At 71.3% G+C, this 55786-nt stretch carries 57 protein-coding genes (2 of these 57 cut by a window edge); 26 read left to right on the top strand and 31 right to left on the bottom strand.

Translation table 11 applies throughout. The features are described from left to right. Positions 1-97: the 3' end of a peptidoglycan recognition protein family protein gene (locus tag BCF44_RS08945; RefSeq protein ID WP_246014904.1), read on the top strand. The gene continues 563 nt to the left of window position 1, outside the view; the window shows 97 of its 660 coding nt (coding positions 564-660); its start codon lies beyond the left edge, outside the window; the stop codon is at positions 95-97. A 2-nt stretch (positions 98-99) separates the two neighbouring features. Then, positions 100-597 (top strand): NlpC/P60 family protein, encoded by a 498-nt coding sequence (locus BCF44_RS08940; RefSeq protein ID WP_116173724.1) that lies wholly within the window; start codon positions 100-102, stop codon positions 595-597. Between the two features lie 3 nt (positions 598-600). On the opposite strand, the gene BCF44_RS08935 is transcribed toward BCF44_RS08940, so the two are convergent. Next, positions 601-1794, bottom strand: a complete 1194-nt coding sequence (locus BCF44_RS08935; protein ID WP_116173723.1) for an MFS transporter — start codon at positions 1792-1794, stop codon at positions 601-603. Between the two features lie 69 nt (positions 1795-1863). On the opposite strand from BCF44_RS08935, the gene BCF44_RS08930 reads away from it, so the two are divergent. Then, complete coding sequence (locus BCF44_RS08930) at positions 1864-2475, top strand: hypothetical protein (protein WP_147328442.1); 612 nt, start codon at positions 1864-1866, stop codon at positions 2473-2475. Here the strand turns inward: BCF44_RS08930 and BCF44_RS08925 are convergent. The 3 genes from BCF44_RS08925 to BCF44_RS08915 all read right to left on the bottom strand — a co-directional run bounded on the left by BCF44_RS08925 (position 2464) and on the right by BCF44_RS08915 (position 8592). Further along, complete coding sequence (locus BCF44_RS08925; RefSeq protein ID WP_116173721.1) at positions 2464-6555, bottom strand: non-ribosomal peptide synthetase; 4092 nt, start codon at positions 6553-6555, stop codon at positions 2464-2466. The genes BCF44_RS08930 and BCF44_RS08925 overlap by 12 nt on opposite strands. After that, positions 6539-7030 (bottom strand): SET domain-containing protein-lysine N-methyltransferase, encoded by a 492-nt coding sequence (locus BCF44_RS08920; RefSeq protein ID WP_116173720.1) that lies wholly within the window; start codon positions 7028-7030, stop codon positions 6539-6541. The genes BCF44_RS08925 and BCF44_RS08920 overlap by 17 nt, the downstream gene beginning before the upstream one ends. Before the next feature lie 149 nt (positions 7031-7179). Next, positions 7180-8592: an aminotransferase-like domain-containing protein gene (locus BCF44_RS08915; RefSeq protein WP_116173719.1), complete on the bottom strand. Its 1413-nt coding sequence runs from the start codon at positions 8590-8592 to the stop codon at positions 7180-7182. Between BCF44_RS08915 and BCF44_RS08910 the strand changes: the two genes are divergently transcribed. Further along, positions 8591-9514, top strand: coding sequence for a DMT family transporter (locus BCF44_RS08910; protein ID WP_116173718.1), 924 nt, complete (start codon positions 8591-8593; stop codon positions 9512-9514). The genes BCF44_RS08915 and BCF44_RS08910 overlap by 2 nt on opposite strands. A gap of 4 nt (positions 9515-9518) precedes the next feature. Here BCF44_RS08910 and BCF44_RS08905 read toward each other — a convergent pair whose 3' ends face one another. Then, positions 9519-10667 (bottom strand): citrate/2-methylcitrate synthase, encoded by a 1149-nt coding sequence (locus BCF44_RS08905; RefSeq protein ID WP_116173717.1) that lies wholly within the window; start codon positions 10665-10667, stop codon positions 9519-9521. A gap of 92 nt (positions 10668-10759) precedes the next feature. On the opposite strand from BCF44_RS08905, the gene BCF44_RS08900 reads away from it, so the two are divergent. The 3 genes from BCF44_RS08900 to BCF44_RS08890 are packed head-to-tail and all read left to right on the top strand — an operon-like array spanning position 10760 to position 13871. Then, positions 10760-11941: a citrate synthase gene (locus BCF44_RS08900; RefSeq protein ID WP_116173716.1), complete on the top strand. Its 1182-nt coding sequence runs from the start codon at positions 10760-10762 to the stop codon at positions 11939-11941. A 6-nt stretch (positions 11942-11947) separates the two neighbouring features. After that, the gene (locus BCF44_RS08895; RefSeq protein WP_116173715.1) at positions 11948-13009 is read left to right on the top strand and encodes an HpcH/HpaI aldolase/citrate lyase family protein; all 1062 of its coding nucleotides are present in this window, start codon (positions 11948-11950) and stop codon (positions 13007-13009) included. After that, the gene (locus BCF44_RS08890; RefSeq protein WP_116173714.1) at positions 13002-13871 is read left to right on the top strand and encodes an HpcH/HpaI aldolase/citrate lyase family protein; all 870 of its coding nucleotides are present in this window, start codon (positions 13002-13004) and stop codon (positions 13869-13871) included. Before BCF44_RS08895 ends, BCF44_RS08890 begins: the two co-directional genes overlap by 8 nt. Here the strand turns inward: BCF44_RS08890 and BCF44_RS08885 are convergent. Further along, on the bottom strand, positions 13780-14244 hold the full coding sequence (locus tag BCF44_RS08885; RefSeq protein WP_116173713.1) for a DUF3995 domain-containing protein: 465 nt from the start codon (positions 14242-14244) through the stop codon (positions 13780-13782). The genes BCF44_RS08890 and BCF44_RS08885 overlap by 92 nt on opposite strands. A gap of 47 nt (positions 14245-14291) precedes the next feature. Between BCF44_RS08885 and BCF44_RS08880 the strand changes: the two genes are divergently transcribed. Beyond that, entirely contained in the window at positions 14292-14777 is a 486-nt protein-coding gene (locus tag BCF44_RS08880) for a ClpX C4-type zinc finger protein (protein WP_116173712.1), read from the top strand. 20 nt (positions 14778-14797) lie between these two features. Here BCF44_RS08880 and BCF44_RS08875 read toward each other — a convergent pair whose 3' ends face one another. After that, the gene (locus BCF44_RS08875) at positions 14798-15238 is read right to left on the bottom strand and encodes a hypothetical protein (protein ID WP_116173711.1); all 441 of its coding nucleotides are present in this window, start codon (positions 15236-15238) and stop codon (positions 14798-14800) included. An 82-nt stretch (positions 15239-15320) separates the two neighbouring features. Between BCF44_RS08875 and BCF44_RS08870 the strand changes: the two genes are divergently transcribed. Next, positions 15321-16397: a J domain-containing protein gene (locus BCF44_RS08870; protein ID WP_116174240.1), complete on the top strand. Its 1077-nt coding sequence runs from the start codon at positions 15321-15323 to the stop codon at positions 16395-16397. Here BCF44_RS08870 and BCF44_RS08865 read toward each other — a convergent pair. The 6 genes from BCF44_RS08865 to BCF44_RS08845 form a co-directional block, all read right to left on the bottom strand. Further along, positions 16366-17067, bottom strand: a complete 702-nt coding sequence (locus BCF44_RS08865) for an SWIM zinc finger family protein (RefSeq protein ID WP_116173710.1) — start codon at positions 17065-17067, stop codon at positions 16366-16368. The genes BCF44_RS08870 and BCF44_RS08865 overlap by 32 nt on opposite strands. Continuing rightward, positions 17060-19837: a DEAD/DEAH box helicase gene (locus BCF44_RS08860; protein WP_116174239.1), complete on the bottom strand. Its 2778-nt coding sequence runs from the start codon at positions 19835-19837 to the stop codon at positions 17060-17062. The genes BCF44_RS08865 and BCF44_RS08860 overlap by 8 nt, the downstream gene beginning before the upstream one ends. Positions 19838-19874: 37 nt before the next feature. Next, a complete protein-coding gene (locus BCF44_RS08855) occupies positions 19875-20291 on the bottom strand; it encodes a MarR family transcriptional regulator (protein WP_116173709.1) in 417 nt (138 codons plus the stop codon). Then, the gene (locus BCF44_RS08850) at positions 20288-21733 is read right to left on the bottom strand and encodes an MFS transporter (RefSeq protein ID WP_116173708.1); all 1446 of its coding nucleotides are present in this window, start codon (positions 21731-21733) and stop codon (positions 20288-20290) included. Before BCF44_RS08850 ends, BCF44_RS08855 begins: the two co-directional genes overlap by 4 nt. Positions 21734-21820: 87 nt before the next feature. After that, on the bottom strand, positions 21821-21997 hold the full coding sequence (locus tag BCF44_RS55385; protein ID WP_170217426.1) for a hypothetical protein: 177 nt from the start codon (positions 21995-21997) through the stop codon (positions 21821-21823). A gap of 34 nt (positions 21998-22031) precedes the next feature. Continuing rightward, positions 22032-22736: a hypothetical protein gene (locus tag BCF44_RS08845; RefSeq protein WP_116173707.1), complete on the bottom strand. Its 705-nt coding sequence runs from the start codon at positions 22734-22736 to the stop codon at positions 22032-22034. Positions 22737-22778: 42 nt separating this feature from the next. On the opposite strand from BCF44_RS08845, the gene pnuC reads away from it, so the two are divergent. Both pnuC and BCF44_RS08835 read left to right on the top strand, forming a co-directional pair. After that, positions 22779-23384 (top strand): nicotinamide riboside transporter PnuC, encoded by a 606-nt coding sequence (gene pnuC, locus BCF44_RS08840; RefSeq protein ID WP_116173706.1) that lies wholly within the window; start codon positions 22779-22781, stop codon positions 23382-23384. Further along, positions 23381-24421, top strand: a complete 1041-nt coding sequence (locus BCF44_RS08835) for an AAA family ATPase (RefSeq protein WP_116174238.1) — start codon at positions 23381-23383, stop codon at positions 24419-24421. Before pnuC ends, BCF44_RS08835 begins: the two co-directional genes overlap by 4 nt. Here the strand turns inward: BCF44_RS08835 and BCF44_RS08830 are convergent, their stop codons facing one another. Beyond that, complete coding sequence (locus tag BCF44_RS08830) at positions 24422-25039, bottom strand: maleylpyruvate isomerase family mycothiol-dependent enzyme (protein WP_170217424.1); 618 nt, start codon at positions 25037-25039, stop codon at positions 24422-24424. 334 nt (positions 25040-25373) lie between these two features. Between BCF44_RS08830 and BCF44_RS08825 the strand changes: the two genes are divergently transcribed. Further along, a complete protein-coding gene (locus BCF44_RS08825) occupies positions 25374-26654 on the top strand; it encodes a sensor histidine kinase (RefSeq protein WP_116173704.1) in 1281 nt (426 codons plus the stop codon). Continuing rightward, positions 26651-27796 carry a S8 family serine peptidase gene (locus tag BCF44_RS08820; protein ID WP_246014903.1) on the top strand — a complete coding sequence of 382 codons (1146 nt, stop codon included), beginning with the start codon at positions 26651-26653 and terminating at the stop codon, positions 27794-27796. The genes BCF44_RS08825 and BCF44_RS08820 overlap by 4 nt, the downstream gene beginning before the upstream one ends. Here BCF44_RS08820 and BCF44_RS08815 read toward each other — a convergent pair. After that, complete coding sequence (locus BCF44_RS08815) at positions 27786-28424, bottom strand: TetR/AcrR family transcriptional regulator (protein WP_170217422.1); 639 nt, start codon at positions 28422-28424, stop codon at positions 27786-27788. The genes BCF44_RS08820 and BCF44_RS08815 overlap by 11 nt on opposite strands. Positions 28425-28480: 56 nt before the next feature. Between BCF44_RS08815 and BCF44_RS08810 the strand changes: the two genes are divergently transcribed. Beyond that, entirely contained in the window at positions 28481-28921 is a 441-nt protein-coding gene (locus BCF44_RS08810; RefSeq protein WP_116173702.1) for a VOC family protein, read from the top strand. A 197-nt stretch (positions 28922-29118) separates the two neighbouring features. Here BCF44_RS08810 and BCF44_RS08805 read toward each other — a convergent pair whose 3' ends face one another. The 6 genes from BCF44_RS08805 to eccCa form a co-directional block, all read right to left on the bottom strand. Continuing rightward, positions 29119-29838: a type VII secretion target gene (locus BCF44_RS08805; protein ID WP_116173701.1), complete on the bottom strand. Its 720-nt coding sequence runs from the start codon at positions 29836-29838 to the stop codon at positions 29119-29121. A gap of 1 nt (position 29839) precedes the next feature. Continuing rightward, positions 29840-31099 carry a WXG100 family type VII secretion target gene (locus BCF44_RS08800; protein ID WP_116173700.1) on the bottom strand — a complete coding sequence of 420 codons (1260 nt, stop codon included), beginning with the start codon at positions 31097-31099 and terminating at the stop codon, positions 29840-29842. Beyond that, the gene (locus BCF44_RS08795) at positions 31090-31437 is read right to left on the bottom strand and encodes a hypothetical protein (protein ID WP_116173699.1); all 348 of its coding nucleotides are present in this window, start codon (positions 31435-31437) and stop codon (positions 31090-31092) included. The genes BCF44_RS08800 and BCF44_RS08795 overlap by 10 nt, the downstream gene beginning before the upstream one ends. 77 nt (positions 31438-31514) lie before the next feature. Continuing rightward, positions 31515-31817, bottom strand: coding sequence for a hypothetical protein (locus tag BCF44_RS08790; protein WP_116173698.1), 303 nt, complete (start codon positions 31815-31817; stop codon positions 31515-31517). Between the two features lie 20 nt (positions 31818-31837). Continuing rightward, positions 31838-32188 (bottom strand): WXG100 family type VII secretion target, encoded by a 351-nt coding sequence (locus BCF44_RS08785; protein ID WP_246014902.1) that lies wholly within the window; start codon positions 32186-32188, stop codon positions 31838-31840. 236 nt (positions 32189-32424) lie between these two features. Next, positions 32425-36360 (bottom strand): type VII secretion protein EccCa, encoded by a 3936-nt coding sequence (gene eccCa, locus BCF44_RS08780; RefSeq protein ID WP_379798143.1) that lies wholly within the window; start codon positions 36358-36360, stop codon positions 32425-32427. 229 nt (positions 36361-36589) lie between these two features. On the opposite strand from eccCa, the gene BCF44_RS08775 reads away from it, so the two are divergent. From BCF44_RS08775 to eccD, 6 genes are read left to right on the top strand one after another with little or no spacing between them, the layout of a single operon-like run. After that, positions 36590-37327, top strand: coding sequence for a WXG100 family type VII secretion target (locus BCF44_RS08775; protein ID WP_116173697.1), 738 nt, complete (start codon positions 36590-36592; stop codon positions 37325-37327). Between the two features lie 14 nt (positions 37328-37341). Next, positions 37342-38388, top strand: a complete 1047-nt coding sequence (locus BCF44_RS08770) for a WXG100 family type VII secretion target (RefSeq protein ID WP_116173696.1) — start codon at positions 37342-37344, stop codon at positions 38386-38388. Next, positions 38385-39803, top strand: coding sequence for a WXG100 family type VII secretion target (locus BCF44_RS08765; RefSeq protein ID WP_116173695.1), 1419 nt, complete (start codon positions 38385-38387; stop codon positions 39801-39803). Before BCF44_RS08770 ends, BCF44_RS08765 begins: the two co-directional genes overlap by 4 nt. Continuing rightward, on the top strand, positions 39797-40267 hold the full coding sequence (locus BCF44_RS08760) for a hypothetical protein (RefSeq protein ID WP_116173694.1): 471 nt from the start codon (positions 39797-39799) through the stop codon (positions 40265-40267). The genes BCF44_RS08765 and BCF44_RS08760 overlap by 7 nt, the downstream gene beginning before the upstream one ends. An 11-nt stretch (positions 40268-40278) precedes the next feature. Continuing rightward, the gene (locus BCF44_RS08755) at positions 40279-40611 is read left to right on the top strand and encodes a YbaB/EbfC family nucleoid-associated protein (protein WP_116173693.1); all 333 of its coding nucleotides are present in this window, start codon (positions 40279-40281) and stop codon (positions 40609-40611) included. After that, positions 40608-41969, top strand: a complete 1362-nt coding sequence (gene eccD, locus BCF44_RS08750; protein ID WP_116173692.1) for a type VII secretion integral membrane protein EccD — start codon at positions 40608-40610, stop codon at positions 41967-41969. Before BCF44_RS08755 ends, eccD begins: the two co-directional genes overlap by 4 nt. Positions 41970-42022: 53 nt before the next feature. Here eccD and BCF44_RS08745 read toward each other — a convergent pair whose 3' ends face one another. Then, positions 42023-43111: a type VII secretion protein EccE gene (locus BCF44_RS08745; RefSeq protein WP_116173691.1), complete on the bottom strand. Its 1089-nt coding sequence runs from the start codon at positions 43109-43111 to the stop codon at positions 42023-42025. Positions 43112-43273: 162 nt separating this feature from the next. Here BCF44_RS08745 and eccB point away from each other — a divergent pair, with 162 nt between their 5' ends. Beyond that, positions 43274-44641, top strand: a complete 1368-nt coding sequence (gene eccB, locus BCF44_RS08740) for a type VII secretion protein EccB (protein WP_116174234.1) — start codon at positions 43274-43276, stop codon at positions 44639-44641. A gap of 10 nt (positions 44642-44651) precedes the next feature. Beyond that, the gene (locus BCF44_RS08735) at positions 44652-45299 is read left to right on the top strand and encodes a LuxR C-terminal-related transcriptional regulator (RefSeq protein WP_116173690.1); all 648 of its coding nucleotides are present in this window, start codon (positions 44652-44654) and stop codon (positions 45297-45299) included. A 151-nt stretch (positions 45300-45450) separates the two neighbouring features. Here the strand turns inward: BCF44_RS08735 and BCF44_RS08730 are convergent, their stop codons facing one another. Then, positions 45451-47118, bottom strand: a complete 1668-nt coding sequence (locus BCF44_RS08730) for an APC family permease (protein ID WP_116173689.1) — start codon at positions 47116-47118, stop codon at positions 45451-45453. Positions 47119-47287: 169 nt separating this feature from the next. Continuing rightward, entirely contained in the window at positions 47288-47788 is a 501-nt protein-coding gene (locus tag BCF44_RS08725) for a winged helix-turn-helix domain-containing protein (protein WP_116173688.1), read from the bottom strand. Positions 47789-47985: 197 nt separating this feature from the next. On the opposite strand from BCF44_RS08725, the gene BCF44_RS08720 reads away from it, so the two are divergent. Beyond that, a complete protein-coding gene (locus tag BCF44_RS08720) occupies positions 47986-48732 on the top strand; it encodes a DUF1684 domain-containing protein (RefSeq protein ID WP_170217420.1) in 747 nt (248 codons plus the stop codon). Between the two features lie 68 nt (positions 48733-48800). Here BCF44_RS08720 and BCF44_RS08715 read toward each other — a convergent pair whose 3' ends face one another. From BCF44_RS08715 to BCF44_RS08705, 3 genes are read right to left on the bottom strand one after another with little or no spacing between them, the layout of a single operon-like run. Continuing rightward, positions 48801-49433, bottom strand: a complete 633-nt coding sequence (locus BCF44_RS08715; RefSeq protein ID WP_116173686.1) for a hypothetical protein — start codon at positions 49431-49433, stop codon at positions 48801-48803. A 9-nt stretch (positions 49434-49442) separates the two neighbouring features. Then, positions 49443-49853: a rhodanese-like domain-containing protein gene (locus BCF44_RS08710; RefSeq protein ID WP_116173685.1), complete on the bottom strand. Its 411-nt coding sequence runs from the start codon at positions 49851-49853 to the stop codon at positions 49443-49445. Then, positions 49850-50368 (bottom strand): cysteine dioxygenase, encoded by a 519-nt coding sequence (locus tag BCF44_RS08705; RefSeq protein WP_170217418.1) that lies wholly within the window; start codon positions 50366-50368, stop codon positions 49850-49852. The genes BCF44_RS08710 and BCF44_RS08705 overlap by 4 nt, the downstream gene beginning before the upstream one ends. 206 nt (positions 50369-50574) lie before the next feature. Between BCF44_RS08705 and BCF44_RS08700 the strand changes: the two genes are divergently transcribed. After that, positions 50575-50958 carry a Na-translocating system protein MpsC family protein gene (locus BCF44_RS08700; RefSeq protein ID WP_170217416.1) on the top strand — a complete coding sequence of 128 codons (384 nt, stop codon included), beginning with the start codon at positions 50575-50577 and terminating at the stop codon, positions 50956-50958. On the opposite strand, the gene BCF44_RS08695 is transcribed toward BCF44_RS08700, so the two are convergent. From BCF44_RS08695 to BCF44_RS08680, 4 genes are all read right to left on the bottom strand, one after another. Continuing rightward, a complete protein-coding gene (locus tag BCF44_RS08695) occupies positions 50947-51615 on the bottom strand; it encodes a histidine phosphatase family protein (protein ID WP_116173682.1) in 669 nt (222 codons plus the stop codon). The two genes, BCF44_RS08700 and BCF44_RS08695, sit on opposite strands and share 12 nt — an antisense overlap. Continuing rightward, the gene (locus BCF44_RS08690; protein ID WP_116173681.1) at positions 51612-52835 is read right to left on the bottom strand and encodes a hypothetical protein; all 1224 of its coding nucleotides are present in this window, start codon (positions 52833-52835) and stop codon (positions 51612-51614) included. The genes BCF44_RS08695 and BCF44_RS08690 overlap by 4 nt, the downstream gene beginning before the upstream one ends. Then, positions 52828-53406, bottom strand: coding sequence for an RNA polymerase sigma factor (locus BCF44_RS08685; RefSeq protein WP_379798158.1), 579 nt, complete (start codon positions 53404-53406; stop codon positions 52828-52830). Before BCF44_RS08685 ends, BCF44_RS08690 begins: the two co-directional genes overlap by 8 nt. A gap of 66 nt (positions 53407-53472) precedes the next feature. Further along, entirely contained in the window at positions 53473-54588 is a 1116-nt protein-coding gene (locus BCF44_RS08680) for a glycoside hydrolase family 3 N-terminal domain-containing protein (protein WP_116173680.1), read from the bottom strand. Positions 54589-54851: 263 nt separating this feature from the next. Between BCF44_RS08680 and BCF44_RS08675 the strand changes: the two genes are divergently transcribed. Together BCF44_RS08675 and BCF44_RS08670 are read left to right on the top strand one after the other, a co-directional pair. After that, positions 54852-55613, top strand: a complete 762-nt coding sequence (locus tag BCF44_RS08675) for a DeoR/GlpR family DNA-binding transcription regulator (RefSeq protein WP_116173679.1) — start codon at positions 54852-54854, stop codon at positions 55611-55613. Positions 55614-55696: 83 nt separating this feature from the next. Beyond that, positions 55697-55786, top strand: partial view of an ABC transporter substrate-binding protein gene (locus BCF44_RS08670; RefSeq protein WP_116173678.1) — the beginning only. 1272 nt of this gene lie beyond the right edge of the window; the window shows 90 of its 1362 coding nt (coding positions 1-90); the start codon lies at positions 55697-55699; its stop codon lies off the right edge, out of view.

Raw genomic sequence — 55786 nt, 5'->3', positions numbered from 1 at the left:
GCACCGCGACTACATCGCCACCGACTGCCCCGGCGACGTGCTCTACAAGAAGCTGCCGCAGCTCCGCAAGGACGTGGCCGCCAAACTGGGAGGATAGGCATGACTGCCAAGGCATTACTGGTCGCCGGCGCCGTCGCGCTCGGCCTGCTCGCCGCGCCGGCGGCCTTCGCGGCCCCCGCCGCGCCGGCCGCCGCCACCTGCGCGAGCCCGGCCACGAGCAACCCGCACACCTGCGCGCAGGCCGTCACCTGGGCCAAGAACCACGTCGGGGCGACCAGCTCGGACTACGACCACCGCTGCGACCACGTCGTCGCGCTGGCCTACGGCCGCTCCGCCAGCGGCCACGGCAGCGCCGCCCTGCACTGGAGCTCCATGCCGTCGCGGTACAAGCACTCCGGCACCACCGTGCCGGCCGGCGGCCTGGCCTTCTTCAGCATCCCCAACAGCAACGACGGCCACGTGATGATCTCCATCGGCGGCGGCAAGTTCGTGTCCAACGACATCGTCGCCGCCGGCAAGCTCAGCGAGACCACCATCGCCACCATCGAGAGCAGGTGGGGCGGGCACTACCTGGGCTGGTCCAACCCCTGGTTCTGACGGTCACACCCGGCTGGGCACGCGGTCGCGCACGGCCAGGCCGAACAGCAGGACCGGCAGCACCAGCAGGCCGGCGGCCAGGCTGAGGCCGCTGTAGGTGAGCAGGGACAGCACGACGCCGGACAGGGCGGCTCCGATCGCGCCGACGAGGCTCATCAGCAGATCGGAGACGCCCTGCACGGCGGGCCGGCGGGCCAGTTCGACGGAGTCGGCGACCAGCGTGGAGCCGGCGACGGTGGACATCGACCAGCCGGCGCCGAGCACGATCAGGCCGACGGTCACCCGGGTCATGGAGTCGCCGGAGGTGGCGGCGAGCACCACGGCGACCACCAGCACGGCCTGCCCGGCCAGGGCGGTGCGGACGCGGCCCCAGCGGTCGGCGATCCAGCCCATCAGCGGCGACAGCGCGAACATGCCGGCGATGTGCAGGCTGATGGTGAGGCCGACGATGGTCAGCGCGGCCCCGTGTTCCTGCATGTGCACGGGAGTCATGGCCATCAGTGACACCATGACGGTGTGCGAGAGGGCGACCGTGGCCACGCCGAACCGGGCCTGCGCCGAGGTCTTCAGCACCTCCCAGCCGACGCGCAGGTTGCGGCCCCTGGAACCGTTGCGGGCCAACGGATCGGGGCGCAGGGCGACGAACAGCACGACGGTGGCGATCGCCGCGGCGACCGCGGAGAACACGAACGGGCCGGCCAGCGGCGGAATGCCGAGGACCTCGGCGACGGAGGCGCCGGGCTTGGTGAGGTTCGGCCCGGCGACCGCGCCGATCGTGGACGACCACACGACGAGTGCCAGGGAACGGCCGCGGTGGCGCTCGTCGGCGAGGTCAGTGGCGGCGAAACGGGACTGAAGATTTGCCGCGTTGCCGGCGCCCATTAACAGCATTGCCGGCAGTGTCAACGGAAACGAGCGGGCGACGGCGGCCGCGATCACCAGCACCGCGCCGAGCAGCGACACCGACCAGCCGAGGCTGAGCGCGAGCCGGCGGCCGCGCGCGGCGGCGACCCTGGCCAGCGGCAACGCCCACAACGCCGCGCCGAGCGTGCTCATCGTCGAGGCACTGCCGGACCACCCGGCGGAGCCGGAGAGGTCGGCCGCGAGCACCGCGCCGACCGACACCGAGGCGCCGATCCCGATGCTGCCGGCGATCTGCGCGGCGATCAGAACGCCCAGAGTTCGCTTTTGTGACACAAGGCGACTTTAGTTCGTTCACGGACAGCAGTCTTGTCATTACCGGAAACGGCAATACTGTGGATCTTCGTGGAGACAACTCGTCGATCCCTGCTCCGACTGCTCGCCGTGGGCGGCGCCGTGGCGGCCGTGCCCGCCACGGTCGGCGCGGCCCAGCCCGATGTCGTGATGATCATTCGTCACGGGGAGAAGCCGCCGGATTCCGGCAAGCCGTACGGCATCACCGCGGACGGCGTCAAGGACAGCTCGTCGCTGACCGTCCAGGGCTGGCAGCGCGCCGGCGGCCTGGCCGATTTCTTCAGCGGTGGCGGCAAAGTGCGCGTGCCGGACGCGATCTACGCGGTGGATCACAGCGACGGCAAGCACCTGAGGATGTCGCAGACGGTCACGCCGTTGGCCGGCAAATTGGGCTTATCGCTCAACACCGCTTACGCCGAGGGGGATGAGGCGGCGCTGGCCGCCGCCGTGGCGAAGCGGTCCGGCGCCACGCTGATCTGCTGGGAGCACACCGCGATCGCGGGCATCGTCTCGCATCTGGGCACGATCACGCCGAAGCCGCCGTCGAGCTGGCCCGACGACCGCTTCGACATGGTGTTCGTCTTCACCCGCAGCGGCTCCGGCTGGGCGTTCACCCAGGTGCCGGAGCTGCTGCTGTCGGGCGACAAGCCCTCACCCCTCTGACTTGTTCGACTTGGCCCGGGGGATCCGGTGCCGGGCCACGCCGACCACCACCGGCTGTACGGTCCACAGTGGACCGGTGAGCTTGTGGCGGCCGATGTCCACGGGCTCCACGTCGTCGTCGCCGCGACGCCGGGTCGGCGCGCCCTCGTAGCGCAGGCCCGGCAGCAGGTGCTCGTGCTTCATGATCACGGCATGCGGCGCGACCGTGGTGTGCTCGCCGACCACCGCGCCGTACAGCGGCACCGTGGCGTCGCCGAGCGTGGAGTGCGCGCCCACCTTGACGTGACCGATCTTGAGCACCCGGTCCTCGAAGGTGTGCGCCTGGAACATCGCGTTGATGGTGGCCCCGTCGCCGAACTCCAGCATGTCCGGGTCGACGATCTGGGCGAAGCCCTCGCCCAGCGCCACCCGCCGCCCGATCTTCATTCCGATCCAGCGCAGGTAGATCGGCAGCAGCAGCGTGCCCTCGAGCGCCGACAGCGGCTTGCTGGCGATGAAACCCCAGGCCACGTAGAGGAAGTCCCAGCGGCTGGCCCAGCAGGACCACAGCGGGTGGATGCCCTCCTTGACCCGGCCGAGCAGACCCCACTTCATCGCCAGGATGACCAGGCAGAGGAAGGCGCCGGTCAGGAAGGTGACGACCGGCACGCCCAGCAGCAGGAAGGCGGCCGGGTCGAGGACGGTCGCGGCCCGCTCGACGCCGAACGTCCACAGCGACACCGCGATCAGCGGCACGATCGGCAGCGTGAACCGGAGCCACTCCCAGAAGTTCCGGTTGATCACGCGGATCAGCGACGGATCATGGGTGAGCGACCGGTCCACGCTGACGATCTCGCGCTGCGGCAGCTCGAAGGGCGGGTGTCCGAACCAGGAGGTGCCCGGCCGCACCAGGCGGTCGTCGGCCACCGTGGAGATGCCGATCAGGATGTCCGCCGGCAGCCGCTGGCCGGCGGCGATCACCGCGTGGTTGCCGAGGAACGTGTTGGTGCCCAACGAGACCTCGGCCAGTGTCACGGTGCCGCGCTGCACCCGCGGCCCGCCGATGTAGATGCCGTCGGCGAAGAAGGTGTCGCCGTCCATGCTGATCAGCTCCGGCACCACGTCGATGATCGTGCTGATCTCGCAGTCCGGTCCGAGCTTCATGCCGGCGGCGCGCAGCCAGACCGGCCAGAAGATGCCGCCGGACAGCCACTTCCCGGCCGAGTCGACGATGCCGGTCTTGAGCCAGACCCGGATGTAGCCGAGGCTGTACCGGTCGATCACGCCCGGCAGCACCGGCCCGAGCGCACGTGACGCGATCGCTTCGAGGGCGACCTCGTACACCAGCGCGAGGCACGCGCACACGCCGATCATCGAGAGCAGCGCGAGGTGGTCGAACGGGTTGGCCAGGTCCGCGAGGAGGGTGTCGTAGGTCAGGCCGAGTTTCATGATGACGAACGCCGCGATCACCGTGAACGGCAGCGAGAACACCAGGCTCATCAGGTTGCGGCTGAGGATCATCGCCAGGCCGTGCGCCCTGGGCGAGAGCACCCGGCCGTCGACGGTCGGCGCCGGCGGATCCTGCGCCAGGCCGGCGGGCTTGGCCGGCGCGCCGTCCCACCGCTCGCCGTCGGGAACCGTGCTCCCCGTGGACAGATAGGACAGCGCGGACAGCCAGGCATTGCGGCCCACGCGCGCGTGCGGGCCGACGCCGGCCCGGATGTCGATCGTCGCGCCGTTGTCGATGGTCACCGGGCCGATCACGACCTGGCCCTGTTCCAGGTGCACCAGGCCGAGGGAGGCGTCCTGGCTGACCGTCACGTCGTCGCCGATGTCGAGCAGGTCCCAGCCGCCCTGCTGGAGGTTGACACCGCGATGGATGTGCACACGCTCGCCGATCCGTGCGCCCAGCTTGCGCAGCACGACGGAGGTGTACTCGGTGCCGGCGATCGTCTCCCAGGGGATGAACCGCATGAACTGCCGGACGATCCAGATCCTGACGTGGAAGGGACTCCAGACCGGCGTGCGCACGGCGGTGTACTTCCCGATGAGCAAACGCTTGGCGCGCACCGCGATCTCGATGAGCAGCGGCGTGCTGGCCAGCCGGACCACGCTGAGGACCACCGGGGCGAGGAAGATCAACCCGGTCAGGCCGAGCCGCTCGGACAGCCACGGGATCACCCAGAACGCGACGACGTACGCGACGATCGAGCCGACGAACAGCTCGAACGCCAGCCACAGCGCCTGGAACACGGTCGCGCCCAGCACCTCGACGGTGTGCCGTTCCCGCTGCTTGCCGCCGGATTCGATGTCCGGCACGGCCCGCTCGACGAGCCGGCCGACCGTGCGGATCTCGTAGAGGTCCCGGACGGTGATCGACGCGGTGGCGGGATTCGTGCGCAGCTTGGTGATCAGCATGGCGCCGTTGAGCGAGCTGCCGCCGAGATCCGTGAAGAAGTCGTCGGCGGCGCCCGGCAGATCGGGCAGCTTCAGCACTTCCTGCACGGACTGCGCGATGAACAGGGCCAGCGGGTTGGTCGGGGCCGGCCCGGCGTTGTGCTTGCGGGCGCGGGCCACCGTGAGCACGGGAAGCTCGCTGCGGCGCAGCTTTCCGCCGGCGGTGCGCGGGAGTTCGTCGATGGTGCCGAAGGCGCCCGGCATCATGTACGCCGGCAGCGCCTTGCGCAGCTCGTCCTTGAGCTGGTCGACGTGCGGCAGCTCGCGCGGGTCGGTCGGAACCACGTGCGCGGCAAGCATTTCCGTCGCGCCCTCGCCCTGCACCCGGCACGCCGCCTCGCGGATGCCGGGGCAGCGCGCCAGGACGGCCTCGATCGCCTCGAGCTCGATGCGGTAGCCCCGCAGCTTCACCTGCGAGTCGATTCGGCCGTGATAGAAGAAGGTTCCGTCCGGCTCGGCGTGCACCAGGTCGCCGGTGCGGTAGATCCGGCCCAGCGTCGGGTGGTCGACGAACTTCGCCTTGGTCAGCTCGGGCTGGTTCAGGTACCCCAGCGCCAGCCCGGCCCCGCCCATGCACAATTCGCCCTTTTCGCCCGGCGGGACGGGTTCCAGGCTCTCGTTGAGCGCCCAGGCGGTCATGCCCGGCACCGGCTTGCCGATCGCGACCTGCTCGCCGGGCACGATGTCCTGGCGCATGCACGTGACCGTGCACTCGGTCGGGCCGTAGCCGTTGACCATCCGGCGGCCGCGCGACCAGCGCTCGGCGACGTCCTCGGGCAGCGCCTCGCCGCCGACGTACAACAGGCGCAGGTGCAGCAGCTCCGTGCGGGGATCGGCGCATCCGGTGGCGCGCAACAGGGTCGGCGGCGGGCAGAGCACGGTGATGCGCTCGTTGCGCAGCCACGGCACCAGGTCCGGGCCGAGCCGCGCGGTCTCGTCGTCCATCGACACCACGGTCGCGCCGGTCGCCAGCGCCATCCAGATCTCCTCGACGGAGGAGTCGTAGGCGGGCGAAGACCCCTGCGCGACACGGTCTCCCGGGCCGAGGTCGAACTCGTTGAGGTCGCCGCCGACCAGGTTGGCCGCGCCCCGGTGCGGGATCATCACGCCCTTGGGCTTACCGGTGCTGCCCGAGGTATAGATGATGTACGCGACGTCGTCCGGGCCGGGCGGCTCGGGCAGCGGCAGCGCGGGCGTGGTCAGCGGCAGGTCGACCCGGATGACCGGGCCGGGGTAGCCGATCTGCGCCGCCCGCTCCGCGCCGGCGGCGTCGGTCAGCAGCGCCCGCGCGTGCGAGTCGCTGAGGATGTGCGTGACCTGGTCGTCCGGGAACGCCGGGTCGACGCACACGTATGCGGCGGCCGAGCGCAACACCGCGAGCTGCGCCACGTACAGGCGCGGCGTGGTGCGGCCCAGCATGATCGCGGCGACCGCGCCGCGGCCGACGGCCAGGTGCACCACGCCGGCCAGCAGCTCCGACTCGTGCTTGAGCTCGGCGTAGGTCAGGGTGTCGCGCTGCGGCCGGCTCGCCGCCGGCGGCACGTCCACCGCGACCGCGTCCGGCCAGCGCACCGCGGCCTGCACGAAGAAGTCGTGCAGGGCGGTGGGCCGGCCGACGCGCGGTCGCTCAGCGGTGGACGACATTGACCATGGCCAGCAGGTGGTCGGCGAGCATCGGGCGCAGCAACTCGCGTTCCGCCGCGGTCCGGAACTTGAATCCCTGGATCCGCCCGAAGCAGCTTTCCTCGCCGCACCGGCAGTCGAACGGCTCGGCCATCTCGTATTCGGTGGTGTCGTAGTGGAACGTGATTTCCTGCCACGGCTCGATCGGTCGCAGTGCGAAGAACTCACGGCCCCGCAGCTGGGCGTTCGGCGCGCAGCTGTGGTTGGTGAACCGCCAGAAGAAGCGGTCCATCATTTCCTCGGGCGCATGCCCGCCGGGCAGATCCAGGTGAATTTCCGCGCCCACCTGAACCGAGTACCGCGTCGGCGTCTCGGTGAGATGGCCGTCCACCGCGAAAAGGCGGCTTCCGGTCGAGAATTCGCGTTGTGCGACGAGTCTGAATTCGCCGCCCGCGCGGACGACCGCAAATCCGTCCCTGGCGTTCGTGGCTGTCATCGCCGGACCTCCCTGCTCGATTCCGGTGATGAGTACGTGGCGGCCCGGCCTGGCGGTTCACCGGTGACCCGGGGTCACAATCGGATATGTCGGACGTTGCGGGACGAGTGCAATGAGTCACCGCCGTCGCGTCGACAACTTCGAATGTTTTAGCCGTACGGCGTGGGGCCGACGGAGGCGACGGCGGCGGCCAGACGGCGGACGCCGTCGGTCAACACCTCCGGCGGCGCGCCGGCAAATGTCAGCCGAAGATGTCCGGCCGGCGGGTCGGCCGCGTACCAAGGGCGACCGGGGGAGACCACGACGCCGTGCGCGGCGGCTGCCTTCGTCAGGACGAGATCGTCGACGTCGTCGGGGAGCCGGACCCAGACGTGCATGCCGCCGGTCGGCACGGTGACCGGGCGGAGCCGGGGGATCTCGGCGGCCAGCGCGGCGAGCAGCGCGTCGCGGCGGGCCTTGAGCGCCGGCCGCAGCGCCTTGAGGTGGCGTTGCCAGGCTGGCGATGACAGGAACTCTAGCGCTGCTAGCTGGAGCGGACCGGCGACGAAGAAGTCGTCCAGGACCCGTGCCGTGCGCAGCCTGGCGCCGGCCGCGCCCCGGGCACCGATGGCGGCGACGCGCATGCCCGGCGCGGCGGTCTTCGTCAGGGACCGCAGATAGATGACGTGGCCGTGGACGTCGTCGGCGGCCAGCGGCGGCGGAGGCGTGCCGTCGATGACCAGGTCGCGGGCGAAATCGTCCTCGATGAGGAACGCTTGGTGCTTGGCTAGCACCGCTAGCACTTCTGGACGGCGCTCGCGGGACAGCACCGCGCCGTGCGGGTTGGCGTACAGCGGTTGGCTGTAGAACACCTTCGCCCCGGTGCGGGCGAAGGCCGCGTCGAGCAGTTCGGGGCGGACCCCGTCGGCATCCATCGGCACCGCCACGACACTCAGCCCCGCGCTGCGGGCCGTCGCGATCGCCCCGAGGTAGGTCGGCGCCTCGACCAGGACCGGGTCGCCGGGCGCGGTCAGCGCGCGGAACGCCGTCGACAACGCGGCCTGGCCGCCCGGGCACACCACCATGTCGCCGGCCCGGAACGACCCACCGGCCTGGCGGGCGAACCAGGCGCGCAGTTCCTCCCGGCCCTCCACCGGTCCTCGCGCCCATGCCTCCGGCCGCCGGGACGCGCGGCCGAGCGCCGCGCCGAGGGCCGCCACCGGTTGCAGCTCCGGATCCAGGTAGCCGCTGGACAGCGGCACCGCCTCCGGGCCCGGCATCGCCAGCAGGTCCGGCAGCGCCTCGTCGCCCGGCGGCTTCGCGCCCAGCGCCACCGACTGCCACTCCAGGTCCGGCACCTGCGGACACGGCTGCGTCGCCGCGGCGAACGCGCCCTTGCTGGCGCGGACCTCGATGACCCCCTCCGCGGTCAGCCGGCGCATCGCGTGCTGCACCGTCACCGGTGAGACCCGCAGCTCGGACATGATCGTCCGCACCGACGGCAGCCGCCCGCCCGGCCCGGCGATGTGGGCCGCGGCACGAAGCAGTCGGATAACGCCTTCCTCTGCGTTATCGTCATTCATGAGAGTGGAGGATAACGTTACTGCCTCCGGCCGGGTAACGGCCGGCGTGCTGCTCGGTGCGCTCGGGGTGCTGGCTTTCAGCCTCACCCTGCCTGTGACCAGGATTTCCGTCGCCGGCCTCGACCCGTGGTTCGTCGCGTTCGGCCGCGCCGCCGTCGCCGGCGTGCTCGCCATCGGCTACCTCGTGTTATCCGGCCGGCGCGCTCGTGGTTCAGGTGATGCCGGGGGCGGCTTGCGGCCCACGGCTTCTCAACTCCGGCGGCTGGTTGTCGTGGCGATCGGCGTGGTCATCGGGTTTCCGCTGTTCACCTCGATCGCGTTGAGCCAGGCCACCGCCGCCCACGGCGCGGTTGTCGTCGCCCTGCTCCCGGCCACCACCGCGGTGTTCGCCGTCGTCCGCGGCGGCGAGCGGCCCTCGCCGCAGTTCTGGTACGCCGCCGGAGCCGGCTTCGTCGCGGTGCTGACGTTCGTCGCCGTCTCCGGCGGCATGGCCGGCGGCTTCCACACCGCCGACCTGTGGTTCTTCGCCGCCGTGCTGGTCTGTGCCCTGGGCTACGCCGAGGGCGGCGCCCTTGCCCGTGACCTCGGTGGGGCCCGGACGATCTGCTGGGCGCTCGTCCTCGCGTTGCCGGTCACCGTGCCGGTCGCCGTCATCGCCGCGCACGGCCTGGGCGCGGCCACCGGCGTCGAGTGGCTGGGCTTCGGTTACGTCGCCTTGATCTCCCAGTTCCTCGGCTTCTTCGCCTGGTACGGCGGGTTGGCCCGCGGCGGCGTCGCCCGGATCGGCCAGGTCCAGGCCGTGCAGCCCGTGCTGACCCTGGTGTGGTCGGCGGTGCTGCTGCACGAGCACGTGGACGTCGTGACGGTGGCGGTCGCCGTCGTGGTCCTCGGCTGCGTCGTGCTGACCCAACGCGCCCGGTGACCGGTCAGGCCGCCGGCACCGGCTGCGGCGCCGGCGGCCCGATGTAGCGGGCGGCGGGGCGGATGACCTTGCCGCCGCCGGCCTGCTCCAGCACGTTCGCGCACCAGCCGATGACCCGGCTGGCGGCGAACGTCGGCGTGAACATCGAGCGCGGGATGCCGCACTGCTCCATCACGACGCCGGCGTAGAACTCGACGTTGGCGTAGAGCTGCCGGCCCGGCTTCAGCTCGGCCAGGACCTCCACGATCCGGCGCTCGACCGTGACCGCGAACTCGGCCAGGTCCGGGGCGAAGCCCTTGGCCGCCAGGTCCAGGGCGATCTCGCGGAGCATCCGGGCGCGCGGGTCCTCGGTGCGGTAGACGGCGTGGCCGAAGCCCATGATCCGGTCGTCGGCGGCGACCTTGCCGCGGGCCCACGCGTCGATCTTGTCGGGGGAGCCGATCTCGTCGAGGCTGTCCAGCGCACGGTCCGGCGCGCCGCCGTGCAGCGGGCCGACGAACGCGCCGATCGCGGCGGCGACCGCGGAGACGACGTCCGAGCCGGTGGACGCGACGACCCGGGCGGTGAACGTGGACGCGTTGAAACCGTGATCCACCGTCGCGACGAGATAGCTCTGGACGGCGGCGACCTGGTTTTCGTCGGGATTCTCGCCGGTGACCAGATACAGCCAGTTCGCCGCCGCCGACAAGTCCGCACGAGGTTCCAGCGGCTGACGACCGGCGCGCAGGCGGTGCAATGCGGCGAGGATCGTCGGCGTGACGGCGCTGACCAGCAAAGCGTCGGCCCGGCGGCGGGCGGGCGTCGCGTCCCAGACCGGCGGCAGGTCGCGGGCGGCGGCGATCAGCGACAGCGCCGTGCGCAAACCGGCGAGCGGCCTGAAGGTCGACCCGGCACGCGCGATCGCCGGCAGCACCTCCCGCACGTCGTCGGGCAGCACGCGGAGCGCCGCGACCTTCTCGGCGAAATCGAGGCGCTCGGCGGCGTCGGGCAGCCGGCCCTCGACGAACAGGAACCAGACGTCCTCCAGCGTCCTGGTCCTGGCCAGGTCGATCGCCGGATAGCCGCGGTAGTGGTAGAAGCCCTCGGCGCCGCGCACGTCGCCGAGTTCGGTCGTGGTGACCACGACGTCACGTAGACCAGCCGGTACATCCATGACAACCTCCGTCTCGACTGGTCAACTGTCGATTTGACAATCAACTATTGTCAACGTTGATACAGTCAAGATGAGGCGAGGAGTCGCAGGTCGTGGCCAACGGGAGTGATGAGCGTTACCTGACCACCGCCGAGGTCGCGCGCCGATTGGGCGTGAAGACGGAGACCGTCTACGCCTACGCCAGCCGCGGCATGCTGCGCAGCACGCGCCTGCCCGGCCGCCGTGGCAGCTTCTTCGCGCAGGACGAGATCGACGAGTTCGTCGCGAGCGGACGCGACGGTCGACAGCTGTCCGGCGCCGTCGAGCGGATCCGCACCGAACTCACGCTGCTCGACGACGACCTGCTCTTCTACCGCGGCCACAACGCCGGCGAACTCGCGCTGACGGTCAGCTTCGAGGCCGTCGCCAAACTCCTCTGGACCGGCGAACTCGACAAGACGTTCAACTTCCGCCGCTACGACCGGGGCGTCGAGACCGTCCGCACGGCACTGGCCGCTCTGCCGCCGCAAACCGGGACGCTCGACGCGATGAAGGTCGCCGTCGCGGTTCTCGGCGCCGTCGACCCGCTCCGCTTCGACCTCACCACCCCCGCCGTCGTGCGCGTCGGCCAGCGGCTGATCAGCGTCCTCGTCGACGCGCTGCCCGGTGACGAGGTCGACTCGCCGCTGATCGCCGAGCGGCTCGCCGGCAAGCTCGGCGGCCGCCCCATCGACCTCGGCCTGCTCAACATCGCCCTGGTGCTGCTCGCCGACCACGACCTCGCCGCGTCGACGGTCGCCGCGCGCGTCGCCGCCAGCGCCCGCGCCCACCCGTACGCGGTGGTGTCCGCCGGCCTCGGCGCGGTCGACGGCCGGTACCACGGCGTGCAGAGCACGCTGGCGTACCGGTTCCTCGCCGAGGCGAAGGACAACCCGCTGCGCGCCATCGCCGAGCGGCAGCGCGCCGGTGGCATCCCCGGCTTCGGGCACCGCGTCTACCAGGCCCACGACCCCCGCGCCGACGTGCTGATCGGCCTGCTGCGCACCCACCCGGACGCCGACCACGTGATGGGCACCGTCGACGCGGTGATCGTCGCCGCCGACTCGTTCCCCAACGTCGACCTGGCGCTGGCCGCCCTGATGCACGCCTACGACCTGCATCCCGACGCCGGCGAGACGATCTTCGCGCTGGCCCGCACCGCCGGCTGGCTGGCGCACGCCATCGAGGAGTACCGCGAACCCGGACTGAGGTTTCGACCACTCGGCGTGTACACCGGCGACCGTCCGGAGCGATGATCGGCCATGCGTTCCGCCAAGGACTTCTTCCGGCCGCTCGCGGTCGGCGCGCCGCAGCCGCTGACCGAGATCCCGTTCCGGCCGTCCCGGATGATCCACTTCTTCGACCCCGGCAACGAGAAGATGGCCGCCAAGGTGCCCGACCTCGCGCCCAGGGTGGACGTGCTGCTCGGCAACCTAGAGGACGCCGTCCGGGCCGACCGCAAGGAGGCGTCGCGGGCCGGCCTGGTCGCCGTCGCCAAGGCCACCGACTTCGGCGACACCCAACTGTGGACGCGGGTGAACAGCCTGGACTCGCCGTGGGGCCTGGACGACCTGCTCACGCTGGTCACCGAGATCGGCGACAAGCTGGACGTGATCATGGTGCCGAAGGTGGAGGGCGCCGAGGACATCCACTACGTCGACCGGCTGCTCGCCCAGCTGGAGGCGAAGGCCGGCCTGACCAGGCCGATCCTGGTGCACGCGATCCTGGAGACGGCCCGCGGCGTCGCCAACGTCGAGGAGATCGCCGGCGCGAGCCCCCGCATGCAGGGCATGTCGCTGGGCCCGGCCGACCTCGCGGCCAGCCGTCGGATGAAGACCACCCGCGTCGGCGGCGGGCACCCCGGCTACCTGGTGCGCACCGATCCCGTCGGCGACGACCTGACCGCCGGTCGGCACACCTACCAGCAGGACCTCTGGCACTACACCATCGCGCGAATGGTCGACGCCTGCGCGGCGCACGGGATCCTGCCGTACTACGGGCCGTTCGGCGACATTCGGGACGTCGTCGCCTGCGAGGACCAGTTCCGCAACGCCTTCCTGCTCGGCTGCGTCGGCGCGTGGAGCCTGCACCCGGCGCAGATCGAGATCGCCCGCCGGGTGTTCTCGCCGTCGCCGGCGGACGTTTCCTGGGCCCGCAAGGTGATCGCCGCGATGGGCGACGGCACCGGCGCCGTCATGATCGACGGCAAGATGCAGGACGACGCCACCGTCAAGCAGTGCCGCGTGGTCGCGGAACTCGCCGACGCGCTGGCGGCCAAGGACCCGGAGCTGGCCAAGGCGTACGCGGAGGTGTCGGATGACTGACCTGCGACCGCGCCGGTCGGCGCTGTACATGCCCGGCGCCAACGAGCGTGCCCTGGAGAAGGCCAAGACGCTGCCGGCCGACGCGCTGATCCTCGACCTGGAGGACGCCGTCGCGCCGGACGCCAAACCCGCCGCCCGCGACCGGGTCTGCGCCGCCGTCGCGTCCGGCGAGTACGGCCGCCGCGAGCTGACCATCCGCGTCAACGCCTGCGACACGCCCTGGCACGAGGACGACGTGCGCGCCGCCGCCAAGGTCGGCCCGGACGCCGTGGTCGTGCCGAAGGTCAACTCCGCCGCCGACGTGCACTCCGTCGAACGCCTCCTGGAGCAGGAGGGCGCCCCGGACCGCACCAAGATCTGGGCGATGGTGGAGACGCCGGTCGCCATCCTGCACGCCAAGGAGATCGCCGCCGCCAGCGGCCGGCTGACCGTGCTGGTCATGGGCACCAACGACCTGGCCAAGGAGTTGCAGGCTCAGCACGTTCCCGGCCGCGCGCCGCTGCTGACCGGGCTGTCGCTGTGCCTGCTCGCCGCGCGTGCGTACGGGAAGCAGATCCTCGACGGCGTCTACAACGACGTAAAGGATCTCGACGGTTTCGCCGCCGAGTGCCGGCAGGGCCGCGAGTTCGGCTTCGACGGCAAGACGCTGATCCACCCGAGCCAGCTCGAACCGTGCAACCGGGCGTTCGCGCCGTCCGACCAGGAGATCGAGCGGTCGCGGCGGATCATCGAGGCGTTCGAGGAGGCCGTCGGGCGCGGCGACGGCGTGGTCACCGTGGACGGTCGGATGATCGAGAACCTGCACGTCGACGACGCCCGCCGCCTGCTCGCGCTCGCCGACGCCGTCGAGGCGATCGGTTGAACGCCAGCAGCCACAGCACGCCGCCGAGCAGGAACCACGGGTTCCACAGCACCAGGCTCCAGAACCGCTCGTCCGCGCCGACGTCGGCGATGCCGGTCAACAACGTGATCTCGACCAGCACGGCCCGGGCGACCAGGATCGCCCCGACGAACTGACCGACCCGCTGCCACGGATGCCGGAGCAGGCAGAACGCCGCTCCGGCAGCCAGCAGCACGGCGACGCCCCACAGTCCGAACAGGACAAACAGGAGCGGCCGGCCGGCGGCGAGGTCCGGGCCGGCCGATGCCGCCAGCCCGATGCCGCCGCCGAGTGCCCAGTAGACGTGCAGTGCCCCGAACAGCGCGCACCAGCACGCCGCCAACTTCCCCCACATGTCCAGTGATACTAGACGGATTTGGGCTGTCTATATACGGTAGACAGATGCCGGTTGACCGGGACTTGTTGCGCGACGCCCGCGCGGCCGCCGCCGAGTGGGTCGAGGCGCAGGAGCGTACCGAACTCGCCAAGGCCGACTACCACCACGCGGTGCGGCGGCTGCACCTGGCCGGGGCGTCGCTGCGCGAGATCGCCGACGCGCTGGACATCAGCCACCAGCGGGTGCACCAGATGATCGACGAGGCCGGCGGCACCGAGGGGTGGAAGCCGCGGCTCAAGGTCGGCGACTGCTCGTTCTGCGGCGCCACCGCCGAGGACGTCGAGCGGCTCATCGCCGGGCCGGGTGTGTTCGTCTGCGACGGCTGCGTGCGGCGGTTTCGTGCCCAGCCGCCGTTGGCGTCGAGTTCGGCGGACTGCTCGTTCTGCGACCGGCCGGCCGGCGTGGACGGCTGGCTGGCGGAGGAGGCGGGCGTGCGGATCTGCGACCGCTGCCTGGAGTTCTGCGCCGAGGTCCTGGCGACCCAGGTCTAGACCGCCAGGACCTTCGACCGCTACTTGGTGCGGTCGGCGAGGCGGTTCACGGTGTCCGTCCCGTTCGCCTTGGTCGCGGCGATGACGACCTTGTCGCCGTTGTGCACGTCGCCGATCGCCGCCGACTTGCCGTCCTTGCGGACCTTGGTGTCGCCGTTGACGGTGTAGGTCGCGGTGAAGCCGTCGTCGCTCTTGACGCTGATCGACGTCGAGCTGACCGACTGCACCTGGCCGCGCTGCACGTCGACGACGCGGTGCTGTTTGCCGTCGAGCGTGACCTCGCCGTGGGCGACGCGGCCGAGCAGTGTCTTGTGGTGCTTGGCCTTGGCCGGCGCCGATGCCGCGGGGGTGGATGTGGTGGTGGAGGTGGGAGCGCTCACGGCGTAGGCGACACCACCGCCCGCGACCAGGGCCGCGGCGGCGGCGCCTGCGATGAGGGCCGTCCTGGTTCTGCGTGTCATGACTCCACTGTGTGCGACCAGGCTGAACCTGGCCTGAAACCTGCATGATCAACATTTTCGGGGCTGCACTAGGGTGTGCGCCGTGGCCGAGGTCGACTACTACGAACTGCTCGGGGTCTCCCGCGGTGCCTCAGCCGCCGAGGTGAAGTCGGCCTACCGGGCGCTCGCCAAGGTGATGCACCCCGACGCCGGCGGCACCGCCGGCACGTTCCGGCTGCTCCAGGTCGCGTACGAGACGCTCACCGACCCGACCCTGCGTGCCCGCTACGACCTCGGCGACCAGCCCGAGCCCGCGCCGCCCGCCCCGCGCACCGCGAGAAGACCCGCGCCGCGGCGGGATTTCGGCGACGACCCCGACTACGTGCCGAAACTGCCGCGGATCGATCCCCGGGGCATCCCGTGGTGGCCGACCGTCGACGCCGGCGAGCGTGTCCGTTACGTGCCGCACCTCGGGCCCGGTCACGCCCCCGTCGTCGTCGCGCTGGCCAGCCTGCTGGTGCTGCTGGGCATCCTGCTGGCGATCAACCTGAGTCCCCTTTTACTCGCCGTTGTCCTGGTGCTCATGGCCGCCGCCGTCGTCGTTCTGGTCCGGATGGGGCGGGGGTTGCTCGCCGCCAAACGCGAGCACCAGGCCTTCACCGCCGAGATCGGCACCAGCAGGGCGTTCGGGCTGCCGGGCGACCGGGCCGAGAAGCTGACCGCCGAGCTGCTGGCCAAGTACCTGACCCGGCTGCCCGGGCTGCGCATCTTCCACGGCCTGGGCCTGCCCGACTCCGTGTTCGCCGACGTCGACCACGCCGTGCTGTGCGGGCACCGGCTCGTGCTGATCGAGTCCAAGCTGTGGCTGCCCGGACACTACGAGGTCGACGAGACCGGCGCCATGTGGCGCAACGGCCACCCGTTCCGCGGCGGGGCAGTGCGTCTGGACGACTCCATCGACGCCTTCGCCGAGCTGCTGCCCGGCGTCGAGGTGCGGGGCGCCGTGCTGATCTACCCCAGCCGGGCCGGCGAGGTGTCGACCGGCGACCCCGACGACGCGCTGGCGCCCCCGATGAGCCCGCAGCGGTTCGTGGCGGAGCTCGGCCAGTGGTTCGCCGCCGACCCGTCCACTGTGGACCGCGACGTGTTCAGGACCGTGCTGGACCGGGTGGTGTCCTGAGCTTCTCGTAGGCCGGGCGCAGCAGGTCGGTGATCCGGTCGCCGCGCAGCTCCAGCGGCAGGGGAGCGAGCTCGTCGAGTACGGCGTCGGGGCGGTCGACGGCCTCGGCCGGGGCGACCGTGACCGGCTGCTGGCGGCGCCAGAAACCCTTGACGGGCGGGGCTTCCCGGGTGCTGCGGCGGAATTCGCCCAGGCGGGAGAGCAGTTCGTCACGGCCGCGGCCGCGCCAGGCCAGGGCCTGGAAGGGGTCCTGGTCGAACATCTCCGCCAGCAGGTGGCAGACGGCGGCGAGGTGCAGGCAGGGCATGTCCCAGGTGTCGCACGTGCAGTCCATGGCCAGCTCGCGCATGTCGTCGGGGAACAGCCGCAGGCCGAGGTCGGCGAACATCTCGTACGGGACCTCGCCGGCGAGCAGGCGGGCGGCGTGCAGGGCCTGGCCGGCGAGGGCCTTCTCGACGGCGACCCACTCGGGCTTGGTGAAGGCCTTGATGCCGATGCGGCACCGGTGCACGACCTGGCCCGACTGCACCTGGCCGACGACAACGCTGGTGGACAAGGACATGCTCAGCACCTGCCCGGCGCGCGCGGCGGCCCGGCCCTGACGGAGGCGGGAGGCCATGCCGAGGGATTCGAGGACGGCGACGAACTGCGCGCCGAGGCCGCTACTCACCGACCGCCTCCGGCGCCAGGGTGATCAGCTCCCGCAGCTCACTGGTGGACATCTCGGTCAGCCAGCTCTCCCCGGCCCCGACCACGAGCTGCGCCAACGCCCGCTTCTCGGCGATCAGGCGGTCGATCCGCTCCTCCAGGGTCCCGACGCACACGAACTTGCGCACCTGCACGTCGCGGCGCTGCCCGATGCGGAAGGCCCGGTCGGTGGCCTGGTCCTCGACGGCGGGATTCCACCACCGGTCCAGGTGCACGACATGGTTGGCGGCGGTGAGGTTGAGCCCGGTGCCGCCGGCCTTGAGCGACACCAGCAGCACCGACGGTCCGTCGGCGGACTGGAAGCGGGCGACCAGCTCGTCCCGCGACCGCTGCGGGGTTCCGCCGTGCAGGAAGGGAACCTCGATCCCGAACCGCGACGAGAGGTGCCCGACGAGCATCCGTCCGAACGCGACGAACTGCGTGAAGCACAGCACCTTGTCGCCGTCGGCCAGCACCTGCTCGACGATCTCCTCCAACCGCGCGACCTTGCCGGAGCGACCGTCCACAGGGGAGCCGTCGCCGAGCAGCTGGGCGGGGTGGTTGCAGACCTGCTTGAGCTTGGTCATCGCGGCCAGCACGAGGCCCTTGCGTTTGATGCCACGGCTTTCGCCGATGCGGCCGAGCATGTCGTCGACGACGGCCTTGTACAGCGTGGCCTGCTCGGCGGTGAGGTTGCAGAGCTGGCGCACCTCGAACTTCTCCGGCAGGTCGTCGATGACGGACCGGTCGGTCTTCAAGCGCCGCAACAGGAACGGGCCGGTGATCCGGCGCAGCCGGGCGGCGGCGTCCTGGTCGCCGAAGCGTTCGATCGGCACGGCGAAGCGGGCGCGGAAGGTGTGCTCGGTGCGCAGGAGTCCGGGGTTGAGGAAGTCCATCACCGACCACAGCTCGGCCAGCCGGTTCTCCACCGGCGTGCCGGTCAGCGCGACCCGGTGCCGCGCCGGAAGCGCCCGCACGGCACGCGCCTGCACGGATGAGCTGTTCTTGACGTACTGCGCCTCGTCGAGCACCACCCGGTCCCAGTCCACTTCGGACAGATTGACCACGTCCCGGGCGACCACGCCGTAGGTGGTGATCACGAGGTCGTGCCGCGCCAGCTCCGAGGAGCCGAGGCGGTCGTCGCCGTGGTGGACGTGCACGGACAGCGTCGGCGCGAACCGTTCGGCCTCGCGCTGCCAGTTGCCGACCACGGACATGGGGCACACGACCAGCGTCGGCCCGCGGCCGGCCGTCGACACGGCGAGGGCCAGCAGTTGGACGGTCTTGCCGAGCCCCATGTCGTCGGCCAGGCACGCGCCGAGCCCGACGCGATCCATCAGGCTCAGCCACGCCAGCCCGCGCTGCTGGTACGGCCGCAGCGTCGCCGTGAACGCGGCCGGGCTGTCGACGGGTTCGAGCCGCTTGTCGGAGTGCTCGGACAGCAGCTGCCCGAGCCAGCCCTCGGCGTGCACGTCGGTCACCGGCAGCGGCAGGTCGGCCTGCTCGGCCCACAGCACCTCGCCGGCCGTCATGGTGCCCCGACCGGATCGGCCGAGGTACTCGAGACCTGCTGCCAAACGTTTGCGGTCCAGGTGGAGCCACCTGCCACGCAGTCGCACGAGGGGGACCTTGGCGGCGGACAGCGCCGCCATTTCGGCCTCGGTGAGCGGCTCGCCGCCCAGCGCCAGCTGCCACCTGTAGTCGACGAGCAGGTCGAGGCCCATACCGCGCTCGCGGCCGACGGCGCCGATCGCCTGTGGGCTCCGCGCGGACAACCGCAGGCCGAGATGCCCCCACTTGGCCGGCAGCAGCACGGCGAAGCCGGCCTGGGTGAGCAGGGCGGCGTCGAGCAGGAAGGCGTGGGCGCCCTCGACGTCCGTGCGCAGTTCGGCCGGCTGCGACTGCCGCAGCAGCTGCTCCAGCCCCCGATGCAGGCGGCTCGCCCGGCCGAGATCGGCCAGGAGTTGCGCCTGCGGATCGTCGACCCACCGGTACAGCACGTCGTCGTTGCCGTGCCAGATCTGCTTCGCCGGCACCAGTACGCTCGGGTCGTCCACCGACTGCAACAGCACTTCCAGCAGCCAGAAGTCGTCGTCCTCCAGGTCCGGCGAGCTGAGCCGGAAGCATGTCCGCACCGGGCTGTCCGACGCCGCCGTGGCGCGCCACGCCGCCAGCGGTTTCGCCAGGCCGGGGAACGATTTCGGCGCACCGGTGAGCGCCGCCAGCCATCGGTCCAGCTCGGCCCGGCCGCGGCTCAGCCGCACGCCGCCGAGCCGCTGCCGGACCTCGTCGTCCACCAGGCGGTCCACCGTGGACTGAAGGGTCGCGCCGGAGTCGGTCCCCAGCGACTCCGCCCGGCACGCCGGCGGCATCGCCCCGGCCAGTGCGACGAAGCGCGCCGAGTCCACACCGGACAGCACGGCCCGCCAACGGGATTCCTCGTCCGGCACGACGCGGCCGCGTGACACCAGGTCCTCCGCGAACGCCGCGACATCGGCCAGGAACCGCACCGAGTCACCGAAATCGTCCGGCAGATCGGCCAGCACCGCCGCGTCGATCACGCCGACCGGCACCAGCCACGGCCGCAACCGCTGCCCGTCCGACGGATCGGTGGACGCCAGCGGGCCGGCCTCGGTCGACGGCAGCGAGATCGTGCGGGTCTCGGGCTTGCCGAACGGCGGCGCGACCGCGAACGGATGCGCGTCGCCGTCGGACGTCCGGGGCAGCGCGGGATCCTCGGCCCACAGCGCCATTCGGCCGTCCGGCCCGCACAAACCGTGCAGCAGCAAGTCAGTCGCCCGCCAGCGTGCCCAGGATCCGGTCCAGCTCGGCGAGATCCTGCGCCGGCAGCGCCAGCAGCGGCGCCGGCGGCACGTTGATGATCGCGTCCGCCTTCGCCGCCTCGGCCGCGCCCTGCGCCGTGACCGAGACGATCTTGCACCGGCGGTCCTCCGGGTGCCGGGTGCGCTCGACCAGGCCCCGGTCCTCCAGGAAGTCCACCACCAGCGTGGTGTACGGCTTGTCGGTGGCCAGCATGTCGGTCAGCTCGCGCATGGTCAGCGGGCCGTACGTCGCCAGCTTGCGCAGGGCCTTGACCTTGATGAAGCTCATGTCCAGCGCCTGGCATACCTCGGCGCGGCGGTCGTGCTGCTCCAGCACCAGCGACCGCATCGCCTGCCAGGCCCGGCTCGCGGTCTGCGTGGTCATGACGTCGTCACCGGAATCCTGGGCTCGTCGCTGTCGAAGGTCGCCGCCGCGGTGTCGGCGGTGCGCCGAGCCCACCGGCTCGTGGTCAGGATACCCAGCGACAGCACGAGCCCGCCGCAGCCGACCATGATCCACCAGCCCAGGTGGCTGGCCGCGGTGAAACCGGTCGGGAACGGGCCGGCCACGTGCGAGGTGACGACCGCGCCGATGATCGCCACGCCCAGCGCCGCACCGAGCTGGCGGCTGGTCGAGGCCACCGCCGCGGCGACGCCGGCCTGGGCGCGGGGCATGCCGGAGACCGCGGTGTTGGTGATCGGGGCGTTGACGACGCCGAAGCCGATGCCGAAGAAGACGTACGGGATCAGCAGCAGCGGGATCGGCCAGGTCAGGCCGAGCCGGGTCAGGATCAGCCCGCTGGCCATCATGCCGAGGCCGGCCACGATCAGCGGCACCCGGGGGCCGCGGTTGGCCACCCAGCGGCCCGACAGCGGTGACAGGATCGCTGTCACCGCTGCGGACGGGAGCGAGAGCAGGCCCGCTTCCAGCGGCGACAGGCCGCGGGCCTGCTGGAGGTAGAGGGCGTTGAGGAACAGGTAACCCGACAGCGCCGCGAAGGCGGCGATCGCGATCAGGGTGGTGCCGGAGAACGGCACGCTGCGGAAGAACCGCAGCTCCAGCAGGGGTTCGCGGCGGCGCGGCTCGTACAGGGCGATACCTAGCGCCGCTAGCGCTGCTAGCGCGAAGCATCCGATGATCTCCGGCGAGCCCCAGCCGTGGCCCGGGCCCTCGATGATGCCGTAGGTCAGGCCGGCGAACAGGACGATCACCAGCAGCTGGCCCACCGGGTCGATCCGGCGCGGCCGCGGCGAGCGTGACTCCGGCACGAACCTCGCGGCCAGGATGATCGCCGCGAGGCACACCGGCACGTTGATCCAGAAGATCGACTGCCAGCCGGCCGACTCCACCAGCGTGCCGCCGACCAGCGGGCCCAGCGCCATGCTCAGGCCGACCACGCCGCCCCAGACGCCGATCGCCTTCGCGCGCTCGCGGGCGTCCGTGAAGGTGTTGGTGATGATCGACATGGCCACCGGGTTGAGCATCGAGCCGCCGATCGCCTGCACCATCCGGAAGGCGATCAGCGCGCCCGCGCTCGGGGCCACGCTGCACAGCAGGGAGCCCAGGCCGAACAGCGTGAGGCCGGTCTGGAAGGTGCGGCGGCGGCCGACGCGGTCGGCCGTGGAGCCGGCCAGCATCAGCAGGCTGGCCAGCACCAGCACGTAGGCGTCGATGGTCCACTGCAGGCTCGACACCGAGGCGTGCAGGTCACGCTGGATCGCCGGCAGGGCCAGGTTCACGATCGTGTTGTCCAGACCGACGATGAACAGGCTCATGCAGCAGATGGCCAGCACGAGCTGCCGGCGGCGACGGCTCAGCTCAGGCACACGGTCCCCTCGGGGTAGTTGTACGACTGTAATAGTTATGAGCGTACAACTATCCGGCCGAAGGGGAAACCGTGTTTCGCTTCACGGTCAGCGTCGGAGCGAGCGCTCCCGCAGGAGCAGCTCGGTCAGCGTCGGGCCGTCCTGGTCGGGTGGGAGCGCCCGCAGGATGGACAGGCCGCGACGGCGGCCGGGTCGCAGCCGACCGGCGGCGATCAGCTCGGCCCGCCGGCGACCGGCGGGCGAGAGCCGCCTGGTCTTGGTCATGCACACCTCGGTCCGGTGGGCGCATTCGTGGCCTTCACTGCGAGAAATTCCCCTTCTCGAGCACGGTCGGGAGACCGGACGGAGCGGCGTGGCGGGCCAGGTGGCGAAGGCCGCGCCGGAGGTAGACGCGGGGGTTGGTGTCCAGGCGGCGCGCCCAGGCCGGCCGCCGTTCGCCACGCAGCCAGGCGTGGCAGGCCAGCGCGTAGCCGTACATCGGCTCGGTCAGGTAGCCGAGCCGCCGGGTGGACCACCGCCGGCTGTCCTGGCTGAAGTCGAAGGCGGCGTTGGCGGCGAAGATGCCCAGGCCGAAGTGGACGGTGAGCAGGTCGGTGAGCGGCTCGTGGTCGGCGCGGTCGCGGATGACGTTCAGGGCGTCGAGGCGCACGTGGCCGAGTTCGTGCGCGACGGTGGCGATGAGCGGGGTTGGCGCGAGGGTCTGGTCGACGGCGACGACGGGGCGGCCGCCCTCCCGCCGGTAATGGCCGGCGGCGCCGCGCGAGCGGTAGGTGAGCCCGGCGGCGCGGCTGAGATCCTGCTCGCCGGTGTCGCCGTACAGCTCGACGGTGATCGTCGCCGGATCGACCTCCATGTGCCGGCACACCGCCGCGAAGACGTCCCCGGCAAGGGATTCCACCACCGGGCGGGGCTCGCCGAAGACGGTCCGGAACAAGGTCAGGGACTCCTCGATCCACTTCTGCTCCCGCGCGTCCACCGGGCACGGGCTGGTGAACAGACCCACCGCCAGAAGGTAGCGTGAGCCGGCTCGCGGGGAGGGGAAGCGATGATCGACTGGCTCAACCAGGTGCTGTTCGTGCTCGGCGACGATCAGGTGTCGGTGGCGGAGCTGCTCGGCTTCCTCACCGGCGGCGCCTGCGTGGTGCTGACGGTGCTGGCCCACGTCTCGAACTTCCCGGTCGGCATCGCGAACAGCGCCTTCTTCCTGGTCCTGTTCATGTCGGCCCAGTTCTACGCGGACGCCGGCCTCCAGGTGGTCTACATCGCGCTGGGCTTCATCGGCTGGTGGCAGTGGGTGCGCGGCGGCCCGCGGCGCACGGCGCTGGTGGCGGGCCACGCGAGCCCGGCGACGCTGGTGGGCTGCCTGGCGTTCGTGGTGCTCGGCACGGCCGGCCTGACGGTGCTGTTGACGGCGGTGGACGACGCGGCGCCGTTCTGGGACGCGCTGACGACGGCGATCTCGCTGGCGGCGCAGTGGCTGCTGAACGCGAAGAAGATCGAGAACTGGTTCTTCTGGATCGCCGCAGATATCATATATGTGCCGTTCTACCTGGTGAAACGCCTGGATCTGACGGCGATCGTGTACGTGCTGTTCCTGGGCCTGTGCGTGCTGGGGCTGCGCCAGTGGCGGCGGACGCTGGTGCCGGCGTGACGTACGAACACGGCCTGGTGCTGGGCAAGTTCTACCCGCCGCACGCGGGCCACCATCACCTGATCCGAACGGCCTCCCGACACTGTCGAAGGCTGACGGTGCTGGTCGAGGCTGCGAGCGTGGAGTCGATCCCGCTGGCGGACCGGGTGGCCTGGCTGCGCGCGGTGCACCCTGACGTGGACGTCGTCGGCACACGCTGCGACGTGCCCGTGGACATGGCGGACGAGCCGATCTGGGCGGCGCAGGTGGCCGTGATGCGCGCGGCGCTCGGCGACACGCTGATCGACGCCGTGTTCACCTCCGAGAAGTACGGCGACGAGTTGGCCCGCCGCTTCGGCGCGGAGCACGTGGCGGTGGACCCGACCCGCCTGACGTTCCCGGTGTCGGCGACGGCGATCCGCGCCGACCTCGCCGGCCAGTGGGACTCCCTGGACCCTGTGGTCCGCTCCGGCCTGGCGACCCGGCTGGTGTTCGTCGGCGCGGAGTCGACGGGCACGACCACGGTGTCCCGGCTGGTCGCCGAGGCGTTCCGGGACCGTGGCGGAGTGTGGGCGCGGACGAGGTGGGTGCAGGAGTACGGCCGCGACTACACGTACGTGAAGTGGCGGGCGGAGGGCGGCGAGCTCGACGAACTGGTCTGGAACCAGGGCGACTTCGACAAGATCGCCAGCGAGCAGCGCCGCCTCGAGGACGAGGCCGCGGCGGCGGGGTCGCCGCTGTTGGTGTGCGACACGGACGCCTTCGCGACGGCGATATGGGAGCGCCGTTACATCGGGTCGTGGCGGCCGCGGACCGGCGTCGGCGACTTCTACCTGCTCACCGACCACCAGGGCGTGCCGTGGCTGGACGACGGGCTGCGCGAGGGCGACCTCGGCGTCCGAGCCGAGATGACGGCGTGGTTCACCGCCGCGCTCCACGACTCCGGGTACGCGTGGGCGCTGCTCACCGGCAGCCTGAAGCAGCGGGTGGAGTTGGCGATGAAGATCGCCGACCAGACCCTGCGCCGTCGGTCCACGTTCGCGGACCCGCTCGGCTGATCAGCCCCGCTGCTGGAGGATCGCCACGCCGGGGCCGTCGAGCGCCGCCATAGCGGGTTTTCGCCCGCACATCGCCAGCAGGAGCACGTTCAGTGGCCCGCTGACGTCCGGTCCGTCGCCGGTCGTCCAGTCGACGTCGGTGGCGGTCAGCCGCAGCCCGGCGATCCGCTTCCGGCAGCCGACCAGCGGCTGCGCGGTGCGGCCGAACTCGGCGGCGCCGACCAGCGCCTCCTGCGAATGGTCGATGGCCTTCTTCAACGGGAAGACGATGTCCTCGCCGTGCACCACGGTCTCCAGGAGCATGGTGTCCACCGGACCCGGCGGGTGCTTGGTGGACGTGATCGACTCGACCAGCCGCGGCAGCAGCGCCCGCACCCCGTTCGCGCCGTAGACCCGCACGTCGTGCGCCGTCATCTGGTTGAAGCGGAACCCGTTGCGCACCATGCCGCCGAGGAACCGGCCGGACGTCATCTCGGCCGTCGACACGATGTGCGCGAGCACGTCGCCGGCCTGCCAGCCCTGGCACAGCGAGGCGGCCTGCCAGTCGGCGTCGGTCAGCTCGGCCAGCGCGGACACCAACCGCGCCCGCTCGATGGCCACCAGTCGCCAAGTGTCCATGACGGACTCCGTTCTCCCCGACGGCAGAAGCATCGCGCCCGGGCCCCGGCCGTTACCCCTTGCCGGCGGTCCACATCGGACATCGACTCGTCGTGTCGTCGAAGCGGTTCGACGCGGCGGTCACGGGCCGCCGAAGGCGACGGCGGCTCGACACCGACCCCCGCGAATTGGCAAGCGCTGTACCGATTCTCTGAGCGTGACCTGAGGTTTCGTGGTCCGACCGGCTCAAGGGGGTTGCCTTCGCGCACCCCCGCCGCTTCCCTCGGGCCCCTCGAAGGCGCACCCCAACGCGGGTACGGTACCGGGGTAGCCGAGGCGCATCGGAGGGGTCCTGATGGCGTTGGCCGGATACCCGGCGCGATCGCCGAGTTTTCTCGGGCAGCTGGTGCGCCGGGGCGCGCCGGTGATCGCGGCGACGCCCCGGGACATGCCCGATCAGGTCGTGGATCCGACGCCGGTGCCGGGCTGGCAGCGGATCTCGGCGATGTGCGCGGCGGAGAGCCAGCCCGAACCGGACAAGCTGATGGCCCGCGCCTGTCGGTACGTGGTGCTGGTGCCGATGGCGTACCGGCTCGTCGCGGTGCCGGTGATGCTGTTGCCGGTGCTCGCCGCCGGTCGGGCCGGCGTCGGCCTCGCGGTGGGAGTGCTGCTGTTCGCCCTGAACGCGGCGGCGATCGTGTGGGCGCTGCGGGTGCCGGGCGTGCTGTCGGAGTCCATGCGCGGCTTGCTGATCAGCGACGCCTGCGTGGCGCTCGGGGCCAACCTCCTTGTCGGCTACCTTGATCCGGGCGCTTCGGCGTTGACGTGGACGCACCTGGTCGGCACGGTGGCGCTGTGGACGGTCGCGTGGGGGATCACGTTCGGGCTGCTGCTGACGGCGTTGAGCGTGCCGCTGCAACTGATCGTGTCCACCGACGTGATCACGTTGGCCACCAACACATTGCTGCTGGCGGTCACGATCCTGACCGCGACCGGCGCGCTGCTGATGGTCGGGCTCGGCACCAGACTGGCGCTGGGACTGGGGATTCGGCGCGGCCGCGAGGCGGAGGCGGCGAAGGTTCGGCGCGAGCTGCACGACACCGTGCTGCAAGTGCTGGAAGCCATGGCATTGCCCGGGCCTGGCGACGACGTGCACGCCGTCGAGCGACTCGCCGAGCTACGCGGGACCGCCCGTGCGCAGGCGATGGAACTGCGCCGAGGGCTGGCGGGGGAGCCGGATCTGCCGCACCCGACGACGATCGGTGAGGATCTCGCCCTGCTGGCAACGGAAATGGCCCGCGAGGGGCTGCGGGCCCAGCTGGTGTTCGCGGACGTCGACGACAGCACCATGCCGGAGGCGCGGCGGCGAGCCGTTCGCGACGCGGCGCGGGAAGCCTTGCGCAACACCATGAAGCACTCCGGCACGAACGAAGCCGTGCTGCGGATCGAGGAGCGGGACGGTGGCATCGCCGTGATCGCCCGCGACCACGGCAGCGGGTTCAGCGACGAGGACCGGCCGGCCGGCTTCGGCATCAGCGAATCGATCACCGCGCGGCTGGCCGAGGTCGGCGGCCGCTCGCACGTCGATTCCCAGCCGGGACGGGGCACGAGGGTGACGTTGTGGGTGCCGCGGTGAAATCAGCCGTTCTGCTGGTCGCCGTCGTGTTGGGGATGCTCGTGGAGGTGCCGGCCGGACATGCCGCCGGTTGCGCGAAATCCACGCAGGTCTACCAGGACCCACCGTCGTGGGCGCAGAAGCTGATCGATCCGTCGCGGATCTGGCTGCTCACCAAGGGATCCGGTCAGACGGTCGCCGTGATCGGCGCCGGCGTCGACGGCGGCAATCCGCAGTTCGGCCGCGATCAGGTCCTGCCGTCCGACGACCTCGTGTCGCGCCCCGGTGGCGTGCCCGACTGCGACGGGCGCGGTACGTTCGCCGCCGGAATCATTGGTGCGCAACCGAGTCCCGACACGACGTTCGTGGGCATCGCGCCCGGCGTGAAGCTGCTGCCGATCCGCTACACCGCCGGCTCGGGCGACACGTCCGGCGGCAATCCGGGGCAGCTGGCTACGGCGATCACCCAGGCGGTGCACGCCGGCGCCGGCACGATCCTGGTCGACGTGCCGACCACTGTGGACAGTCCAGCGCTCGATGATGCCGTGGGTGCGGCGATCGCTGCCGGCTCGGTGATCGTGTCGCCGGCGGTTGGCACCCAGGGCAGCACCTTTCCCACAGCGTTGCCAGGGGTGTTGAGCGTCGGCGCTGCCGACCGCAACGGCGCGGCCGTGCAGGCGGAAGCCGGCGACTACATCGACATCGCCGCGCCCGGGGCCGACCTGGTGAGCACTGCCGCCGGCGGTTACGGACATGTCTGGCCCGTCAAGGATTCCGCGGCGGCGGCCGCGTACGTCGCCGCGACGGTGGCGCTGCTGCGGGCGTACCAACCGAAGGCCACGCCGGCCCAGATCGTCAACCGGCTGACGCTCACGGCGTCGCGGGCACCCGGCGGTGGTCGGGATCCCAAGCTGGGCTGGGGAATCGTGGACGCCTACACGGCCGTCACCTCGCAGTTGCCTCTGACGGCACCGGGGCCGGACGCCGCACCGGCCGCCAAAGCGCCGCCGACCTTGGTACCGGCCGCCGCTCCCGCGCAGCCGCCGTTGAACGCCCTGGTCGGTGGTCTGGCCCTCGGCGGCGTCGGATTGGCGGCGCTGGCCGGGCTGATCACCGTGACGATCCGTCGTGGGCGGGAACGGCGTTGGCGCGTCAGCCCTTGAGCACCATGGTGAGCAGCGTGTCGATCAACCAGTCCCGATAGCGGTCGACCGACCAGCCCTGCTGCCGTCGCAACAGATAGTGCACGTGCGGGGAGCACAGGGTGTGCAGCAGCGCGCCGGCGGTCTCGGCGTCCTGGCGGAGCAGGCCGTTGCGCTCCCAGGCCTGGGCCAGCGTGAGCATGTTCGCCCGGTTGTTCTCGGCGGCGCGGTCGCAGAACTCGCGCATGTCGGCGTCCCCGCCCGCGGACTCGATCGCCGCCATGATCAGGTCGCCGGCCCGTTCCAACAGCTCCGTCCCGAAGCCGACGCACAGCTCGGCGACGCGCCGCGGGTCCGTCTCCGTGAACAGGTCGGTGAACGCGGGCCGGTCGGCGACCGCGACCGGCCGGTCGTCGCCGGCCGTGGCGATGTCCACCACCTCGTTGAACAGGGCGGCCTTGGTCGGGAACGCGGTGTAGACGGTGCGTTCGGCCACGCCGGCCTCGGCGGCGACCTGGCGCATGGTCGTCGCGATCACGCCGCGGGTCACGAACAGCGTCCTGGCCGCCGTCCGGATCAGCTCCCTGGTCTGTTCGGCCGACTCCGCGCGGCGGCGGGACCGGTAGGGGCGCTTGACGTCGTCAGTCATCGAGCGCATGCTATCAGCTGTTAATGCAGTATCACTGCATTGAAATCGGAGGGGTCATGCCGCAGCTCACGGGCGTCCACCACGTCAAGTTCCCGGTCAGCGACCTGGCCGCCAGCCGGGCCTGGTACGAGAAGGTCTTCGGCTTCGAGGTCACCATGGAGTTCCCGGACGAGCAGGGGGTCGTCCGGGGACTGGCCGGCGCCGTCAAGGGCCTCGGCGACGCCGGCCTCGCCCTGCGCTGGAACCCCGAGGCGGCCGCCGGCATCAAGGGCTTCGACCCCGTCAGCTTCGGCATCGAGGACAAGGCCGCCGCCGAGGAATGGGCCGCCCACCTGGATGACCTGGGGATCCCGCACTCGCCGGTGATCGACGCGACCATCGGCTGGATCCTGGTCTTCCACGACCCCGACGGCACCGAGATCCACCTCTACAGCTTCGCCGCCCACGGCATCGACCAGACCGGCCGCAAGGGGTACGGCCGGCACGTCGAGTCCTGAGCCGCAGACGCGGCGTGCCCCATCCGGTTTCTGCCTGAGACCTACGTTCGGTATGTCTGTGCTTGTGCCGCGCGGGGCGAGGCCGCTTCCAAGCCGGCCTCTTCCCTTGACTCAGCTCGATCGATGAACAGACTCGATCGAGCTGAGCCCGCGGTCCAGAGGCCGGCGCGACCTCGCACGCGACTCGCCGGGGGTGCTCAGGTGAGCAGGGACTGGTAACTCGCGGCGGTCTGGGTGTCGCCCTGCTGGTAGTTGGCGGCGCTGGACTGGACGCCGGTGGCCAGGGTGGAGGCCCGGTCCTGCTGGGCGGTGATCCGCGAAGCCAGGGACTCCAGTGTCTTCGCGTGCGCCTCGGCGGCCTGCTGCGACTGCGGCAGGCCGCCGAAGGCGGACGACGCCGGTCCGGGGATCCCGACGTCGTCCCGCACGGACCGCAGCCGCTGGGCCTGCGCGGCGAGCTCGGCGGCCACCTGCTCCAGGGCACGCGGGGCGACCCGGAACGAGGTGGGGGTGGCGCCGCCGGTCGACGCGCCGCTCGAAGCCTGGCGGCTCGCGGTCCTCGCCTGGTTCAGGTAGTTCCGGTACGCCCCGTTGGTGTACGTCGACCAGGGCCGGAAGTTGTTGCCCTGGTGGGAGATCTGGTACGCGTGCCGCGCGTTCGTCGCCGGGTCGGCGTTGGCCTGGGCGTTGCGCAGCGCCTGCTCGGCGGCGGTGCCGTGCCCGGGATTGAGGGACCGGATCTGCCACAGCCCGACCGACGGGCCCCAGGTCCCGGTCTGGAGGTTCACGTCGCCGTGGATGCCGGTGTCGCCGTGGGACTCGGCCAGCGCCACGGCGACCGCGGTGGTCAGCGAGTCGCCGCGGAAGCCGGCGGCGTAGGCGTACTGGGCGATCTGCGCCGCGCTGATGGTCGGCACGTCAGAAGTCCTCGCCGATCACCGACGGCGCGACCGCCGACGACTCGCCCCACACGTCCTCGGTCTCCACCAGCCACGGCGGAATCCGCCGCCCGCCGCCCATGTCCCCGGCGCCCGCGCCGTTCATCGGCATCATGGGCATCATCGGGCCCATCGCCTTGCTGCCGGCCGCGTCCGCCACGGCCGCGCCCAGCGCGCCGCCGGCGATGTCCGCGGTCGGCGAAGCGCCGCCGGACACCATGCTGGCGTCCGCCGTCGGCACCGAACCCGGTGCGCCGCCGCCGATCCCGCCGATCCCGCCCACGCCGCCACCTCCGCCGCCGAGCGGCAGCTTGCCGCTGAACGAGGCCGGCTCCGCGGTGTCGCCGAGCTTCGCGCCCGCCGCCGTCGACTTCTCGTCGTCCGTCTTGGGTTTCGCGAAGCCCGGCACCTTCGGCATGATCGAGCCGAACCGCCCGAACGCCGCCGCCGACGCGGCCGCCAGTCCGGCGGTGAACATGCCACCGAACAGCGGCGACCCAGTCTGTGCCTGACCCGTTGCCGGCACCCCACCGTTGGCCGGCAACGTCGTCGTGGTCCCGGTCGCCGTGTTCACCCAGGACGTCGAGCCGACGATCGGCATCGCCGCGGATCCGGTGTCGGACTGGGTGGTCGTCGGCGTCGACGGCACCTGCTCCGCGTTCGGCGACGGCGGGATCGAGTTCTGCGCCGTCGAGTAGTCGCCGGCGAGCGCCTGCATCACCATCACGGCCTCGGCGTGCGCCGCGTTCGACGCCGCCACCGCCTGCTGCTGGTCGCGGACCTGCGAGATCGCCGCCGCCTGCTGTTGCTGCATCTGGGCCACCACCTGCGGCGGCGTGTTCGCCTGCACCTGGATCTGCGTGGTGGCAAGGCTCATCACCGACGGCGACACCTGCGGCACGTCCACCGGCTTGGGCATCTTGGCCCGCGCGGTCACCAGCGCCTCGCTCGCGTCGTGCGTGAGGTCCCGCATCGCGAACGCGGTGTCGGCGACCTTGCGGATGCCGTCGGCGAGATCGCTGATCATCGACTGGTACTGCTGCGCCGCCCCGCCCTGCCACTTGTCCTGGAAGCCGGTCAGCTGCGACGCCAGGTCGTTCGCCTTGTCGTGCAAGCCCTTGCCGGTCGAGTCCCAGATGCCCGCGGCCTCGTCGACCGTCTTCGGGTCGCTCGCGAACAGCATCGTGTACAGCTGCTGGTGGCTGTACTGCCCGAAATTCGTGTGCGGGGTCATGTCCATGTCGAGTCACCCTGATCCACGTAACCAGTGGTCACCTGCATGCCGGCGGCGAGGTCGGTGTCGAGCTGCTCGTAGCCGGTCGCGACGGTCTTGGTCACGCTCTCGGCGAACTCGATCGCCTGCCGCACCTGGTCCAACAGCCCGTGCATCTCCGCGACGGCGGCCTTCGTCTTCTGCGCCAACGACAACGCCTCGCCGAAGTCGCCCAGCAGCACCGGCGCCCCGGCCAGTTGCGTGAGCTGGTCCATCGGGCTGCCCATGCCGTCCAGCTGGGTCTCCAGCTCGCGGGCGAAGTCCGTCAGCGACTCCAGGTGGACGGAGAACGACTGGTCCCACATCCCCGGTCAGAGCTCCCCAGATAGTCGTGGCGACGGCGGCGGTCCGGCGCGCCAGGCCGGACCGCCGCCGCCGGAGGTCACGCGAAGTACTGCGTGTTCTTGTTCTCCAGCGCCAGCTGGAGGTCGTGCGCCTCCATCACCTTGCCGCCGAACTGGCCGATGATGTTGGCGATGTCGTTGGTGGCGTTGCGCAGCCGCGTCTCGGCCTGCTCGGCGGCCTGGCCCGCGGAGCTGCCGGAGGCGTACCAGGTGGCCTTGATCGGCTGCAGCGCGGTGTGCAGCTGGTCCAGGTACTCCTGCAGCGCCTTCGCCTTCGCGGCCAGGGTCTGCGAGCTGACCTGGAGCGACGCGAAGTCGACGCTGATCTGGTCGGCGGTCATCGTGCTGGCTCCCTCTTCCCTCAGGCCCCGGTCAGACGGCCGAAGACCGCGCCGCCGGCGTCCACGTTGTTGGACAGGCTGGTCAGGCTCTGGGCGACCGTGCTGTCACCGCTGCCGTAGTTGTGGAAGCTCTGGTTCACCAGGTTGGACATGGTGTCGAGCTCGGAGCTCGCCACCCGCATCTTGTCCTGGAGCTGCGTGTGCAGCTGCCAGAACGCGGTGGCCTGGCTGCCCTGGTAGTGGCTCAGCGCCGAGACCAGGTCGTTCTCCAGGTCCGACATGGTCTTCTTGGCGTTCGCCGCGCACTCCTCGAAACCCTGGACCGCTCGCGTCATCGCCGCTGCGTCGGCCTTGAAGCCGGGGCTGCTCACGGGCCACCTCCTCTCGCTTCGACTGCCTTCTCGTCGCCGGTAACGCTATGAAAAGCAGTGGTCCGAGCAAACGGCACAACTACCAGGTCGAGTGACGGCACTATTACCCACAGAGTCCTCTGCCCCGCCTTCGGCGGGGCGGCTCGGCACTGTGCCTTTGCCGCGCGTGCCGCGCGGGGCTCGGCCCCTCGGGCCCGCTGCCTTCGCAGCTCCAGGCAGCGGCGGGGCCGAGCGAATTACGGGGCAGAGGCAGGCATGGCCACTTGCACAAGGGAAGTTCGGGCACGCCTGCGGACCAACTGGCCACGGCCCGGCGGCTGTGCGACGGGCTTGGCGTCGCCCAGCAGGATTCCCTCCTCGGGCGAACCCGACAGCACGAGACCGGGGGAGCCGAGTTCCCGCACCCGCTGCACGAGCGGCTCGAACAGCGCCCGGGACGCGCCGCCGCTGGCCCGCGCGATGATCAGGTGCAGCCCGACGTCCCGGGCCTGCGGCAGGAAATCCATCAGCGGGGACAGGGGATTGCGGCCGGGATTGGCGACCAGCTCGTAGTCGTCGACGAGCACGAACAGCTCGGGCCCGGTCCACCAGCTCCGCTCCCGCAGCTGCGCGGGAGTCACCTCGGGCCCGGGCAGCCGGGTCTGCATCGCCCGCGCGGCCTCGGAAACCAGCCCGGTGAGGGCGTTCTCCGCGCCGGCGTAGCCGAGCAGGTGCGGCCCGGTCACGGCGTCCAGCAGGCCACGCCGGTAGTCCACGACGATGATCGCGGCCTCCTTCGGCGTGTACCGCGCGGTGATGCCGTTGGCGATCACCCGCAGCAGGGTGGTCTTGCCCGACTCGACGTCGCCGAACGCCAGGAAGTGCGGCTCGGCGGCGAAGTCCAGGTGCACGGGCTTGAGGTCGGCCTCGGCCAGGCCCAGCGGCACGATCTTGCCCTCGCCGCCGGAGATCTCCGTCAGCGGAACCTCCCGCGGCAGCAGGCGGACCGGCGGTGCGGGCGGTCGGGTCCACGCCTTGCCGACGGCCTCCACGAACGCGGATGTGCCGGCGGCCAGCGAACCCGGCCGCTGATCGCCGTCAACTCGGGGCAGGGCGGTGAGAAAGTGCAGCTTGTCCTTGGTGAGGCCGCGTCCGGGCGCGCCCGCCGGCACGTTCGCAGCGGCGCGGCGATCGATGGACGAGTCGGCGGGATCGCCGAGCCGAAGCTCGAACCGGGTGCCGGCGGCGTCGCGCAGCTGCGGCCGCACGCCCATCCACCAGTTGGCCGAGACGATCACGTGGATGCCGAACCCCAGGCCACGGGCGGCGAGCCCGATCACGGCCTGCTCCAGGGCTTCCTGCTCCTCGCGCAGCGTCGCCCAGCCGTCGACGACGAGGAACACGTCGCCGAACTCGCGGCCGTCGGTGCTCTCGGTGAACTCGGACCGCCGCTGCCGGAACGTGTTGATCGAATCGATCCCGTTGGCGGCGAAGAACAACTCCCGGTCCGCCAGCAGCGCCGTGACCTCGGCGACGATCCGGCGGAGCCGTTCGGGCTCGCGCCGGGTGGCATAACCGCTGGTGTGCGGCAGGCCGGAGATCGGCCGCAGCGCGCCGCCGCCCATGTCCAGCACGAAGAACTGCGCCTCGACCGGCGTGTGGGTGAGCGCCAGCACGCCGATCAGCGTGCGCAGCAACGTGCTCTTGCCGCTCTGCGGGGAGCCCACGACGATCGCGTTGCCGGCGGCCCCGGACAGGTCCGCCCACAGCAGGTCCCGCCGCTGCTCGAACGGCTTGTCCACGATGGCGATCGGCACGATCAACCGCCCGTTGCCGCCCCAGCCGAGCGGGCACAGCCCGCGCTCCGGATCCGCGCCCAGCGGCGGCATCAGCTGGTCCAGCGTCGGCGGCTCGCCCAGCGGCGGCAGCCAGATCTGGTGCGCGTCGGGCCCCTTGCCCTGCAACCGCTCCACGATCGTGCCCATGATCGTCTCGCCGGTGCTGGGGAGCTCGGTCGCCACCGGCGCCTCCAGCACGTCCGGCACCGGCGTCGGCGCCAGCGTGAACGGCAGCACCGCGCGGACCTGCGCCGGACCGGCCTCGACGACGCCCCGCGGCGGCAGGTCGCCGGACACGAACGCCGCCTTGAACCTGATCAGTGTTTCCGTGTCCACGCGCAGGTAACCGGAGCCGGGCACCGGCGGCAGCTGGTGCGCGTCGGCGACACCCAGCACGGAGCGGCTCTCCGACGCGGAGAACGTGCGCAGACCGACGCGGTACGACAGGTGCGAGTCGAGGCCGCGCAGGCGACCCTCCTCGAGCCGTTGGGAGGCCAGGAGAAGGTGAATGCCGAGGCTGCGGCCGAGCCGTCCGATCATCACGAACAGGTCGATGAAGTCCGGCTGGCTGGACAGCAGCTCGGAGAACTCGTCGATGATCACCAGCAGCGAGGGCAGCGGATCCAGCGTCGCGCCGTCCATCCGGGCGCGCTCGTAGTCCCGGACCGAGGCGTAGTTTCCCGCCGCCTTCAACAGCTCCTGCCGTCTGACCAGCTCGCCCTTGATCGCGTCGCCCATGCGGTCGACCATGGACAGGTCCTCGGCCAGGTTGGTGATCACCGCGCAGGTGTGCGGCAGCGTGGTCATGCCGGCGAACGTCGCGCCACCCTTGAAGTCGATCAGCGCGAGGTTCAGCTGTTCGGACGAGTGCGTGGCGGCCAGGCCGATCACCAGCGTGCGCAGCAGTTCCGACTTGCCGGAGCCGGTCGCGCCGATCACCAGGCCGTGCGGGCCCATGCCGCCCTCGGCGGACTCCTTGAGGTCCAGGTCGACCGGCCGGCCGTCGGGGTCGACGCCGATCGGCAGCCGCAGCCGCTCCCGGGCGGTCCGCCGACGCCAGGTGTTGGCCGTGTCGAGGTCACGCGGATCGCCGATGCCGAGCAGGCCCGGCAGCCCGAAGCTCGCCGCCATCGGGGACTCCGCGATGGCCGGTGCGCCCTGGTAGAGCGGGGTGAGCTGGCGGGCGAGCGCCTCCGCCGAGGCGTGGTCGAACCGGTCCGGGCGGCCCAGCAGCGCGATCCGCCGGTCGTTGTCCTCGCCGACGACCATGCCCAGCCGCTCGCCGGCGACGTGCAGGTAGAGGTCGTTGTCCAGGGCGGGATCGTCCGGGATGCCGCCGCTGACGTCGATCACCGTGACGGCCTGGCGGCCGCCGGCCGCGGTCAGCCGGCTGTCGTCCGAGGTCCGGCCGCCGTCGAGTACCACCACGATGTGCTGGTACTCGGGGGAAGTGGCCTTGCTGAACGCCGGCCGCTCGCCCAGGTCCGCCCCGATCAGGTCGGCCAGCACGCCGACGCGCTCGGCCACCAGCCGCGCCGGCCCGGTCGGGTCGCCGATGCTGGCCTGGTTGTGCGGCAACCACTTCGCCCACTCCCAGTCCCGGAACCGGTCCGGCGGCAGGCAGAACGCGATGCGCAGGTCGGTCGGCGAGTGGAACGCCGCCAGCTGTGCCAGCACGGCCCGTACGAGGTCCAGCACCTGCCGCCGATCGCCGGTCACGGTGATCCGCGCGAACGAGCGCAGCGAGATCGCCACCGGCAGGTCCGGCACGGTCGCGTAGGCGCGGATGAAGTGCCTCAGCGCCGTCGAGGAGACCGGATCGAGGTCCTCCAGCGGCACGGTCTGCGGCGCCCGGAGCGGGGTCGCCAGCCGCTGCGGACCGCTGCCGACGCGGACCTTGCCGAACGCCGGGTCCAGCCGCCGCCGCTCCCACAGCCGTCCGCGCTCCACGAACGCCCACAGGTCCGCCGGGTCCGGCTGGGCGGCCGTCAACGCGATCCGCTGCCGCTCCGCCACCTCCCGCACCTGGCCCCGCAGGCCCGTCAGGTAGCGCTGGTAGTCCCGCCGCTCCTCGTTGATCTGCGCCTTCTTCGCCGCGCCGCCGCGGGCCAGCGACATGATCACCATGCCGCCCATGGACACCGCGAACAGCGCGCCGAACACGTACGTCATCACGCCGCCGCTGCGTCCGATGTAGACGAACGACATCGCGCCCATGCCGAGCATCATGGGCAGGAAGAACAGCAGCTGCACCGCGCCCTGGTTGGAGCCCTTGGGCAGCATCGGCGGGGACTGCAACATGATCTCGCCGCTCGGTGGCTCCAGCGGCGCCCGCCTGGTCTGCGTAGCACTCACCACCGCATTTTGCCCAGACGAACGACTCGACCTTGTGGGTATTTCTACCGCCAACACACGAGTCGCTCGGCCCCGCCGCTGCCTGGAGCTGCGAAGGCAGCGGGCCCGAGGGGCCGAGCCGCGCGCGGCACGCGCGCCAAGAACACAGTGGGTACTTTTGCCGTCTGGGTTGCCCTTGCTACCGCTCTACTCTCCGTCTCACAAGGTCGCCGACCAGGGAGGGAGTGGGATGGACACCGGTCAGTACGAGGTGCGTCCGGAGGCCATGCGGTCCGCGGTCGGCAACATCGGCGGCATCATCATGCAGACCGTCAACGCCGTGCTCGACCTGGAGAAGCTGGTGTTGGCGCCGACGACGTTCGCGATGATCGGCGACGCGGTGGCGTCCGGCAACGTCGCGATGCAGGCGCAGCAGGTCGCCGCGCTCCAGTCGCTGCTGAAGGGCCTCCAGGCGGTCAACGACCTGATCAAGAAGAGCGCCGACGCGTACGACGAGGCGGACCGGGCGGTGGCCCAGGGCTTCGGCGGCGGCACGGCCGGCACGGCGAACACCGCGAGCCTGTGGTCGAGCCCGGCGGCCGGCCTGGTCGCGGCGTCGGCGTTCAACGACAGCATGGGCGGCGCGGGCGATCCGCACTCGGTGGGCAACGTGCTGGACTACCTGGGGCACGCGGGCCTGGGCCACGACTCGTCGGCCGGCCAGTTCGCCCACGACAGCGCGGGCTTCGCCAACTGGTTGGACTCGAGCCCCGACCACCAGGCCCAGGTGGGCGTGATCGGCGTGTACTCGGGCGTGGCCCGCAACCTCGGCGACATCCCCGGCGGCGTGCACGCGGGCGACGTGGTGGTGGTCAACTCCGACATCGGCGTCGCGGGCGCCGGCGGCCAGCTCTACAACCACGGCCTGATCACCCCGGACTTCGGCGGGCTCGCGATGGTCCGCGTCTACCGTCCGATGCCGGCCTGACAGGAGAGACGACCGTGTTCACGTTCCCGAACTCCAGCGCGATGGACGCGACGGCGGGCTCCGGCGGGCCGATCACGTTCCTGCCGCGCATCGTCACCGGCCAGCCGGAGCAGGTCGCCGCGCACGTGGCGCAGGTGCTGGACAAGGCCAAGCAGTTCGTCACGCTGATGGACGACTTCGCCAAGGCGGAGAAGCAGCTGGCGCAGGTGTGGTCGGGTGCGGCGTCGGAGACGGCGCTGAAGAAGATCACCGACTCGCTGCAGTCCTTCGAGAAGATCATCAAGGTGGTGCAGGAGGGCGCGCAGCTGCTCGGCGTGGCCGGCACGCTGGTCAAGACCGCGCAGACGGCGTACACCACGGTCGTCTCGGCGGTGAACCCGACGGTCGCCGCCCTGATGTCGAACCCGTGGACGCACGCGGCGGCGGTCGCGCTGTCCACCGCGACCTCGGCCTCGCTGCGCAGCTTCATCGAGGCGATCGGCGCGCTGCTCAAGACGCTCGGCTTCACCAAGATCGCCACCGAGGTCACCACGCTGGTGTCGATCATCCAGGAGCTGGAGAAGCTCTTCGGCAACAACAAGTCCGCGTCCGCGTCGACGCCGACCGGCACCACGCCGTCGACCTCGACCGTGACCAGCAATCCGGTCACGGCGCCGGTGACGCCGCCTCCGGTCGCATCCACCACGGGCCAACAGGTCACGTCGACGCCGACGGTTCCGACGGTGACGACGCCGAACGGCACCACGCCGACCACCGGCACCCTGCCGTCGACGAACCCGTACAACTACACGCCGCCCGCGCTCGGCGGCACGAACCCGAGCACCGCCAACACATGGATCCCGGTCGACCCGCCGGCGGCGACCACGCCCACCGCACCGGCCACCCCGCCCGCCGCCGACACCGGCGTGATCAAGGTGACCACGACGATCGGCGACGAGTCGACCACCGTCGAGATCCCGACCGGCCATGACGCCCAGCTGGACGTCGACATCCCGGTCAACGGCCAGCACGTCACCGAGCACATCTCCGTGACGGGCACGGGCAAGGTCGGGGTGTCGTGACGGACATCTCCGGCGTCGTCGCGTCGGTTCTGAGCAGCTACCTCAACGTCCTGGACCAGTGCGCCAAGCAGGTCACCGGCGATCCCGGCGCGCTGCAACAACATGCGCAGCGGCAGGCCGACGAGGCCAAGAACCTGGCCGCCGTGTCGACGGAGATCTCCGGCTGCGCCGGCAAAACCGACGCCAGTTGGCAGGGCACGGCGCAGAAGGCCTTCGCGTCGGCGGCCGGCATCCTGACCAAGGACATCGATGACGTCACGCAGCAGCTGAACACGGAGTCGCGGCGGCTGTCGATGACCGCGAGCGCGATCCAGACCACGATGTCCTCAATGGACACCGTACGGTCCGAGTTCCTCCAGTACGCCAAGGTGCTCATCGACGAGGCCCGCACCGCGGCGACCGGTTCCGAGCAGGCTTTCCTCAACGCGTGCCAGCAGTTGGGCGTCTCGGCGGTGAAGTCGGCGACCGCGCTGCGGCAGCGGCTCGCCGACGCGCTCACCCAGTTGTACGGCCTGAAGCCGGAAACCGCCGAGCCGGCGGAGAAGGAGGACGAGGGGCCGGGCAAGGTCAAGGTCGACCTCACGCAGCTGAAGAAGGGCTCGCTGTCGTGGATCGGCGACGAGATCCTGGACGGTCGCAAGCGGCCGCGCTCGGTGCCGTCCTGGTTCTCCAACTCCGGCTGGTACAAGCTCACCGACGACGGCTTCTCCGGCACCCGAGCGCCGAAGAAGGACGACACGCCGTTCGGTGACGCCGAACTTCCGGAGAAGGCCGGCGCCGGCCAGAAGCTGTGGCACAGCACGGATATCACGCTGCTCAAAGGCGAGGGCCTGATCGGCGACGACAGCTGGGGCGGCAAGGTCGGCGACAATGTCGACGAGGCCCACGCCTACCTCGGCCCGCGTGCCACCTGGGACGGCTCCGCGCTCGTGCACGGCGGCGAGTTCCGGCTCGACGGCAAGATCCAGGGCACGCTGGCCGATGTCGGCGCGAGCGGCGCGCTCACCGACGGCGTGGTCACTGCCAAGGGCGACGTCGACGCGTACGTCGGCGGCCAGCTCGGCGGACACCTCGACGGCAGCTCCCACGGCGTCGCCGCGCACCTGGATGCCTTTGCCGGCGCCAAACTCAGCGGCTCCGCGGGCGTCGATGTCGCCGGCATCGGCGTCGGCGCGAAGGGCGAGCTGGAGGCCGGTATCGGCGCCCAGTTCGACGGACAGGCCACAATGGACAACGGCCACATCAAGGTGAACTTCAAGGTCGGGGCGGCGCTGGGGGTCGGCGCCAGCGTCGGCGCGAACATCGACGTGGACCTGCCCAAGGTGTGGGAGACCGCATCGCACTACGGTCATGAGGCGATGGAATCGGTGTCCAACACGGCGAGGCAGGCGGCGAGGGCGATGGTCGCGTGGTAGAGCTGCCGCTGGGTGTGGACGTGCCGGACGGCTGGGTGCCCGTGGACCCGGCCGAGTCGGGGGCGCCGGGCGCGGCGCTGGTGGTCGTGCTGCCCACGCCCGAGGGCGAGTTCACGCCGAACATCACCGTCGGCGTCGGAGATCCAGAATCCACTGTGGACATTCATGCCGCCGCGGATGCCGCCGTGGAGCGGCTTTCCGGCGTCGCCGACGAGCTCGTGGTGCGCAGCCGGCAGGACGTGGGCGGCGAGCCCGCGCCCGGCGTGGCCCAGGTGATCGACCTGCTGGTGGGCGGCCAGCGGCTCGCGCAGTACCAGGTGCACCTGTCGATTCCGTTGCCGGACAACGCGGGGCACGTGGCGGTCGAGCTGGCCGGCACCTGCACGCCGTCGCAGGCCGAGCGGGCGGTGCCGGACTTCCAGCGGCTGGTGGCCAGCTTCCACCTGCGCGCGGACGACGAGTGAGAGGCGGGAGCATGGACCTGGAGACCGGTGTCGACGTGCAGGGTCTGCTGGATCAGGTGCGGCTGCAGCAGGAGCAGGTGCAGCGCATCCAGCGCGGGGTCGAGGCCATGGAGGTCAAGGGGTACTCGCGCGGCAACGAGGTGACGGTGTCGCTGCGCGGCAGCGGCCAGTTCACCGCCATCGACATCGACCCGGAGTCGATGCGCCGCTACAACGCCCGTGACCTCGGGGACATGGTGCTGGAGGCCGTCAACGACGGGCTGCGCAAGATGGCCGAGGCGACCAGCGCCCGGTTCGCGCCGGTGATCGAGGCCGCCGGCCGGATGGAGCGGTTCACGTCATGATCTCCACGACGCGCCGGATCACCGTTGTCACTCCCCGGGCGCGTGTGGACGTCGCGCTGCCGGTGCAGAGCACCCTCGCCGAGTTGGTGCCGCAACTGGTCCGCCTGTCGGGGGCCGAAGGCCAGGCGTCGCCCGACAACCCGGGTTGGGTGCTGTCCCGGCTCGGCGATTCGCCGTTTCCGCCGGGCCTCACCGTGGCGGCGATCGGCCTGCGTGACGGCGAGGTCCTGCACCTGAGCCCGCGCGAGCGGCAGGTCGTGCCGCTGCTGTTCGACGATGTCGTCGACGCCATCGCCAGCGTCGCCGCGACCAAGACCGGCGCGTGGGCGGGGTCCATCGCCCGCCGATCCGCGCAGTTGGCCGCGGTGGTGGCCTTGCTCGGCGCTGCCGCCCTGCTGGCCGCCGGGTTGGCCGGCACCTGGTACGCACCGGCCGCCTGTGGCGTATTCGCCTTGGTTCTGTTGCTCGCCGGCGGCGCTTTGACCCGTGCCTACGGGGATTCCGGTTCCGGCGTGTCGTGCGCGGCCGCCGGCGTCGGTGCCGCGCTGTTGGCCGGTTTGACCGCCGTGCCGCCGTTCGAGGCGTCCCTGGACGTTGCCTCGATCGCCGCCGGCCTGGCCGCCTTGACGGCTTACGGCGTGCTTGCCGCGGTGTTGTTGGCGGACCGGCTGCCGTGGTTCGGAGGACTCGCCGTCGCCGCCGCCTTCGGCACCGTGACCGCGGCGATTGTGTTGCTCTCCGGCGTCCCGATCGCCGGCCCCGCCGCAGTCTTGACGGCCCTGTCGACGGCTTTGGCCGCCCTGGCGCCGATGTTGGCCCTGCGACTCGGCAAGCTGCCGTTGCCGCGAGTGCCGGCCGACATCGACTCCTTCCGCGCCGAGGAGCAGCCGACGCTCGGGCCCGATGTCCTCGACCAGACCGCCAACGCCGAGCGGGTCCTCACCGGCTTGCTGGCCGCCCTGGCGCTGGCCGCCGTCGGCGGCGTGTTCGCGCTGCTTGGCGCCGATTCCCCTTGGCCCGCCGCGCTTTCCGGCGTGCTGGGCGTCGTCTGGCTGCTCCGGTCCCGCTCCTACGCCGGCACTGCCCAGCGGCTCGTCCTCCTGCTCGCCGGGCTCGCCATGCTCGGCCGCCTCGGCGCGTGGCTCGTGGTGTGGCAGCACGGCGTGCTCATCGCCGTCGCCGCCCTGGTCGTCGCCGCCATCCTGTGCCTCGCCCACGCCACCCGCGTCCGCCGCGGCCGGCGTTCGCCGTACTGGTCGCGGCTGATGGACATCGCCGAGTTCCTCGGCCTGATCGCCATCGTGCCGCTGGTCGGGGCCGTCCTCAACGTCTACGAGGTCGTTCGCGGCGTGCTCTGACCTGCCTGAAACCTACATTCGCTCTGTCCCGCAGCGCGACTCGCCGGGGTTCGTCAGTCGGGGGTGGCGAGGGGGAGGGAGCGGAGGAGGGCGGCGGAGTGGCGGCCGTTGGTGGGGTGGAGGTCGGCGGCCAGGCGCTTGACGGTGGGCTCGGGGCGCTGCTGGGCGTGCTTGGCGACGTAGCCGAGGCGTAGCGAGACGGAGGTCTCGGTGGTGCCGCGAGGGGTGCGCCGCAGCAGCAGCGATGAGCACGTGAACTCGGAGCCGGGGACCAAGACCCCGAGGATCTCCGTTGCCACCCGCTGACCGGGGGCGAAGCACATCTGGGTGAGGCGGCCGATGGACCACGTGCGCCAGCTCTCGGCGACGGTGACGACGGGGCGCGCGCCGGGCGTGCCGGCAAAGGCACGGGGGTCTGCGCCGAGCGCCACGAGCAGGTCCTGACGGAGCTCGGGCTCGTCGAGAACGGCGGCGGCCTGACCGGCCTCCGCGAGTCGGCCGACCAGACCAAGGGCGGCGCTGGCGGCGGCACGATCGGAGCCGGTGGCGCCGCCGCCACGGGCCAGCGCGGCGCCGGGCGCCACGGAGGGGCGATACCGCAGGGCGAGCCAGAAGATCCGCATCGGCTCGGCGGAGGTCGGCCCGGGCACGGTCCATACGACGAGTTGCGCGCCGGCGAGCGGAATGTCGCTGCGCTCCTGCGCCTCGCGCAGGGCGGTGACCAACACGTCGAACTCGGGGCGGACACCGGAGGGCAGCCGGACGACGGCGACACGGTCCGCGCCGACGCAGGCGAGCCCGACGCGGTTGCCGGCGCGGTCGACGTGGCGAATCACCTTCAAACCGGGCAATACGGCCTCGATCGGATCCTGCGACGGCGTCGGCTTGGACCGCCGGAGGAACGCCAGCCGCACACCGATCCATTGGTACAGGCACAGTCCGCCGCGTCGCACGGACGTCGCGGCGACCACGACCACCGCCGAGCCGGCGACGACCATGGCGGTCACGTCGAACGGCTGCACGGTCATCAGCACGGCCAGCGCGGCGATCTGCCACACCGCGATCTGCCCGGCGGTCACCGGGCGCAGCCACCGGGCCTTCGCCCGGGGCCTGACCTGCGCGGTCGTCTCTGCCAACGTCATGGCGCTGCGACGCTCCTTGCCCTAGTGTCCGGCAAAGCTGCCCGAAATTCCCAGAACTTCTCGTGGGCGACCCTCGAAGCATAGGTATGCTCGGGTCGCCCGTACAGAGGTATTGCTTACCGGGCAAGGTGTTTCTAGGGGGCACGGGCTTGGGGGCACGTGGTGTGGACGCAGCGAGACCAGATCCAGGCGTACCAGTTCCTGCGACGTCGCCTGGTGTCGGCGCTGGTCGCCGCCGACGCCAACCATCCGGTCTCGCCGAGCCGACGGCTGGTGCTGGGCGTCGCGATCGGGGCGGGCGCGGGCCTGCTGGTCACGGCGGTGTTCGGCGTGCTGGGCGTGATCAATCCGACGGGTGACGCCGATTGGCGGCAGGGTGGGCAGGTCATCGTCGAACAGGAGACCGGCGCACGTTTCATCCTGGGCCAGGACAAGGTCCTGCATCCGGTGCTGAACTTCGCCTCCGCTCGGCTGCTCGCCGGCGGCAACGGCGACAAGACCGTGACCGTGCCCGCGGCGACGCTGGCGAGCGTCTCTCGCGGACCGGCCTACGGCATCCCGGGGGCGCCGGATTCGATTCCTTCGACGGATCACTTGCTGGGCGCGGCCTTCACGACCTGCACGAGCGCGTCCGCCGACCAACCCGCCGGCGTGGAGCCGGTTTCGACGGTCGTGCTGGGCCCGGTGAGCGGCGGCACGCCGGAGCCGGCCGGCCAGGGCCTGCTCGTGCAAGCGCATTCCGGGGCCCGCTACCTGATCACCGCCGGACGCCGGTACGCGCTGCCCGACGCCGCGGCCGTGACCGCTCTCGGTTATGACGGCCTGCCGTTCGTGCCGGTCGCCGACGCCTGGCTGGACACGGTCCCGGCCGGCCAGTCGCTCGCCTTGATCAAGGTGGACGAGAGCGGCGCGCCCGGGCCGGCCATCGGCGGCAACCCGACCCGGGTCGGCCAGGTGCTCCAGGCCGACAACGGCGGCTTCTACCTGGTGCGCAAGGATTCCGTGCAGGCGGTAACCCAGACCGAGCAGAAGCTCGTCACCGGAAACCCGCTGAACGCCGGCACGAGAACGATCCAGGTGACCACCGCGCAGGTGAACTCCGCGCCGCGCGCCAACGGGTCCACTGTGGACGAGAACGTCGGCGGCTACCCGGTCAAGGTGCCGCAGGTGGTGGCCACCGTGCCGGCGACGATCACCCTGTGCGCCAACGGATCGAAGGTCACGGTGAGTCGGGACGTGCCGCTGCCGGCCGACGCGCACCCGATGGCGGTGAGCAAGACCGATGCCCGAGGCGTGCAGAACGTCTACGTGCCACCGGGATCGGGCGCGCTGGTGAAGGACCGGGCCAACGCCGTGTACCTGATCACGGATACCGGGAGCAGGTATCCGGTCGCCGACGACGAGTCGGTGAAGGCGCTGGGCTACGGCGGCGTCTCCGCGCCGACCGTCGACACCAGCCTGCTCGCGCTGCTGCCGAAGGGCCCGGCGCTGGGCCGGTCCGCAGCCACCCAGCCGGCGCCTGCGAACTGAGGGGGACCAGATGGGGGCCGAAGGAGAACCGATCGTCGTCGGCGTGATCGAGGACCACCCGCTCTACCGGGCCGCGGTGGCCCGCGTGCTGGCCGACGCCCCGGACATCGAGCTGGGGGTGGTCGCCGACTCCGTCGGCCGCTTCGCGGCCGGCCGGCAGCGGCCGGACAGCGTGGTGGTGCTGGACCTGAAGCTGCGGGGCGTGCAGGACGCGGCGGCCGTGCTGGAGGTCGTCGGCATGGGGCACAAGGTGTTGGTGGTGTCCGCGCACGCCGGGCAGGCGGAGGTGCTGGGCGCCATCGCCGCGGGCGCCCGCGGTTACCTCTCCAAGGACTCCGACGGCGACGAGATCCTCCGCGCCGTGAGGGAGATCGCCATCGGCAACAGCTACGTGTCGCCGACACTGGCCTCGTTCGTGCTGAATTCCTCACGGGAGCGGCACACCGGGCCGAAACTGGTGCTCTCCGACCGGGAACGGCAGGTGCTCTCGCTGCTGGCCGCGGGCGAACGGGATCAGGACATCGCCGAGGCCATGAACATCACCGTCCGCACCGTACGGTCCTATTTGGACCGGATCCGGGACAAGACCGGCCGCCGCCGGCGGCCGGAGCTGACCCGGCTGGCGATCGAGGAAGGCATCGCCCACCGGGCCGACTGATCTGCCGCAGACCGGATTTCGGTGTGACAGTGGGCGGACTCGCGGGGGTTCTGCCTGAAACACACATTCGGTGTGTCTGAGAGCGCGACTCGCGGGGGGAAAGACAGCGGCCCCCGGCGGGGCGCCGGGGGCCGCTGTCACACGGTGCGAATCAGGCGGTGTTGATCTCGGGCTGGTTCGCCAGCTCGAACTGCTCCTCCTCCACCGCGGCGACGACCTCCTCGGTGGGCCGGGCGCACGCGACCGCCCAGTAGAAGACGATCAGCGACCACGCCGCGACGACCAGCACGTCGATGCCGTCGGGCAGGAGGTTGAGCGACGGCGACTTCGCGTCGAGGTTGTAGCGACCCAGGTAGCCCAGCAGGATCAGGCCGGCGAACCACGGCACGATCCACTGCGCCGCCTTGAGGTCCAGCTTGGACCGGGTCTCCGGCTTCTGGAACGCGCGGGTGATCGCGAACACGACCAGGCCGGCCACGATCGCATAGCCGATCTGGTAGTTCACGTCCCAGCCGGACCAGTAGATGATCAGGTTGGCGCAGACGAAGCCCAGCGGGGCCAGGATGGCCGGCAGCGGGGTCAGGTACGGCCGCTCGCGGTCGGGGTCCTGCCTGCGCAGCGCGGCCAGCGACACCGGGGCGAAGGCGTACATCACCGCGGTCGCCGAGGTGACCACCGAGACCAGTTGGCTCCAGGACGGGAACGGCGCGAAGGACGCCTCGCCGATGACGAACGCGAGGATGATCGACCACAGCGGCACGCCGCGCACGTTCAGCTTGCCGAACGCGCTCGGGATCTGCTTGTCGCGGCCCAGGGCGTAGGTCAGCCGGGCCGAGGTGCCGACGTAGATCAGGCCGGTGCCGGCCGGCGAGACGAACGCGTCGACGTACAGGATGTAGGCCAGCCAGCTGGCGCCGGCCGCGATGGCCAGCGTGGCGTACGGGCCGAAGTCACCCTTGGCGATCGGGTCGGCCCAGCCCTTGACCAGCGCGGCCGGGTCGAGGCTGCCGATGAAGGCGATCTCCAGCAGGATGTACACGATCGCGCCGATGCCCATCGCGACGAGCACGGCGCGGGACAGGTCCTTCTTCGGCTGGGCGGCCTCGGCCGCCAGCTGGATGCACTGTTCGAAGCCCTGCAACGCGAACACCACGCCCAGTGGCAGCGCCTGGAACACGCCGTGCAGGCCGAACGGCATGAAACCGCCGCCCGCGCTGAAGTTGGCGCCGTGGAAGCTCAGCGGCACCAGCACGACGACGGTCAGCAGCGGCACCGCGGTCTTCCACAGCACCGTGATGGTGTTGCTCTCGGACAGCAGCTTGACGCCGACGATGTTGACGACGGTGAAGATCACCATCAGCAGGGTGGCCCAGCCGAAGCCGCTGCCGGTCAGCGTGCCGTCCTCGTTGAGCAGGTTCAGGTTGTCCTTCACCCACGGAATGTTGTCCAGGTAGGCGAGGCTGGCCTCGACCTCGATCGGCGCGATCGCGACGGCCTGGATCCAGGACGACCAACCGGCGATGAAGCCGGCGACCCGGCCGAACGCGAACAGCGGGAACCGTGCGGTGCCGCCGGCGACCGGGTAGGCCGCGCCGAGCTCCGCGTGGATGAGCGCGAGGACCGCCAACATCGCCGCCGCCAGCACCCATGAGATGAGTGAGGCGGGACCGGCGACCTTGGCGGCGTTGAGCGCGCCCAGCAACCAGCCCGACCCGATGATCGAGCCGAGCGAGATGAACATCAGCCCGTAGAAGCCGACGGTTCTCTTGAAGTGCCCGGTTCCTCCGGCCGAAGGCGCGACGTTTGACGGCGAAGCCATCGCTCACCCCTGCTCTCTGGTCCACTGTGGACGTGAACTGCACCACCCGTTCGGGTTTGCGGAGCATGGCGTATGGATCGCGACAATGGAACCGCTCGGGACGTTACGATCTGGTGTTGCTCGCCGATTTGATGAACATTTGAGGTTCTAGCCAGACATTTCGGGTGTTTCAATCCTCGATCGTCACTCGTTCGGCCCCGTCCATGCGGTAGCCGACGCCACGCACCGTAGTGATGAGCTCGGCGTCCGGGCCGAGCTTGCGGCGCAGCCGGCGGACGTGCACGTCCAGCGTCCTGGTCTCGACGCCGTCGGGCAGGCCCCACAGGTCGGCCAGCAGCGCGGTGCGCAGGTGCACGTGGCCGGGCCGGCGGGCCAGGTGCAGCAACAGGTCGAACTCCATCCGGGTCAGCTCCACGGCGCCGTCCCGGTGGAAGACGCGGCGCGCGGACGGCTGGATGCGCAGCTCGCCGCGGTCCTGCGGGCGGTGCTGGGTCGGCACGGACACGGTGAGCGTGGTGCCGGGCACGTCGACGGCGGTGCGGACGGCGTCGACGACGCGGGCGGCCACCAGCGGGGCCTGGTCGTTGTTCGTACTGACCCGAACGACCACGGTCACCTCGGCGGCCTGGCTGGTGGTCAGCGACATGGGGGCGGAGTACTGGTACGGCATGGCGGTTACCTCGCAAAGGGATCGGATGGTGGGCTGAGAACGGGGTCAGGCCGCACAGCCCTGCGCGTTCACGCGGGCGAGGTCCACGTGCAGGCGCCTGGTCAGATCCATGAGGTCATCGGACCAGTGCCCAGCGTCACTGTCAACGGCGCCCCAGGATGTGGACGCCACTGGCGTTTCGCGGTGTCATGACGAACATGAGCGGATGGCAGGAGTGGCTGGCCCGGCGCGAACGGGACCTGCGCGAGCCGTACGGCTGGTTGAGCCTGGTCGGGCTGCACTGGCTGGACGACCGGCCGCGGCGGTTCGACGACCTGCCGGGGGAGTGGAGCGCCGAGTCGGGCGTCATCCGGGTGAAAGCCTCGGTGTCCGACGGACTTCTGCACGGCGGCCAGCCGCTGGACGGCGTGCGTGAGGTCAAGGGCGACGCCCCCGAGTTCGTCACCCACGGCCGCGTGCGCGTGGAGTCGCTGATCCGGGACGGCCGCGCCGGCATTCGGCTGCGCGACCCCGAAGGCCCGGTGCTCCAGGCGTATGACGGCCCCCCGGTGTTCCCGTACGGGCCGGAATGGGTGGTGCAGGCGGACTTCACGCCGCGGCACCCGGCGAAGCGGATAGAGGTCGACACCGCGCAGCCGGGCGTCCGGGAGGTGACGTTCGACGTCGGCGAGGTGCGGTTCACGCTCGGCGGGCGGGAGCAGCGGCTGATCGCCACCGGCGGCCGCGACACGATCACCGTGGTGTTCCACGACCCCACCAACGGCGACACCACCGCGCCGTGGCGGCAGCTCGACGCCGACGTGGTCGACGGCCGCGTCACGCTGGATTTCAACCGGGCCAGGAACTTCCCGTCCGCCTTCACGGACTTCGGCATCTGCCCGATGCCGCCGACGGGCAACGAGATCACCGTCCCGGTGACCGCCGGCGAGCGCCGGACGCGCTGAGACCCCCATGCAGGGAAGGACGCCTTACCCTCGTTCAACGCGGGTAAGGCGTCCTTCCCTGCATCAAGCTAGTCGCGGGGTTCGGGGCGGTCGAGGTTCCACTGGCGGGCGTGCGACACCAGCCAGCCATCGTCGTCGCGCGGCACCATGACGAACCGGCTGATGGTCCGCTGCCCGCCGTCGTGGTCTCCGTACAGCACGTCCACCGTCATCGGCTCGCGGTTCTTCACCGCTTCCCGGGCCAGCTCGAACTGCGGGTCGCCGGCGTCGCGGAACGCGCCCTGCCAGTAGCCGTACTCGCCGGCCGGCACGTACAGGTCGCGGGTCAGCCGGTGGAACTCGGCCAGCTCCGGCTTCACGTGGTTGATCGGCCGCGCCGCCTCGAACCGCCAGCCGTGCAGCACGGCCAGCCCGTTGCCGGCGTTGCGCAGCGAGATCGCGAGGTACACCGCGTCCTCGCCGACCTCGGCGTTCGCGCAGGCGCCGGGCACCTTGAGCCACTTGCGGTCCTGGAAGCCCACCTTCTGTACCGGGTCCTCCAGTCGGGAGGACAGCAGGACCGGCCGCAGACCCAGCTGTAACGCCCGTTCGGCGGCGCGGGCGGCCCGCGAGGCGGAGCGCACGGAGGAAAAGGTGGCCACGGCGAGCACGAGCGTGCCGATCGCCGTGGCCAACGCGGAAATTGTCACCCAGTCGAGCACGGGCGGAGCCTAGTCGGACTCCGGGGCCAGCCGTCGCAGAATGGGATGACCCGCTTCCTGCCAGGCCGCGAAACCGCCCTCGACGTCATTGACGTTGCGCAGGCCCAACTGCGTGCGCAGCTGGTACGCGGCGAGGCTGGAGGTGTAGCCCTCGTTGCACAGCAGGATGATCTCCTGGTCGAGGTCGTCGGCCCGGAGTTCCTTGCAGCGGTGCGGACTTGTCACGTCCATCCGCCACTCCAGCACGTGCCGCGAGACGGCGATGGCGCCGGGGATCTCGCCGAACCGCCAGCGGTACTCGGTCGGCCGCAGGTCGACCAGCACCGCCCCGGTCCGCATCGCCTCGGCCGCCTGCGCCGGGCTGTACCTGGTGATGTGCTCCCTTGCCGTTGTCAGCAAACCCGTCACGACGTCGCTCATACCGCGACCTCACGCAGTCTCGCTGCGGTGGCCTCGAGCGCGGTGGTGTCCGGTTCCGGTGTGTCGCAGGGCACTTGGCGCAGGTGGTGGATGCCGGACGGGAGCCAGCAGTAGAAATTCATCGACGACAGCGGCGGCGAGTAGGCGTGAATGGAGACGGCGGGCTCCATGCCGACGTTGACGAGGTTGTGCAGGTACGTCTCGCCGAACGCGACGGCGCTGCCGGCGCTGTGCCGGCGGGTGCGCAGCCCGTCCTGTCCGACGTCGCCGAAGTCCTCCACGAGCCGGCCGCTGGCCACGGCGAAGGCGCCGACGCTGCCGCCATGGTCGTGCAGCAGGGTGTCCTGCCCGAGATCCCAGCAGATGAGCCACACCTCGACGTCGTCATCGAGGTGGAGGCGGACGAAGTGCCGCTCCGTGAGATCGAAGCGGACGTGCGCCGACCACTCGTCGCGGCGGGCGACGAAGTCGGCCACGAGGTCCCGCAGCTGCGCGGGACTGGTCTTGACTGCCACGAGACAAGCCTTTCGCTCGGCGTCCCGCGGTGTCACCGCCCGCCTGTCCGGGGTCCGGACCTTCGGGCCGCGCCAGCGCGGGAGCTATCTCGCCCGGGCCACACCACCTCGGAACAGGGGTTCCGCTGCGGCACGGCTCGGAAATCACTATGTTGTTGTGATTGAACCGAGGGTAACCCCTGCTCAGCGCGAGAGGAAAGCCGCCGGTGCGCATCACCAGGGCCCAACGCAACGCGGTCGCCGAGAAGGTCACGAGCCTGGAGCGATCCTTCTACGGGCGAGGCCCCCGCAACGTGAAGGTCTCGGTCAGCGACGACGACCCCATCAGCCTGGTCGTGCTGTCCATCGACAGCCTCACCGTCGCCGACGCCGTCCTCAACGAGCGCGGCCACCAGGAAGCGGTGCTGCGCCACCACGAGGCGCTGCACGAGGCGACCCGGCAGGACTTCCTCGTCGCCATCGAGGAGATCGTCGGCAGCCCGGTCTCGGCGTACCTCGCGCAGGTGCACCCGACCACCGGCTACGCGGTCCGCGTGTTCGTCTTCTCTGACCTCGGCGACTTCGACGCGGACCCGCCGTCACAGGTGTGACGTGTCGTTGTAGCCGCGCAGGATCCACTGCTCGCCGGCCACCACCAGCACCGACACCGAGGCGTTGTCCGCGCCGATGAACGCGAACGGCATCGAGCCGGTGGCCATCGCCAGCGCCTGCCCGATCACGCCGCCGTGCACGACCACCGCGACCCGCTGGTCGGGGTGCGCGCCGGCGATCCGGCGGATGCCCGCCCCCACCCGCTCGGCTAGGTGCTCGGTCGACTCCGCGCCCGGGATGACGTCCCAGCGCTGTTTGACGTTCATCTCCGTGACGAGCGGGTGCTCCTCGGCGACGTGCTTGCGCAGCAGCCCGCCCTCCCACTCGCCCAGATGCACCTCCCGCAGGTCGGGCTCCACTTTGGGCACGATGCCGAGCCGGTCGGCCAGCGGCTGCGCGGTCTCGGCGGTGCGCCGCAGCGTCGTCACGTAGATCGCGTCGAAGTGGTCGTCCGCGAAGCGGTCCGCGAGCCGGCGCGCCTGCTCCCGGCCCTGCGGCGCCAGCTCCGGGTCGCCGTGCCCGTCCCGGTACGGGTAGGCCCGGTCGAAGCGGGCCGGCGCCGACTCGCCGTGCCGGATCAGCACCAGCTCGGTGGAGCCGGGCGGGCGCTGGAACCGGAACTGTCGGTATTCGGTCGTCACATCGGGGGAGCCTATTGCGTGAACTGCTCGATCACGTTTCCCGCGGAGTCCACGACGGTGAACCGGTTCTGGCCGCGACCGGGCAGCAGCGTCCCCTCACCGTGCAGGATGACCGTGCCGTGGTCGACGGGGGCGGACGCGTCCTGCTTGCCGGCGCGGGCCAGCGTGACCTTCGCCGCGCGCGGATCGGTCGCCAGGCCCACGGCCAGCACGTTGAGCTCGGCGTTGCCGTCGGCCGAGATCTTCCCCGTCATCAGGACGCTGTGCTTCTCGACGACGTCCAGGTTCGGCTGGTCGACGGTGAAGGTCGATCCCGACCGGTTGCACGCGATCAGCCGGCCGTCCAGCGTCCCCAGCTGGAGCCAGTGCGTGGCGTCGGTCTGGATGACCGCGGCCGGCGCCCAGTAGTCCGCGTCCACGACCGGCGGATTCGCGGTCGGCAGGCACGCTGCGAGCCGCTGCCCGCCCAGCGAGGTGCGGTCCGCCTTCGGGCCGCCGACGGTGACGGTCGGCTCGGTCGGCTGCGGCATGTCCGTCACCGTGACGTAGTCGGAGCCGCTGCTGCCCAGGTCGATCTTGTCCCCGGGCCGGAAACTGTTGGGCAGGATGAACACGCTGTCGTTCACTGCGGCGTTGTCGCCGTGCAGCGTGTCCATTCGCAGCTGGAGGTTGTACAGGTTCGGCGCGACGACGCCCGCGTAGGTGCCGTCCGGCGTGGTGAACAGGAGCTCGCCCGGCGCCTTGCCGCTCGGCGGCTGCGGGTACGGCATCGCCTTGGTCGTCACGTGTTCCTTGGTCACCTGGCAGAACACGATGTCAGTGCCGAGCCGGTAGAGCATCGCGGTCAGGCCGTTGCGGCTCACGCGCAGCAGCGGGAACCAGCCGTCGACAGGCTTCTGCGTCGCATCCACGCAGCGCTGCATCTGCGCGTCCATACCCCAGTACGGCACGCCGTTCCACAGGTAGGCGCCGGTCGCGCCGCTCGTCGACGTCGTGGGGTGCGCCGTACTCGGGGTGGCGTTGAGGGTGGTGTGGTCCTTGTTGGCGGTCAGCGTGCTGGTCACGATGGTCGCGCCGGCCATCAGTGCGACCACCGACGCCGCGATCAGCAGCGGGGTCGCGCCGAGCCGACGGCGCGGGCGCTCGTGCGCGATCTCCGTCGAGATGCGGTGCAGCACCGACTGCCGGACGTGGTCGGGCAGTTCCCGCTCGGGCACGTCGAACGGGTCACTCATCGAAGCTCTCCTCGGTCATGCCGCGCAGCCGGGTGCGCGCCCTGGACAGGCGGGATCGGACACTGACCTCGGTGATCCCGAGCAGCTCGGCGGCGTCGGCCGTGCTCATCCGGCCCACCAGGCACAGCTGCACCGCCTGCCGCTCGGCCGTGGGCAGCTCGTCGACGGCCGCCAGCACCTTCTTCAGCCGCTGCTGGGTGTGGTCCTGCTCGGCGAGCTCCTCCGCGTGGTCACGGCTCTCGTCCGTTGACACGAGTTTTGGCACCAGGCGCAGGAAACGGTTGCGCCGCCGGTGGTCATTGCGCACCAGGTTGGCCGCCACGGTGTACAGCCACGGCAGCGCGCTCTCCCGGATCAGCACGACGTCGGCACGGCGGCGCCAGGCGGTCAGGAACGTCGTCGACAGCACGTCCTCGGCCGCCGACCAGGAGCCGGTCAGCCGGTACGCGTAGTTCCAGACCGACTGGGCGTGGCGTTCGAACAGCGCCGTGAACGCCCCATGGTCGTCGGCCGCCACCGCCTCCCACAGCCGCCCGTCGGGCACCGACTCCAGGTCGGTCAGTGTCTCCACCCCCTGTTGTGGTCGCTACGACGCCGATGTTGCGTTGCGATCGCAAACAACCCCTGGGGGCTCGGGTCACTTCAGGCTGCCGCGCATCGCCAGCACGCGGTCCACGGACGATTCGAACGCGCTGTGGTCCAGCTTGTTCGAGGTGACCGCCTGGGAGATGGCGGCGGCCGCCTGGTCGCCCTGGCTGACGTCCCGGCCGGAGCACAGGATCAGGTCCATGCCGGCGCCCGCGGCGGTGACCGCCCGCTGCCCGGTGTCGCCGAACGCCTGGAGCGCGCCGGCCTCCAGCGCGTCGGTGATCGTGACGCCCTTGAAGCCGAGCCGGCCGCGAAGTTCCTGGTTGATGATCGTCGGCGACAGCCCGGCCGGCTTGCCGTCGAAGGCCGGGTAGACCGCCCAGGACAGCATCACCGACTTGGCGCCGGCCGCGATCGAGCCGGGGTAGGCCGCCTCGTCGACGGTGCGCAGCGTGTCGGCCGAGGCGGTCAGCGTGACCGGCTGCTCGTCGGTGTTCTGGGACGTGGTCGCCGAGCCCAGGCCGGGGAAGTGCTTGACGGTGGCGGCGACGCCGGTCTGCTGCTGCGCGGTGACGAACGCCTGGCCGAGGGTGTTCACCTTGGCCGGGTCGGTGCTGTACGAGCGCTGCGCGGAGTCGTCGAAGTCGCCGGGCGTGCGGTAGACGTCCAGAACCGGCGCCAGGTTGAAGTTCATGCCGACGCCGGCGAGGTTCTGGCCGGCCCCGGTGCCGGCGGCGGCCGCCTGGGCCTGCGCGTCGGGGGCCTGCCCGATCTGCTTCTCCGACAGGGCCGGCGCGCCGGGCAGCCGCCGGACCAGGCCGCCCTCCTGGTCGGTCATCAGCAGCAGCGGCTGGTGCACGGGGCTCTTGGCGGCGGCCTGCCGCAGCTGGGTGACCACCTTGGTGATCTGGGCGGTGGACTGGATGTTCTCGCCGAAGAAGATCACGCCGCCGACCCGGCCCTGGCCGATCCGGTCGAGCAGGCTCTGCGGCGGCGTCGCGCCCGGGTACGAGTAGATGACGCGCTGGCCGGCCAGCTGGTCGGTGGTCAGCCCCGGCGGCAGCGGGCTGTTGGTCGCCAGCGGCGCCGACGTCCCGATCAGCGCGAGCGGTCCGGCCACGGTCGCGACGATTGCCCAGCGGACGACGTCCGTGATGCTGCCCATGGCGTCCAGTTAACCGTATCGGGGGAAACGGGGCCGCGAACGGGCACCGTCACGGCGGGAAACGGGCACGACACGGGCCGTCGCCCCGGGCCCGCGCAGCTGAGCGCCACTCAAACGGGCGAAAACCGGGCATCCCAGCGCCCGCTGTGGCGCTGGCCACACTGTTGCGGCGGTGTTAAACCTAATTCCTGCCCGAACGGGCGGGCGGATGCCCGAGTCAACAGTGTTCGATTTCAGTCTGGCGCGCTGGGAGGTGGACGAGGATGCAGGCGGACGAGCGTCAGCGTCGGATCCTCGCCCGCGCCCGGGCCAACGGCCGGGTGGACGTCGGCGACGTGGCGTCGGAGCTGGACGTCGCGCCGGAGACCGTGCGCCGCGACCTGAAGCTGCTCGACCAGCACGGCCTGGTGCGCCGCACGCACGGCGGCGCGGTGCCGGTGGAGACCGCGGGCTACGAGACCGGCATCGCCTACCGGGCCACCGCACACCTGCCGGAGAAGCACCGCATCGCCCGCGCCGCCGCGGACCGCCTCGGCGACGCGGAGACCGTGTTCGTCGACGAGGGCTTCACGCCGCAGCTGGTGGCCGAGGCGCTGCCGACCGACCGTCCGCTGACGGTCGTGACGGCGTCGCTGCCGGCGGCCGCGGCGCTGTCCGGCACGCCCAGCGTGACGGTGTTGCTGCTGGGCGGGCGGCTGCGCGGGCACACCATGGCGACAGTGGACCACTGGGTGCTGCGCATGCTCGGCGAGATGGTGATCGATCTCGCCTACCTCGGCGCCAACGGGATCTCCCGGGAACACGGGCTCACGACGCCCGACCCGGCGGTCGGCGCGGTCAAGGCCAAGGCGGTCGCCGTCTCGCGGCGGCGGGTTTTCGTCGGCGTGCACACGAAGTTCGGCGTGTCCAGCTTCAGCCGGTTCGCCGACATCGCGGACTTCGAGGCCATCGTCACCGACACTGGACTGTCCACAGCGGACGGTCAGCGGTACGCCGTGCTGGGGCCCAAGGTCGTCCGCGTCTGAAATGCTCCCGGTGCGCGCCACCGGGATATGGGGGCTGTCCGAAGTGCCCAGGTGTCAGTAGAAACAACGAGGAGATGTCTCGGATGGCGCGAATCGGAGCACGCCGTGCCGTCGGCGCGGCGATCGGTGCGGTGCTGGTGGCGGCGGCGCTGACCGCCTGCAGCGGCGCGGGC

The sequence above is a fragment of the Kutzneria buriramensis genome, from assembly GCF_003387475.1.
GTDB lineage: Bacteria > Actinomycetota > Actinomycetes > Mycobacteriales > Pseudonocardiaceae > Kutzneria > Kutzneria buriramensis.
The sequence above is the reverse complement of the archived record's forward strand: the minus strand, read 5'-3'. Positions and strand labels throughout refer to the sequence as shown.

What these genes read in the sequence shown, in the direction of transcription:
- BCF44_RS08940 (WP_116173724.1), top strand. Translation starts at nt 100, where the DNA reads ATGACTGCCAAGGCATTACTGGTCGCCGGCGCCGTCGCGCTCGGCCTG.
- BCF44_RS08925 (WP_116173721.1), bottom strand. Translation starts at nt 6,555, where the DNA reads ATGTCGTCCACCGCTGAGCGACCGCGCGTCGGCCGGCCCACCGCCCTG.
- BCF44_RS08920 (WP_116173720.1), bottom strand. Translation starts at nt 7,030, where the DNA reads ATGACAGCCACGAACGCCAGGGACGGATTTGCGGTCGTCCGCGCGGGC.
- BCF44_RS08910 (WP_116173718.1), top strand. Translation starts at nt 8,591, where the DNA reads ATGAGAGTGGAGGATAACGTTACTGCCTCCGGCCGGGTAACGGCCGGC.
- BCF44_RS08915 (WP_116173719.1), bottom strand. Translation starts at nt 8,592, where the DNA reads ATGAATGACGATAACGCAGAGGAAGGCGTTATCCGACTGCTTCGTGCC.
- BCF44_RS08905 (WP_116173717.1), bottom strand. Translation starts at nt 10,667, where the DNA reads ATGGATGTACCGGCTGGTCTACGTGACGTCGTGGTCACCACGACCGAA.
- BCF44_RS08895 (WP_116173715.1), top strand. Translation starts at nt 11,948, where the DNA reads ATGCGTTCCGCCAAGGACTTCTTCCGGCCGCTCGCGGTCGGCGCGCCG.
- BCF44_RS08890 (WP_116173714.1), top strand. Translation starts at nt 13,002, where the DNA reads ATGACTGACCTGCGACCGCGCCGGTCGGCGCTGTACATGCCCGGCGCC.
- BCF44_RS08885 (WP_116173713.1), bottom strand. Translation starts at nt 14,244, where the DNA reads ATGTGGGGGAAGTTGGCGGCGTGCTGGTGCGCGCTGTTCGGGGCACTG.
- BCF44_RS08880 (WP_116173712.1), top strand. Translation starts at nt 14,292, where the DNA reads ATGCCGGTTGACCGGGACTTGTTGCGCGACGCCCGCGCGGCCGCCGCC.
- BCF44_RS08875 (WP_116173711.1), bottom strand. Translation starts at nt 15,238, where the DNA reads ATGACACGCAGAACCAGGACGGCCCTCATCGCAGGCGCCGCCGCCGCG.
- BCF44_RS08860 (WP_116174239.1), bottom strand. Translation starts at nt 19,837, where the DNA reads ATGGCGCTGTGGGCCGAGGATCCCGCGCTGCCCCGGACGTCCGACGGC.
- BCF44_RS08855 (WP_116173709.1), bottom strand. Translation starts at nt 20,291, where the DNA reads ATGACCACGCAGACCGCGAGCCGGGCCTGGCAGGCGATGCGGTCGCTG.
- BCF44_RS55385 (WP_170217426.1), bottom strand. Translation starts at nt 21,997, where the DNA reads ATGACCAAGACCAGGCGGCTCTCGCCCGCCGGTCGCCGGCGGGCCGAG.
- pnuC (WP_116173706.1), top strand. Translation starts at nt 22,779, where the DNA reads ATGATCGACTGGCTCAACCAGGTGCTGTTCGTGCTCGGCGACGATCAG.
- BCF44_RS08830 (WP_170217424.1), bottom strand. Translation starts at nt 25,039, where the DNA reads ATGGACACTTGGCGACTGGTGGCCATCGAGCGGGCGCGGTTGGTGTCC.
- BCF44_RS08825 (WP_116173704.1), top strand. Translation starts at nt 25,374, where the DNA reads ATGGCGTTGGCCGGATACCCGGCGCGATCGCCGAGTTTTCTCGGGCAG.
- BCF44_RS08815 (WP_170217422.1), bottom strand. Translation starts at nt 28,424, where the DNA reads ATGACTGACGACGTCAAGCGCCCCTACCGGTCCCGCCGCCGCGCGGAG.
- BCF44_RS08810 (WP_116173702.1), top strand. Translation starts at nt 28,481, where the DNA reads ATGCCGCAGCTCACGGGCGTCCACCACGTCAAGTTCCCGGTCAGCGAC.
- BCF44_RS08800 (WP_116173700.1), bottom strand. Translation starts at nt 31,099, where the DNA reads ATGGACATGACCCCGCACACGAATTTCGGGCAGTACAGCCACCAGCAG.
- BCF44_RS08795 (WP_116173699.1), bottom strand. Translation starts at nt 31,437, where the DNA reads ATGTGGGACCAGTCGTTCTCCGTCCACCTGGAGTCGCTGACGGACTTC.
- BCF44_RS08790 (WP_116173698.1), bottom strand. Translation starts at nt 31,817, where the DNA reads ATGACCGCCGACCAGATCAGCGTCGACTTCGCGTCGCTCCAGGTCAGC.
- BCF44_RS08775 (WP_116173697.1), top strand. Translation starts at nt 36,590, where the DNA reads ATGGACACCGGTCAGTACGAGGTGCGTCCGGAGGCCATGCGGTCCGCG.
- BCF44_RS08755 (WP_116173693.1), top strand. Translation starts at nt 40,279, where the DNA reads ATGGACCTGGAGACCGGTGTCGACGTGCAGGGTCTGCTGGATCAGGTG.
- eccD (WP_116173692.1), top strand. Translation starts at nt 40,608, where the DNA reads ATGATCTCCACGACGCGCCGGATCACCGTTGTCACTCCCCGGGCGCGT.
- BCF44_RS08745 (WP_116173691.1), bottom strand. Translation starts at nt 43,111, where the DNA reads ATGACGTTGGCAGAGACGACCGCGCAGGTCAGGCCCCGGGCGAAGGCC.
- BCF44_RS08735 (WP_116173690.1), top strand. Translation starts at nt 44,652, where the DNA reads ATGGGGGCCGAAGGAGAACCGATCGTCGTCGGCGTGATCGAGGACCAC.
- BCF44_RS08730 (WP_116173689.1), bottom strand. Translation starts at nt 47,118, where the DNA reads ATGGCTTCGCCGTCAAACGTCGCGCCTTCGGCCGGAGGAACCGGGCAC.
- BCF44_RS08725 (WP_116173688.1), bottom strand. Translation starts at nt 47,788, where the DNA reads ATGCCGTACCAGTACTCCGCCCCCATGTCGCTGACCACCAGCCAGGCC.
- BCF44_RS08720 (WP_170217420.1), top strand. Translation starts at nt 47,986, where the DNA reads ATGAGCGGATGGCAGGAGTGGCTGGCCCGGCGCGAACGGGACCTGCGC.
- BCF44_RS08710 (WP_116173685.1), bottom strand. Translation starts at nt 49,853, where the DNA reads ATGAGCGACGTCGTGACGGGTTTGCTGACAACGGCAAGGGAGCACATC.
- BCF44_RS08690 (WP_116173681.1), bottom strand. Translation starts at nt 52,835, where the DNA reads ATGAGTGACCCGTTCGACGTGCCCGAGCGGGAACTGCCCGACCACGTC.
- BCF44_RS08680 (WP_116173680.1), bottom strand. Translation starts at nt 54,588, where the DNA reads ATGGGCAGCATCACGGACGTCGTCCGCTGGGCAATCGTCGCGACCGTG.
- BCF44_RS08675 (WP_116173679.1), top strand. Translation starts at nt 54,852, where the DNA reads ATGCAGGCGGACGAGCGTCAGCGTCGGATCCTCGCCCGCGCCCGGGCC.